This window comes from Candidatus Neomicrothrix sp. (assembly GCF_035329545.1).
Classification (GTDB): Bacteria; Actinomycetota; Acidimicrobiia; order Acidimicrobiales; family Microtrichaceae; genus Microthrix; species Microthrix subdominans.
Genome location: NZ_DAOLGP010000027.1, coordinates 1 through 57,671, shown reverse-complemented (window position 1 = coordinate 57,671; position 57,671 = coordinate 1). Strand labels below are relative to the sequence as shown.

The window sequence follows — 57,671 nt, the reverse complement described above, 5'->3', positions numbered from 1 at the left end:
TGGGGTGCCGATGGTTGAAGACAGTTTGCCGATTATGGATGGGCGCCAATTCGAAATCCACTGGCTTGGCGCCGATGCTGAGTCGGTACCGGCCGAGTTCGGCGGGCGACTACCAGCGCCGGGGAAGGGGTTCGTGTCTCCGGGCCTGTTGGAGGCTTCTGGTGGCGTTTCGGGTTTCCAGGAGCGGTTTGGTGTTGGGGTGGATGAACACAGTGGGGATGTCCGTTGGGATCGGGTGACGGCCTTTGCTGACGAGTTTCTGGCGTTTGCGACGCTTCCGGAAGGCCTGGTGCTTCCGGAAGCGCGCGTCGCAGGGCAGCACCGCTTCCTGGTGGGTTTTGATGCTGAGGAACTGGGCGCCAGCCTGCCGACAGGATTTCAGACACCGAGAGGTCTCGTGGCGGTGCCACATTCGCTCGACGAACGTTTGCCTTCTCCTTCACAGGCGCTGACGGGCGCCCTATTTGGGCTGGTTGTACCGGGTCTGTTGGTGCTGGGTCTTGGCCTGTCTGCCCATTCGACGCTGCGCGCGCAACGGAGCGACGCGTTGGTCTACCTCGGGGCTGGCCCCAATTCGTTGGATGTGTTCGATGCTGCGGAAGCCGCCGTCCTGAGCGTGCCGGTCGCTTTGGTCGTTTCGGCGATGATGTGGGGCGTCCTGGGTGTGCCGACAACGTTGCCGTCCGGCTCGGTTGAGTACCTGCCCGGAGACTTGCGGCCGGGTGCGGGTCGTTCGGGCGTCGCTCTGGTCCTCGTTCTGCTGGTGCCGGTGGCGGTCGGGGCGCTGATGCCAAAGGTGACCGCTTGGCGAACGCGGCGTAAGCAGCGCACCGTCAAGTGGGGCGGCCTTGTCTTGTTGCTCGTGCCCGTCGCGGTATCTGCCGCGAGCACCCTGATCCCACCCCAGGCGAGGGCTCTGCGTTTTGTGGCGGTACTGGCGTCGGTCGTCTCGGTGGTTCCGCTCGTCGCCGTTGCTGTTCTTCCGTGGCTCGGAACGCTGTTGGTGGTGCCTGACCGCGTGGCGAGACTGCTTGCCGGTCGCCGGTTCCAGTGGGGCGACAAGCGGGGATCTGATCTCATTCGAATCACGACGCTGACCGTCGTGGCCGTCGTTGTGGTTTCGTCGATCAATCTCCTTGCCGACAGCGCCGCCCTGGAGGAGTCGAGTTCGCGGTCGGGTATCGTGACCATCGACACCTTCGCAGAAGTGGATCAAGCGGCATTCACCGAATTCGATGCACGCGTGCCCGGGGCTCCAATCGGGGCTGTGGTCGATGGGCAAGTGTTCGTTGCCAACTGCGAACAACTGGCGGCTCTTGTCGACGTCAGCGCGCAGGGGTGCGCAACGAACCCCGAACGGTTCATGAACGAGGTCAATCGCTCGGAGTCTCGCCGCTTCGAGACGTACACGATCGGCAACCCGCCACCAGATCGGCCGGTCGGCCAGATGATTGCCCGAGTCGATTCGGACAGCCAAGCCCATGCGCTTCAAGCCAACGCCAACGCCATGTTCGGTCCTTCAAGCGTGTTGGGTTGGGAGTATTTGGGGCCAAACCCCATCACCGGGTGGATCTCGCCCCTCGGTGCTGCAGCGGTCGGCCTGTTCGGCGTTGCGGTGGCCTTGCTGATTGCGAACACGATCAGGTTCCCATCCCAGAGCGACCAATCGTTGGTCTGGCTCGCCGCGCCGGCTCCAACCCGCCGCGCAGTATTGCGCTGGGGCCTTCATTCCGCGGTGTTATTCGGTGTGCTGCTCGGAAGCGGATACGGCATCATCGCAGTAAGTGCGGGAACACCAGGCGAAATCACCCAACTGGACCATGTCTCGCTGGCCATCACAGCGATCACCTGCGGGATCGCAATTTCGGCCATCGTCGAAACATCCCTCTGGGCCCGTGCCAGGAAGCCGTAGGTCGCACACACCCCGTTCAACGTGAACCGCTCGACACGACCCCCGCCGATAGTCGAGAGCCCCTACGGCGCCTGCCCGGGGTTATGCGGTGTTCGGGTTGGATGGATATGCCCGTGAAATTGCGGCGCCACGATGGGGCCGTTCCCGAGTGGCCGCCAGCGCACTCCTGCCGAGATTCTGCGTTGGTGATATGTGCGAATTCGAGCGTCACCGCGGTTTGCAGAATACCGGCAAGGTGCGGCGGTTGGTTGCGCCAGCGATCAGACTCTCGGGATGACCGATCTTGTGACGATTCTCGGGCCTATTGGTTCGGGCAAGAGCACGTTGGCCGAGCTTCTCGCCGAAAGGGTTCGTGAAGCGGGCCTCGCCGTTGCGTCGGTTGACGTCGATGATGTGCTGGCGATGCTGAGCGCTCCCCTCGAGCAGTTTGCCGAGTCCTGGGAACGAGTTCGGCGCGTTCACGGGAGTCTGGTCGGCGCCTGGGTCCGATCCGGAATTGACGTCGTGATTGCCCACGGGCCGATCTTCACCCCGGCGGAGACCGAGGCGTTCGAGGCTGGCCTTCCCGTTGGAACGCGCACGCGTCGGATTCTGTTGACGGCACCCTTCGGCGTGGCCCTCGATCGGGTATCAGCCGACCAAACGCGGGGTATCTCTCGCGATCCCCAGTTCCTTCATTCAACGTACGAGCGATTCGACAGGCTGCTGCCCGACATTCCGCCCTGCGACTGGTCCTTCGATACCTCCACGGTGACCGCAGCCGAGATCGTCACTGCACTCGAGACGCTCCTCGTGGAGGCGGTGCCAACCACATCGACGTATCAGCCCCCGGCTCCCGACCTCCACCCGAAATCGTGAAGGGATACGCCTGCGAAACCTCCTCCCGATACGGAGGTTGGATCGTCGGTGGCTCGGAGCTGAGGGAGGCGCCCTTCCATCGAACCCAACGAATAGTCGCCAGTCCGCATGGAGAGCCTGGGGCCGCACTTCGGCGCTCTCGGTAGCCGCCATACGGGACTATGCGGCACCACGGAACGGCCGAAACAGGTTAGGGAGTTCGGAGCAACCGGCGGTGCCTTTGGGGTCTCCTTACCGCTCCGGGATCTCGGGCTGAAGTCTCACGGCCGAGGCCCGTGTCGCTGCATGAAAAGGTTGATGCCTTCCGCCATGATTTGGGCGCGCTGAAGGTCGAGGACTTGAAAGTTCCCATGCGCTGCATCGTTCCGCAGACCCGCCCACGCAGTGATGTCCTTAACTCTTGCTTGTCGATGACGTGCGCATTCTTGAGCGCAGACGCGTAGGAGTTGATCCCCGGTTTGCCACTGAGCTCGGGCGAGCCGGCGTGATGCCACATGGATCGGAGAAGTTCCTCAAGTGATGCGCCCGCCAGCACGATGGGCGCGGCGACGTGGACCGCTCCATCAGAGAGCAACTGCTTCACCTGCTCCATCAAATCCGTTGCTGCCTCTACGCGAGCAGCCACCTCGAAGGAAACTGCGGAAAGGAGTCCGCCCGATCGACCGGCGGCAAACTGTTCGAGAATCCGGGCCAGCCGTTCCAGGTACTCGAACGCACTCATGTCGGTCGCAAGCCCCTCGATCGCGGCTCGGTAGAAGTCGCTGTCACCGGCGAAGCGCCGCAGTACTTCGAGCGCTCCAGCAGCCTCGGCCTGCGCCTCTTTCGCTGGCGGCGCAGACGACACCCACCCTCCCCCGCTCGATCCATTGTACTGAGGCTCTTGCGCTGCGGTCCTCAGGCGACCGGCTTCCTCAACAGCCCACGCATCTGGTTCGAATTTTGGCGACATCATCATGCAACTTTCTTGTCGGGGTAGTAGGAGCAGGCGAACCGCTAGCCCCGCGAGTCGATGACCGTCGCAAACGCCACCAATATTCGACCGACAACCCTGCCCGCCAACTAGGCATCGGGGGTACCCCGTAAACCTAGGCCCGCTAGCCTCGCCACTCCACGCAACCGGCGCTTTCGGAGGCTGTCGGCCGGGATTAAGCGGCACCACGGATGGGCCGTTACCGGGTGGGCGAAGTGGAGGCTCGGCCGATGATTCCGGGCGGTCATATGTGCTGTGTGCGGTCAGGTTGTCCGGCAGAATTCGACGAGCTGACAACTCCTATTGTCATCCGTGCTTGTGGCAACTAGTGTTGTCGCTGTGGAGATCCTGGCAAGTGCTCGCAAGCACGGCATCTCCGACGACGACATCGACCATGCAATCGACCACGCTCTTGGGTGGATCAGCCACCCTGATCAACCTGACTTCACCATGCTGGTCGGCCCCGACCGCCGGGCTGCGCTCCTTGAGGTCGGCGTGCTTTAAGCAGGAGAACAGGACTACGTGATCCATGCAATGCAGGCCCGACGCAAGTACCTGAAGATGATTGCCTCCAGGAGGTGACCCTCGATGAAGACATCCAAGCACCCAAAGAACCTCACCGAAGACGAAGCAGCGGCAATTGTGGAAGCGTTCGACGACGCACCCGAGGATGGCTATGTCGTCGGTGGTGGAGGTGCGCTCGACGAACTCCGCGCTGCGGCAGCGGCACGCCAGGATGCCGTCGAGCGGATCAACGCAGCCGCCATGCGCGCCCGAAGCGAGGGAGCATCGTGGGGGGTCATCGGAGCGCAGCTTGGCATGACCCGACAAGGCGCTCGCCAGCGCTTCGAACGGCTTGCCAACACCTGACCAGCGTCCTCAGCGGAAGTAACTGGAGGAACGCCGGGTAACGCCCAATCAGAGCGCCAACCGATCGCCTGGCTGCAATCTGGTGCCAGCATCAGCCGCCCGTTGTTCGGAATTGAGCACTACCCTCGAACGCCCAGCACCCGCTCGATAATCGCGGCTCGAAATGCGCCATCGCCCACTCGGTAACCGGCGAAGTGTGGCGCCGCTGGTCAAGTTCGTAGCGCCTCATAACGCTCATCGGCCCGAATCCGGCCGTCTCAAATACGAAGGTTTTTGAGACAGGCCAAGGGCCGGCCGTTCGGCCCAACTGCGGCGCCACGAAACAACGCCTTCGGGCTGCTGTTGACCGGGAATGGCCCTGGCGTCCGATCTCAGGTCGATCTTCGCACCAGTCCTGCGTTGAACCAGTGCACGAGCGTTATTGCCAGCCCGACGGCGACCATAGCCTCCTCATTCGACACATCTCCCGGCGCCGAAGGCTGGCCGCCGTGTCGATCATGCTGCCCGTGCCAAAGCATCCGCATCATCGACACCACGACCTCGCCGGTTGGTGCCTTGGAATGCTCGCGCTCCAGCGACAATGTCCAGTCCCCTTGATCCTCTAGTTGGCGGAGCACTGTGCCTAGCGTCGCACCCCGGTTGGTGGGCGAAACGATCGGGATCACCGCGTCTTCCACCGCCAAAATGGCCAACCGGTACGCCTCACTTGCGTTGGACGCGAGGCCGTAAAGCTGCCCCCACGCATCGGCCAGCCTCACCCCCGCCCGTCCGGCTCGGGCCATTATCGAATCCGCCGCGATCTGCACACCGAGCGGAACTCTGCGTACCAAGCCGGGTCGGCCAGACCTTGTGCCTACCGCCCACGCAGACTTTCCGCGCTCGAGAACCGCATCTAGGCTGTTGGCCGCAGCACTGCTGTCGTGGGCGAGTAGATAGTCGGCTACCTGCAGGGAGTGTGGGTGGCGACGCAAGACGGCCTCAGCTCTTTCGAGCTGCCGTCTGCCGTTGTCATGCCCAAGGGCCGTTCGCAGGTTTGGCAGCGCAATCTTGAGGGTCTGGCACATCTGCTCAGCCAGGCCGATATTGAGCATCGCGACGCGCCCACTCCCATTGTGGAATTGGCGGTAAGTCGTCAGCGATTCAAGCACCCAAGCCCAATAGGGAGCATCCAGCCACTCACGAACGCCGTCGTGGAGGGCGTCGTACTCTGCAACCTCGTCTTCTGAGTCGACCCCGAGCGGGCGCCACGGTTCTTCGCTCACGTTGGTGATTGTTCCACTTGGCCCCAACATGGACCCCACCCGCATGATTCGTTTTGGTGCAGGGCTCCATCCACCGATCATGTGCACGAGGGTGCCAAATATGGCCGAGTTCTAGCACGCTGATCTCTTCAGTTCATGTCTGGAGTCGGTGGCTGCTGGGGCAACCGTGGTCTGGAATCTCGGGAGCTTCTTGAGGTCCGCCGAGAGTGGCGGCACGGTGCTCGACAGCTGCGCTGCTGGCCACAGCCCAGCTCGTAGCGGCGGAGCGCTCCGGGCACAGAGGGTCGGATCGACGAAATGCCGATATATAAGAGGGGAGCACCTTTCGGCTCCCCTCTTATAGAGAGGCAGAGTCATGAACACAGCTATCTACGCAGCAGCAATCGCCGGGGTGCTCAGCATCCTCAGCGACCTACTCACCGTGGTCTCGTTCGCCCGTCACCTGTGCCGGAAGGGGTTTCAACGGTTCGGCCGGTGGTTACCCGTTTCGGTCGTCATCACGTTTCGAGCGTCAGACGAAGGGCTGCCTCGACGACGGACCCCAGTCGTCGAGGGCGTCGGGTGCGACCAGGAGCATGGCGGTGGCCCTGTACCGGTGCCAGCTCGTGGTGAACACGTAGACCCCTTGGACCCCAGGGAGCCACGGATGGTCGCGCAAGAGTGAGCGACAACAGCACGCCGGCGGGCTCGATGTTGCCGACGCTCATGCTGTTCGTCCGCAACCCCAGCGGCCACCAGGTCCGTGGCCATAACGTCCGGCCTCCAAAGGCCGCCGCAGCCCGAACGGTTCGCCCGGCCCGAAATCGGGCTCACATCCCAGTCATACCTAGCAAAACAGGCAGACAAGAGTGAATGGCGCGCGGAACCGCTAAGATGGGGAGTATCGGCGCGGGAACGCGTCGAAGCCGCCAATAACCCAGGAGGAGAATCGGCGAACCACGACACTGCTAGTACAGCAAGGCGATGCACTTGAGACGTGCAGCTCATCGCTTTGCCCTTGTCATGGTAAGGGTAACAGCGACCGTAACCCGGTGCAAATACCTGGACATGTACAAGAACTCATCAGTTTCGCGGCTCCTCAACAAGCATTAGGAGTTGCAATGACCAAGACCAGAACACAGCGAAGCTCCAACGGGGGCGACGGCCGAGAACCGAGCCCGTCAGGGCTGCCACCGCTAGTTGCGATGGCGGCCATAGCGGCCATGGTAATCATGGCTGGCCTGGCGCGGTGCCTTCACCAGGACGGGATTCTTCCCGGAGAGGTCCAGGCATCGTTGACGGTGATCGGAGTCGCGTACATCCGGATAATCGCGGAGCTCCGAAAGCGGTGATCATGGTCTGAGGGGGGTGCACAAGATTCGCTCTCGTGCACCCCCCCCTCAGACCGTTCGGTGATGCAAACCTCGGCTGCCCTGGGGCGGACATGCAGCTCGACTACGAGGAACCGCCACAGATCCAGTCTCACACTCGGACGCCGTCTCAAATACGGCCGTTAACGAACGCTGGTGAAGGCGACTCCTGAAAATCGTTGGGCACCCCCTCGATGCGTTCACAACTCGTGCGCGGAATCAACGTCTCACTACTCCCCCACCAAACCCGTTATTGATACGGTCGCCCGATGGGCCCCGGTCATCTTCTGGGGTACGCACGGGTCTCGACGGCCGGGCAGGATGCGTCCGGTCAGGTCGACGCGCTGAACGCCACCGGCTGTGCTTGAGTCTTCGTCGAACACTCCTCCGGCGCATAGGTTGAGCGGGTCGAGCTGGCCAAGCTCCTCGACCAGTCGCTGCCGGGCGACGTCGTGTGCGTGGTCAGGCACCCTCGGAGCCCTCGTTGCCATGACCGCCGAAGTTGCCACCTTCGCCGCCAGGCACCTGCCCGCCCTGGTGACCAACGCCCTGGGCAGCACACGATCGCTCGTCATCGCCCTGGCCGGCGAGGGTCTGCCAACCTGACCAGCGCTGATCCAGACCATCGGACCCACCGGTTTTTCGCCTCGACCGGCTCCCCGGCCACTCCGCTACCTCATCGGACTGAGTGGCTTGGATACCCGCCACAGGAGCACTCGACGACTAGTTCCAATGGGGGTCGGCCTTGGAACCCTCAATCACGGTTGGCAGTCAAACGCGATGCCTTGAGCCGCTCAGCCACGTCCTGAAGTTCCAGGACTGCTGCCTCCCTTGAGAGGTCAGCACCATCCGATCTAGCCGCCTGCGCCGCGCCTTGTGTCTCTAGTGCGGCGACACGCGTCTCCAGTCCCCTCAGGTCGGCCTGCGTGCGTTCGAGAACGGCGGCGAGGGTTGTCAGCGCATCAGCGACGATCGATGCGTCGATTCCGAAGTCGGTGCCGTCGTCGGGTGACTCCAGCGCCTGCGTGATCCTCATCCGGACACGTGCCGTTACTTGTGGCCGCTGGCCCCGCTCGATATCGGAAACGGTTGTATAGGACACTCCCGCTCGAGTGGCGAGCTCCGACTGGCTCCAACCGAGCTGCTCTCGGTGTGCCCGCACCCACGAACCATCAAAGTCGTCCGCCGTGCGGTGGTGCGCCTCCATGGCTCGATTGTCTCACTTGCGGTCAGGTCTTGGGGCGACCGCGTGCAACAGCACGCGTCGCTGTGTACTATCGGATACTATCGTTTACGACAGCACAGGAGGCCCTGATGCCGCTCACCGCAGGCAACTCACATCGTTACGCACCCGGCGGCCCATCCGACGTGATCGTTTTGGATACTGGAAAGTTCCTCGGCGATGTTCGCGAGGTGATTCGTGAGGCCCTGGATGGGGCAGCCGATACCGCCGGAAGGCGCGCATCGCTCAGCCCATCTGACGCTGCCACCGAGCTGGGGCTGAGCGAATCAGTGGTGCGCAAGCTGGTCAACTCCGGAGAGCTGGGACACCGTCGCGTGGGGTCGCGGATTCTCATTGGCCAGGAGCACATCGCAGTCTTCCTCTACGGGTCCGACCGTCACGGGGTCGAAGCATCATGACCAGCCCGTTAGAAGCTGCCGAGAATGCTGCGCTCGGCCGGATTGATCGGGCCAAGTCGCTGCTGCTGATGTTGGTCCCGCTCGGGGACGGTTCGGATCCGCTTACACGCATCGACGTTGCCGGCCGGTGCGAAGGGTTCCGCGGTGAGGTGATGTCGGCCGCCGGCGAGGCAGAGGCAATCGGAGCGTGCCGCCTCGCTACCCAAGACGCTGAGGCGCTTGCTTCCGAGATCACCGGTGCGGCGCCATGAGGGTCCATGCGCCTACCGCGCATGTGCGGGCAGTTGGACCACCGACTGTTGAGGCCACGCTGACGATCGCTGCCCGCGATACCGGCCTCGAGGTGGTGCCTTGTGCGCTCCGGTCGTTGGAGCACGGAGAAGTCACGCCTGATGCGGTTGCGCCACCTCGAATCGTCGGCGAGGTCGCCGGTTCCTCGCCTGTCGGCGTGGACGAGGTGACTGCCCGGTGTCTCGAGCGTCCGACTCAAACCTCTCAAGGAAACCCGGCGGGGTGGAGTCAAGAAAAGAAGTGAGACCCGGTGCGTAGGAGCGCCCCGGGTCTCGGTGTTCAACGATCTGAAGGGATCAAAGATGAACGTTCTAGACCGTAGCAAACGGCGTCAAGCATGGCGCTCAAGCGCCGCTTGCGCGGACCCCGAGATATCCCCGGATCGGCGGGTGTTCTTCCCACCGAACGAGACGCTGCCGGGTGCGTGTGAGCCCGCCAAATCGGTGTGTGCTCAGTGCCCGGTGGCGGGTGATTGCCTGTGGTTGGCGCTCGTGGAGCGAGCCGCCGACGGGGTGTTCGGCGGACTGGCATCACCAGAGCGTCGCCACCTGCTGGAACGCACTCCCGGGCTGGCGATTGCCCTGCGGGTGATCTACGTGGCCGACCAGTTGCCCGAGTGGATCACCCACCAGGACATGGCAACGATGTGCATTGGCGCCGGTTCGAAGCAGCTCCGACCGGTGTGGGCCATCCGCCACCCACCTAGCGGTGATCGGGTGCGAGGTGGCAGGTGGATCAAGGACGAGCTGATGGCGTGGGCCCTCAACCTGGTGGTCGGCTGGACCCAGGGCGACGACTGCCCTCCACCGTTAGCCGACCGGGTGCGCCATGAACTCGCACGGTTCCCGCACATGGTGGTGTGCACATGACCCCGTCCGCGAAGCTTCTCGAAGAGCACGCTCTGTCGACCGGGTGTGAGTCCGGTGCTTCCCCAGCCCGGTAACCGTTGCCCCGGGTGCGGGGACATCGACGGTGCCAGCCACGAGCTGGGATCCGCTCAAGTGTGGGACGGCGGCGTGCGCCTGGTCTGCCAACACGTTCTGTGTGGAATGTGTAAACGCACGGACCCCCAGTTCGCTGTAGTGGCAGTGATCGACCGCGTGCCGGTGTGCGAGCACTGCCTGCCGCTACGCCGGGCGGTGCTGGCCCGCATGGCGCGTGCCCGCCGCTCAGCCGGCGCCCCATTGACCGTTGCCGACCGTCGGGCGCTCGCTGAGTGCGACCGATGAGCAGCGACCCTCGTTCCGTGCCGCTCCCGGTGATGTCTGCCGACTCCAAAGAGTCGCCATGATGGTCGAGGCACCATCGAGCGCACCGACACAGCTGGGCGACGACCTGGCCCGGGCGCTCGTCCGGCGCGGCGTGGATCGCGCTGTGGGGCATGCGACTGGTCGGCGCCGGGGTGGCTTCCGCGAAGGCGCCCATCAGCGTCCTGTCCGCGGGCCTTCCTACGAACACCGGACCACCCGCATCCCACTACCAGGCGATCGCGACGTGAAGTTCCGGGGTCACGTTCGCGGCGTGGTCGAGATGATGGTCGAGTTGGGCGTCTTGGATTCCACCGACGAGATCGTGGCCCTGGCCATGCTCTCGCTGGCCAACGAGTTCGGACTCCTGGCTTGGGCGAACCAACGAAAGATCGGCCGGCGCTCCCGCGTAGCGGCACGGACGGTTCGGAGAGTCCTGCCGAAGCTGCGGGCTTTGGGCCTGGTCGATTGGTCTCACGAGTTCCGCAACGGACGCCCGTACCCGAACAGATACGTGTTCCTCTTGCCTGAGCGCTGGACCCGCAGCCGTGTACTTGCCGCCAAGAAGCGGGTCGGAGCTGAACCCGACGGTCGTGTGCAGTACGCAGAGTGGTGCGTACGGGTCGCCGACGAGGTGATGGACCCAACTCGTGGCCCCCGCCGCCGGCCGCCGGCCTCCAAACAAGGACAAGGCCGGGTAGGCCGCCCAGCAGCCTCGAGTCCCAGACCCATCAGCGAAGAGCCCGCTGTCGCCGACGACGAGCACGACCGAGCTGCCCGAGTGTGGGCCGACAAGGCCTCGACCGGTCAATGGGCGGCAGTGCTGCCCAACGAAGACTCACACTGGCTCAAGACATCCGTAGCGCGCCGTGGCAGCGCTGCCCGAGCTGCCGTCGTAGGTGCTGTTGCGCCGCTGCTCAGGGCCGGCCTTGCAGTTCCAGGCCCATCTCCCTAGAGGCACCGGGCCGGTGACCACGAGTCCCGCGAGCTGACAGACCGTCCCAGCTCATCATCCCTAATTGACCGGCGTTGCCGCACCCCACGGGGTGCGGCAACAAGCGCGTGCGGGCTTTCAAATCTGTGGACAACCAGGTCCTCCAGCTGCACTTCGGCGGCGAGCGTTGGCCGTCGAGGCCGAAGGAGGACGGCATGGTTTGGCCGTCAATCAAGGGCTCCCTTCGGGAGCCTGATGTAAAGGGCACCGATGCCAGAAGCCGAGCAAGGCAGTTCCACCGACATCAGGAACGCCACCAGTTGTCAATCGCACCCCAACGCAACTCTCCGAACTTGTGTCAGCCTTGCTATTCTGATCAAGGAATGGTCGTCGCCGGCGCCTCCAGGACTGCGTTTGACGATAATAGGCATGGAGGGCAAGTGCACCCGCTACTGGCAGAGTCAACGTTCATGCAACGAACGGCTGGGGAATGGGAGGCCATCGGGACCTGGGCAACGGTGCTGGTCGCTCTAGTTGCTGCGTTGGTCGCTTTGAGACAGGTAAAAACGGCTAAAGATATCCGACGCGAAGAATCGTGGCCTTACGTTGCGATCTACATCGAGTCCGTTGCTTCTAAGCCGCAGTTCGTAGATCTGGTAATTCGAAATTTCGGACAAACTGTAGCTACGGCTATTGAGATTGTCCCGGACGCGCCCGTGTTGCGAGCCGCGAGCGATTCGGGAACCGAGACTGAGGAAGTAGAGTTCCCAACCAGCATTGTCACGCTGGCTCCGGGTCAGGAGTGGCGAACGCTATGGGACTACGCTCCCGACAGAAAGCGCCTCAAGGTTCCCAATCGGTACAGCTTCTTCGTTTCATATCAAAGCTCGGATGGCAAGAGCCACGCCCACACTTACGAGATTGATTGGTCCGCATATCAAGGTCGACGCTGGGTCAACGTTAAGACCGTCGACGACGTGGCCAAATCTCTTAAAGAAGTCCAGAAGATCTTAGGCAAGTGGACCGAGAGTATCCACGGAAGCATTTCGGTCTACGTACGGGATGGCGATAGGAAAGATGCTCAGAAACGCGAGGCTGACGCAGAATGGCCTAAAAAGCTAGCTGAATTCAAAGAACAACTTCGGACATGGTCGGCTGGGGAGCTAGAGATTGAAGAAGGCGACGCCGACGCCGACGCCGCCGACGACGCCGCTGACTGACCTCCTGTCTGCCGGGTGCGGTTCTGTATCACTGCACCCGGTAACTGCATGGTGTGGGTCTCGGATTGTGTCGTGTTTTCTCGTGGTCCTGGCTTGGCCGGCGGCTAGTCCGACTCCGACACGATGGGTGCGTGCTGGACGGGTCACCGCTCCGCCGTCCGGTTCGAACAGGCCGAACGGGATCGGCCGAGGAGGAAGGAGCGGGAGCGGGAGCGAGCACCCGCCCGGCCCGGCTCAACCTGCTCGACCTGGTGGGCGTGCTCGGGGTCCGCTTCCTAACGGACCAAGGCGGGTCCGTCTCCTACCCGGGCACCCGGTCACCTCAGCACGGTCCGGCTCGGCCTCCACCAAGCACAGAAGCTCCAGGTGGGCACACCTAGCCGAGAGACGCCCGCCCCGCCCCCGTGGCTGCGTCCTGGGCCCTACTAGAGCAGCGCTTCCGGTGGCGTTCGAAGAGACTGGAGGAGGGGGTCAGCTTAAGAACGTCGCCGCCAACCCAGCGTTGCTCTGAGGATCACTTCACACAGGTGAGAAGCTATTCGCCCCACCCGGTCATGGCCCCTGCCCGGCAAGATCGCTTGGGTTGTAGCTGAACGGTGAGGCGGCCCATCGCTCTGACCCCGATAGTCCCGCTTCACTTCAGACCCTCCGTGTGCCGTCTCAAAGTCGAGCGGTGGGTTGACGCTCACGCCTGCTCAGCGATCAGATGGGCAAGATGGGAGCGGATCAGGTTGGCCACGGTGGTCCCCCGCTGGGCGGCGACGATCTTGGTGGCGATCCAGACCTCTTCGCTGACGTCGACGCCGATCCGTTTGGTCCTGACCGTGCCGGGCGCCAGGGCCGGGCCCGCGGGCGCTGCCGGCGTCGCTGCAGGTGCACGGTCGCTGGTTGTTGGGTCGTTGGCGGCGGGTGTCGTACCGATGCCGAGGTCGGCTAGTAGGTCGCTGTCGAGGGCGTTGCGTCGGGTGCTCATCGCTGTGCTTCTTCGCCGATGAGCATGCTGGCAAGCCGTACTGCGACCTGGCGGTAGTCGTGCACGAGCCCTGCGGCCGGGCCGGTGCGGGCTGCGGTGAGCGGGAGTCCGGCTGATGCGGTGTCCTGGAGGACGGTGCGGCGCGGAATGGTGCCGAGGATCTGACCATCGAACACTTGCTGGAGCCGGTCGGCGTGATGTGCGTGTTCGCGGGTGATCGCCTGTGCGTTGATGACGACTCCGCGGAACACGCATCCGGGCTGGTAGGCGGCCTGGACGGTGTTGATCAGCTGGATGATCGTCTTGAGCGGTTCAAGAGCGAGGTAGTCGGGTGTGGTCGGGACGATCACTCCGCTGGCGGCTGCAGCCAGGGCAGTGGTGGTGAGCATCCCGAGGGAGCCCGGGGCGTCGATGAGGACGTACTCCCAGCACCCGGATACCTCTTCGAGCATCAGCCTGAGTTGCTGCTCGGTCCCTGGATCCGATGACCGCTCGATGCGAGCATGACGTTGACCAGCCGGAAGTACGTCGAGCCCCCACTCATCAGACCGGACGACCTGTGCCTCGATGTCGTGGTCGTCAATTGCCGCTGCGTAGCCAACGTCGCCGGCGCCGGGTGTGAGCCCGACCAGCCGGGTGAGTGACGCCTGTGGGTCGAGGTCGATCAGCAACACCTTGGGTGCGCCCGGTCCGGCGGCGAGGGCGTGACCGAGGTGGGCGGTGGTTGTGGTCTTACCGACTCCCCCCTTGTGGTGGACGACAGCGAGCGTGTGCATGGTCTGGTTTCCCTTCGAGGTGGTGGTCACCGTCAACGTGGCGCGCATTTGTGGGAATGGTCCGTTGTGGGTTCGTGAGCATGTGGAAACGAACAGATGTACATCGGCAGCGATGGGCGGCCGTGGTGGATCGGTTTGGCGAGCAGCATGGCGCAGCCGTTGCCGACTCTCGACGCCCAAGAGCTACGCGCCGGTTTGCACATCTGAACAAATGGGGGTTTGTACACGTCGGGTGAACAAATGGACAGAGGTGGGTTTTGGCAGTTGTACAAATCGTGATCTGAGGGGTTGAGGAACTTCGACGGTGGTCGCGTCCGACCCCACCCCAATCCCACTAATGACTTGTATTCCTTGTGGCCATGAGGTCATTGGGTGCCCGAGCGGTTCTGACGGTTGCGGTGTTGGCGGTGCTGACGTCGTGCGCGTGCCAGGTGGCTCCTCGGAACGTGCGGGTGTCGCCCGGCAAGGTGCTGGTTGTCGGTGATTCGCTCGTGGTGGAGGCGAAAGCCGCCATCGAGGCGAGGGTGCCCGGCGCCCGGGTAGTAGCTCGAACCGGCGCTGCGCCCTGCTCGCTACTCGCCGACGCGGTCGCAGCGGCGGGGTCTGCCGATGTGGTGGTGCTGGCCTTCAGCGGCAACGACTCGTTCTTGGCGCCGTGCATGTCAGGTTCTGATCACCGGATAGGCGGCGCCTACCGGGACAGCTACGAGGACTACTCGGACCGGATCGGTTTGTCGAAGCTGCGTATGGCGCTCACCCCGGTGTGGGATGACGGACACGCGGCGAACAGTGTGACGGCTCGCAGTGTCGCCGAGGCATGGGCGACGACCAGGGGTGTCCCGGTCGTTGACGCAGCCATCGGGCTGGGTGGCGACCGTTACGTCGCTGGCGCCCGACGACAAGCCGGTGAGTCCGGGTCGGGCTCGAAGTCGTTCGTGGCGCTTCGTGCGGCGGATCGGGTCCACCTGTGCGTGGCCACCGAATACGACCGGGGGTTCACCGGACCCAGTTGCCCGGCGGGCAGTTCGGCGGGAGTGACTCGTTTCGCTGCCGGAATCGCGCGGGCGGCCAGCTCGTGATCGACCACAACATCAACCAGGAGGTTGGTATGAAAGTTCACACCAAGAGAGGGAGCGCCGCTGCTGCGGTTGTTGCGCTCCTTCTGACAACTCTGGGGACGCTGGTGTTCCCAGGCACGGCAGGTGCGGCGGTCGTGCGAGCGGGTGGTGTCACCGGTGTCCAGGTCAATGGAACCGGTGGCGGCGACGGGCTGTCGTACGTCGGCCTCTACGAGCTGACCGACCCGGTGACCGGCAGACGTCAGGCAACCTGCATCGAGTGGGACGGTCGCGCACCTGACGATCAGCCAGGTGCCTATTTGGATGGCGGGTTGACCGACGATCCGATCATGTCTGCGCTGGCGTTCACGGTCGACAATCTGAGTGGTCCGTTCAAGGACGATGAGGTTGCCCAGGCCGCTTTGGCGGTGGTCGGCAAATACCGGTCCTCGCAGCTCGGTTTGCCTGGTGCGACGACCTACCCGGTCGGGCTGCCCGACCCGACGTCCGGTGCCGACTTCCGTCTGTCTGACGGTAGCGGTGGGGTGCGGACCTTCAACGGCAACCAGGCCAGCTCGGCGGGTGCGGTGGCCGCTACGGCGATGTTCGCCTGGACGGTGATGGAGAACACCGGACGCGACTGGGCTTGGACCCTCGACTCGGCCACACCTCATCCGGGCGTTGACGGCGGGGTCATCGACACGGAGTGGACCCTGCGCAATGCCGCCGGGAACCCAGTTGGGAACAGCCAACCCATTCTCGCTCCACCTGGGTTGCAGTCGAACGTGACCGTCGACGGCTTCTACGACGACGCGTTTGACCAGAAGCTGACCGACTACGGCTTCCCAGCTCCGCTCACCAGCAGCGACGGCAAGGCGTACCTGCGGGTGAACGTCGTCGACGGCACCAAACCGGTGAGCTACGGCGTTTCGATCGTCGGCCCATCCAGCGCTCGAGTGTTGCGTCCGGTGGATGAACGCCAACAGACCATGATCGTGGCTGGCACCCCGAAGGTTGCACAGGCTGATGGGCGCCAAGAGGCCCCGCTCGGCACCGTGCGGATCGGCAAGCTCGACGGCGTGTCCGGCGACCCGGTTGCTGGGGCAACACTCCGGCTGACCGGCCCAAACGGTTACGACGAGACGTTCACCTCGACGACGTCGCTGATCGAGATCCCCGACGTTCGGGTCGGGAACTACCGGCTGACCGAGACGGCCCCGCCTCCGGGCTACATCACCGAAACTCCGGCACCGACCGTGACCGGGTTGCTCGACCGTGACGCCGAACTGACGCTGACGGTCGACAACTACCGGGAGATCGACGGGCAGACCACGGCGTCGGAATCGGTGGTCACCTCCCAGGGCGACACCCAGGTGTTCGACGAGATCACCGTCACCGGTGTGGACAACGACCAGGAAGTTGAGGTCGAGGCGGTGTTCTATGCCGTCGAGAACACGACCGCCTCCCCACTCACGATCGACCTGGCCGCTGGGATCTGCGATCCGGACAACGAGATCGGCCGAGAGACGATCAGCGTCACCGGGCCGGGTCCGCACAAGGTTGGTCCGTTCACGATCCCGGCGGGTTTCCGTGGTGTCACCACGTTCCAGGACCGGGTGATCGGAGCGGGCCCGCAGAACTGGTTGGACGCCTGCGGTCAGCCGGCCGAGACCACCGTGGTGTATCCGCTGATCGAGGGCGCAACCCAGGCGCTCGACACCGACCCGGAAGGTGACGAGGAGCCCGGCTCTGAGGTCATCTCCGGGGATGGCGCCCAGGTGTGGGACCGCGTGGAGGTCTCCGGACTCGCAGCGGGCGAGACCGCTGAGGTCACCGCCCAACTGTTCTCGGACCCCACCCAGAAGTTCCCGTTCGAGGACGGATTCTCCACCGACGCATGTGCCCCGGAGAACCTGATCGGAGAGCCGATCACCGTGACGGTCACCGGTGCTGGTGCCGCCGATGAGGTCGACACGATCGTCGTCGGACCGTTCACGATCCCGACAGGATCGGAAGGCAAGGTGTCGTTCCTCGACACCGTGTCCGGCACCGTCGAAGGCGACCGTTCGGTCACCCGACAGTGGAGCGACACCTGCGGCAACCCGGCCGAGACCCTCACCGTGCGCAAGCCGATCGAAGCCAAGACGGAGGTGTCGGAAACCAAGATCGTCTCCGACGATGTCCACGAGGTCTTCGACGTGGTGTCGACGAACCTCAACGACGGCGAGACGGCCACGCTGACCGCCGAGGTCTACGGCTACTTCGACGTGGACCACACCTTCGCCGAGGGCAATGAGGACTGCGAGCCCGGCAAGGTGCTCTCGACGTTCACCCAGGACGTGACCGGTCCCGGCCCGCACAAGTTGGGCCCGTTCCGCACCGACGCGAACGCTGAGGGGCAGATCACCTGGCAGGACGGCCTAATAGCGACCGTCGGTGAGGACGCACGAGGGTGGCTCGACGGCTGCGGTACCGCTTCGGAAACATCGATGGTGCGCCGCCCGATCGAGGGCTCCACCCAGGTGACCGAACGCCGGGTCGTCAACGACGGCACCGTCGAGCTGTTCGACGAAATCACCATCAAGGGGCTCCGCGATGGCGAGACCGCCACGGTCACCGCCAACGTCTACGGCCCCTACGACCAGCGTCCCACCGGCGACGACTGTGGTGAGGGCGAGCTGCTGGAGTCGTTCACCGTTGAGGTGACCGGCCCCGGCCCCCACCTGATCGGCCCCTACAAGGTGCCCACCGAGATGTTCGGGTTCGTCACCTGGCAGGACGGAGTGGCGTCCGAGGACGGTCGCACGTGGATCGACGGTTGCGGTCGGGTGACCGAGACCACCGAGCTGGTGCCACCCGACGACGACACCCCCCCAACCACGACGCCACCACCCGCGCAGCAGCCGCCGGACCTGACCACGCAACGGGTCAACAACCCGGCGTCGCCTCCGTCGATCCCCAAAGCACCGGCGACTCCCGCGAACCCATCGAATCCCTCGGGTCCGTCGGCGCCGCCATCGCTGGCGGTCACCGGAGCCGGCGTGGGCGTTCTGGCGCTGGTCGCGCTGGGCCTGGTCGCCGCCGGGCTGGTGCTGGTGCGCCGTCGCCGCACATCCAGCGGGAAGGTGCCCGCCTAGATCGCCTTTCGATCCCTTCAAGGCGAAACACCGGCCCCTCCCACCAACGAGGGGCCGGTGTCCGCACCCGGATGGCCGTGGGTGCGCTGACGAGCCGGGCCCAACGAGAAGGAGCGAACCGATGAAGAAGCCGATGACACGAGTTGTGGCGCTGGTGGCGTTCGGACTGATGGCCGTGCTGACCAGCTGCCAAACCGCAGGTGTGCCAGGCGACGTCGCGATGTTGCCGTCCGCGTCGGAGTCAGCGAGAGCGTTCAGGGCGATGGGCGGGTTGACCGGCGTGTCCTGCCGGTCGGCCGGACACGCTCAGATGCGGTGCTCCACCAGGCAGACCGGAACGGTGACGAGTACCGGGCATGTCGACAGCGGTTCCACGATCGGTATCTACAACTTCGGCAAGTACGCGGTGCGGGCGAACCGCGCCGGCCAGGACCGGATCTCTTGGAGCCGTCCCCTCTGGAACGGCCAGTTCAGGTCCGGCTGGTTCTACGCGTAGGCGTCCCAGCGAGTTCTTCGGCCCTCACGGGTCCGAAGCCGGGGGCAGGGTCGGCGTGGCCCTGCCCCCAACAGATCGACAGCAACGAAAGGGTGCAAGATGAGCGAACGTTGGAGCATTGCGAGCCGCCTGCGGCCGGCGGTGACCTACCTGACCGTGTGGCTGTCGGCGTCGGTGTTCGCCGTGGTGGTGTGGGCCTCAGCCGCCGGGGCGCAGGAGCCGTACCGGGGATCGCTGCCGGTGGCACCGTCGTCCACGGTGACGACCGGAGACGCGTTCTCACCGTCGGCGGTGGTGTTCGTCGAGCTCGATGCCCGGGTGACCATCACGGTGTTCGCCGATCGGTCGTGTGACCGCCTGGTGGTGTCGAACACGTTCGACCTGTCCGGTCTGGAAACGTCCGGCCCCCCGGTCACGATTGACGCCCCGGGCCAGTACTACGCCCGCTCCCAGGTAGACGACGGTCCGCTGTCGAACTGTGAACGGCTGGTCGAGGTGGTCGACGAACCAGCCCTTGAGGTCAGCCAGGACGGCGACACGCTGCGGGCCACCTCCAACCTTCGCGGGGTCATGACGGCGGTGCTGATGGAGCCGGGCTGCACCGGTGGAGCGTTGGGATCAACACAGTGGCGCGCCGACGCCCGCACGTCGCAGTCTCCGCCGTTGGCTGCACCGCCGGGACGCCCGGCGGCCTCGGTTCAGGTGATCCTCTCCGGCGACTCGGGCCGGACCGTGACCACCTGCGAGGGGTGGGCCTCGAAGGCGTCACAAGCGACCACGACCACCGCCGATCCGACGGTTCAAGAGGAGGGCGTTATTGCCGCTCGCCCGGCGGAACGCACGTCGACCACCCTGCCCGGTTCCGGTGACCCCTTCGTCGAAAACACTTCCGTGTCGCCCACGACGACCACCGTCGCGACGACGGCGGCGTCGACCACCTCCATCCCGAAACCGACGGTCACCGGAGCGCCGGACCTGGCCGAAACCGGCCCTTCCCGCGCCGCCACCACGGCTGCCGGCGCTGGGGCGCTGCTCCTGCTGGCGGGCGCGCTGACCGTCCTGATCTCAAGGCAAACCAACAAGGAAAGGGGCACATCATGAGTGTCATCACAACGGCCGTTCACACGATGGCGAGCATTCCAGCCGGGGAGTGGGCACAGGACCTCTCCAACCCGTCACCCAACATGAACGCCCCGGGCGTCAACCAGTGGGCCACCCTCGCAGGGTTCCTCAAGGGCTGGGGGATCGTGGTCCTCGGGCTGGTCGCTTTGGCTGGTGCGGTCCTGTTCGGGGTCGGCGGCCGGGGCAACTCGGGGATGCGGTCGACTGGGGCGATGATGGTCGGCGGCTCCGTGTTCGCCGCGATTCTCTTGGGTGTCGTCATCCCGATCTTCAACCAGTTCACGTGAGCGGTCACCCAGCGTCGAGGGCGGAATCTTCGGCCTCGACGGTCCCAGCGCACGACCTGAGCGACTCCCAGCTCCTGGCCGCTCCCCACCCGGGCGCCGCGTCCCGTGACCGACATGAGCAACTCGTCTACGCGCACCTCTCCGACGCTGCCGGCCAGCACTGGTTCGTGTGCGAACTCGACCATGATGCCGGGAGGGCGGGTGTGTGGGAGTGGCCGGTCGGGGACGGGCGCCGCCCAGGCTGGCGTGAGGTTTCGCTTCAGGATCTGGCGTCGAGGACTGGGTCGAAGCAGGTGTCGTTAGATCGCGGTTGGCAACGGCAGAGCACCGCCGGCTGCGGTGTGGATGCGTTCAGCATCGGCATGGACCGGATCGACCGCGTGGCGGCGAAGCTCGCACACGCCGCCGGTCGCGGGGCGCCCGGCGAGATCGACCCGGAGTTCGCGAGCCGAGTCGCCCATGCCCAGGCGGTCGCTACGAGTCCTGGGATGAGCGTGTGGGATCGCCGGGGCAGCTTCATTGCCGAGGCCCGCCGAGCCGAAGCACAAGGCCTGCACACCTACGACCGGCTGATCAGCCAACAGGTGACCCGCCAAGCCCCGGAGCCGGTACCGGTCCCACAAACCGCTGTTAGGCAAACACCAAGGTGAAAGGGGTGCTGCAATGGGTGCAGACGAGAGACGCAAATGGCCATGGGTGGCCGCAGCGGTGGTGGCGGTCGTGTTTGTCGGCTTGGCGGTTGGTGGTCGCCTGATTGGCGATCCATCCGCACCACCAGCGGTGAGGCCGACGTCGACGACGAGCGAGCCTCGGAGCACCTCGCCGTCGACGCCGCCGTCGTCGATCGCAAAAGGAAAGAGAAAGCCGAAGGGGGCGAAGCCAGCGGATGCCCCGGCTCCAGGGTCGGCTGCCGAAGCCGCAACGACCTGGACCGAAACGGTCAGCGGGCTGGTGTACGAGAAGGCGGCTGACGCTCGCGCTCAGATGATGGTGCTGTCGGAGTCGGAGGCGGCGATCGGCAACGAACTGGATGCGTTGAAACAGCGCCAGAAGAACGTCGCCGAAGCCGACGACGACGCGCTGATCTGGTCGCAGTTCGCACCGCTCGGTTTGAAGGAGACGACCGGGCAGGGTCGCACGACCGTTGACGTCTGGGGGGTGTGGGTCCAGTCGGCCGACCCGGTGGTCGAGCCGGTCTCTGCGTGGATCATCTGGTCGGTCGACCTCGAGAGGGACGGCACGGGTTGGACCGTGGTCGGGTCCGACCGTCAGGAGGGACCGGCGTTCGGGCTCTCGCTCGACACGGTTCCTGCTGGTGCCGACCTGGCGTCAGACCTGGGTGGGTTCGATCCGGTCGGTGTGCGATGACCACCCGGGCTCGACACGTGTCCCTGGGGTCGGTCGGCTTGTTGACGCTCGCCGGCGTGTCTTTGTTGCTGATCCAGCGGGCTGGAGCGGCGCCAGCCGATATCGGCGACTGTTTCCAGCTCGATACCGCTGGGTGCGCATCGACCGTTGGCGGTGCGGCGGACAAGATCGGTGGCGTAGCTAGCGGTGTTCAGACGGCGCTCGGAGGCCCGGAGGAGTGGCTGAAGTCCGTCGTCAAGTCGGCCAGTGAGGCGATCGAGCTCTGCTTCGGGCTGGTGCAGCACTTCCTGTCCACCCAGGCCGATCCCCAGCTGGTGGCACCGTGGTTCGCCGAAGGTCCGTATAAAGCTGCGACACGAGTGGCGGCGATGCTCGCCACCCTGGCTGCCTTCATGGAGATCGTCCGGGCGACCGTCAAGGGCGAGATGGGCGGCTTGGCCGGGCGCATCATGCTCGGACTTCCGGCAATCGCCATCGCGATCGGCATAGCCCCAACGGTGCTCCAGACGGTGGTCTCGTTCGTCGACTCCATCTCCTCGGGGATCATCGGTGCGTCGCAGGCCGACCTGCGCGGGTTTTCCGATTCGGTGCTGGACCGCACCGGGGACGGTGCGTCCGGAGTTGGTGGGGCGCTCGTTGTGGTGCTGGTGCAGATCGTGTTGATCTTCAGCCTGATGGCGACCGCCCTCGCGCTGTTGCTTCGTCAGGTGGCTGCCTACCTGCTGGTGGTGATGATCCCGATCTCGGCGATGGGGGTGGTGTTCGAACCGGTACGGAAGTTCGCAACACGCACGATCGAGGTGTTCTTCGCCATCATCTTCAGCAAGATCGTCATCGCGTTGGCGCTGTCGATTGGGGCGGCGGCGTTGGCCAGCGCGGTTTCGGCGCCGTCCGGGCCGCCACCTGCGGCCAAGCCGCCCGCTGCGTCATCTTCGACGACCGCGCCGGCAAAGCAGCAGGAGGGCATCGCCCTGATCATGACCGGCCTGGCGGGCATCGTGACCTACGGGGCTGCCGCATTCGCCCCGATCGGGCTGCTCATGTTGGTGCCGTCGGCAGAAGCGGCGGCGATGTCCATGCGGGGTGTCCGTCAGATGGGCGGTGAGGCACGCCAGTCGGTCGGTGGGCTGAGCGGCGTCGACCGAGCGAAGGGCACCGCCAAGCAGGGGGCGACGATGGCCGTTTCAGCCGGAGTTTCGTCCGCCGTTGCCGGTGCTACCCGGGGTGGTGGCGGCGGCGGAGCAGGTGGTGGCGGAGCCGGAGGCGCAGGGGGTGGTGCCATCGGCGGCGGTGGCGCATCTGGGGCTCTGCCAACCGGGGGAGGTGGCGGTCCTGGCAACGGTGCCCCGGGTTTACCACCGGGCGATCAGAGTTCTGGCAGTGGCGGCGATGCCCCCATGGTCGGTGGTTCCGACGGCGACGCACCCTCGCCGTCGGGGCCACCAGGAGGTGGGCCGGGATCCCGGCCCGGCGGGTCGTCGGAGTCGCCGCCGCCGGACGGGAGCCCTCCCACCGGTTACGGCCCTTCACCATCAGCAAGCGGCCCGGGTGACGGGGAGTCGTCCTCGAACGTGCCAACTGCCGAGTCGCCGCAACCCTCGCCGGGCAGTGGTTCGACGCCGACAAGCGCGGGTGCGCCAGCCGACCCCCCCCCCCCTGCCCGCCGCTCAGGGCCGGACCCGGCCTCTGACACGTCCGATCGAGCGACAGGAGATCCACGATGAGCGATGACCCTCGAATTGAGATCGCAGCACGGCCAGAGTCGATGTGGTTCGGACTGGAACGGTCTGCCGTCGTCGGCGCCGTGGCCGGATCTGTTCTGGTCGCGATGATCGTCGCCGTCGGATCGTGGCAGCTTGGTCTGCTGGTGGCGCTGGTGACGGCGGTCCTGGCGTTCGGGCGGGTCAAGGGCACCTCGTTGTTTGTGTGGATCGGAATCGTGGCCATCTGGGTTGCCGACCGGTGGCTCGTTCGCGGTGGCCGCAGTTGGGTCGGCGCCGTGCCGGTGGTGGTCGCCGACCCGGACGACGAGGACAAGGTGAAGGAAGCCCGGGACGTCCACCGGTCGGTGAAGGGCCTGAAGTTTGCGACCGCCGCTCCGGAGGGTCGGCGGTCGTTCGGGATCGTGATCGACTCGCTCGCCGACACGGTCTCGGTTGTGCTTCGGGTGTCGGGCACCGAGTTCTCGCTGCTCGAGCCGGCCGAGCAGGGCCGACTCGTCGCGATGTGGGGTCGGGCGTTGGCCTCGATGGCCTACGAGGGGTCGCCGGTGGTGCGGGTCAGCTGGACGACCGAGGCGGGCTCGGCCGAGGTCGGCGAGCACACGAGGCACGTCGCTGACGTGGCAGATGATCCCGACTCGGAAGGCACCCGTCGGTATCTGGCGCTCGTCGAACAGATCGCCGAGGTTTCGACGGAGCACCGGTCGACGGTCACGATCACGGTCGGGGTGCGCAAGGTCAGGTGGCGGCCCCGCCCGGGCGGACTCACCCGACAGGAGCGTGCGGTCGAAGTGCTCGACGACGTGGTGAGGATGCTCGAGGACGATCTGCGAGGGTCCGGGTTCGTGGTCGACGGCAGACTCGCAGCCGACGACCTCACTGAGTCGTTTCTGCGGTCCCGCCGCCCGGTCGACGGACGGTCCCGGGCAGCCGCCAGGTCAGCGGGCGAACCGGTTCCGGCGATTCCGGTTGGCGTCGGTCCGCTGTCGGTGGAGAACTCGCCGGGTCACGTCACGATCGACGGCTACCTCCACGCCAGCCTGGCGATCACCGCCTGGCCATCAACGCTGGTGCGCCCGGCCTGGTTGGAGAACTTCATTGCCAACGCTCCCCCGCCCGGCACGGACCGGCGAGTGACGATCACCCACGTGCCAGTCCCTCCGTCTCAGGCTCGCCGTTCGATCTCCCACCAGCTGTCGTCCCTCGAATCAGCAGCCGAAGTGAAACAGGCCAAGGGCTTCCGGGTCACTGCCGGTTCGCGACGGGTCATGGAGGTGACCCGACGGCGCGAGGAGGCGCTCGCCGACGGGCACCAGATGATGATGGTCGCCGGGATGATCACCGTCTCCGCCGGCGACGAGGAGTCGCTGGAACACGCTGTCGATAGAGCCCAGTCGCAGGCCCGGCAGGCCGGGTTGGAGACGACGGTTCTGTGGCTCCGCCAACCCGCTGCGTGGGCGGCGGGGTTACCGCTCGGCCTCGGGATCACCAGGTTGGACCCATGAGAAGCATGCTGATGACCAACCCCGCTCTGGCGGCAGCGAGGCTCGGCCAGGACCCGTTCGAGATGACGACGCAGGCGGCGGGGGCGGTGTTCCCGTTCGTCATGCAGCAGGGTCTGCGTGACCTGCGCGGCGTCGTCGTCGGGATGAATGTCCTGGCGGGCGGCGCGTTCGTGTTCGACCCGTTCAGGGCCTATGCGAACGGGCTGGTGACCAACCCCAACATGGCGATCTTCGGGTCGCCCGGGCAAGGCAAGTCCGCACTGGTTAAGACGCTGCTCTCACGAATGGACGCACTGTCGGGTGCGTCCCGGTTCGTGGCCATCATCGACCCGAAGGGCGAGTACATCGACCTGGCCGGATGGCTCGGCTACCAGGTGCTGTCGCTTCGCCCTAACGGCGGGGTGCGCCTGAACCCACTCGGTGGGGACGCCACGATCGAGGAAGGTGCCACCGACCGCCGCTCGAAGCTTGTCGGCGCCTTGGCGGGCCAGGTGCTCGACCGGCCACTGTCGGGCTTGGAGGAACAGACCATCTGGGCGGCGGTCGAGATCCTCGGGACACATGACCGTGCGTCCCTCCGGGATCTGGTGGACCTGCTGGGCGAGCCCACCGCCGAGCTGCTCGCCGCTGCTGAGGTCGACCGGACGGATTGGTCGCGGTCGACCGACCCGCTGCGTCGCGCCCTGTCGAGGCTGGTCGACCGGTCGTTGCGCGGCATGTTCGACGGCGACGACAGCGTGAACATCTCGGGCACCAACCGGGGTGTGGTGATCGACCTCTCGGCGGTCTATGGCGACCCGATCGCGCTTCCGCTCGTGATGGTGGCGGTCACCGGCTGGCTGCAAGAACTGCGAGCAACCCAGGGCGGCGGGCGCCAGTGGATCCAGGTGTTCGACGAAGCGTGGGGACTCCTGCAACACGCATCCCTCGCTGCGTACCTTCAATCGGCGTGGAAGCTGGGACGGACGTGGGGTGTGGCGAACGTGCTGGTCGCTCACCGATTGTCGGACCTGCGGGCGCAGGCCGACGACGGGACGTCCACCGTCAAGATCACCTCAGGCCTGGTGTCGGACACGGCCACACGGGTGGTGCTCCGACAAGCGGCCGCCGAACGGTCGGACTTCCAAACCCAGCTGGGCCTATCCGAGCGAGAGTCGGGAATCATCACCGACCTGGTGCGCGGCCGCCACCTCTGGCAGATCGGCGCCTCCAAAGCGGTCGTCCAACACATCGTCGGGAGTCACGAGTGGCCGCTGGTCGACACCGACCAGCAGATGAGGGAGAACCACACTGGGTTCCCGGCTTCTCCGAGCGAACTGGCGGGAACCGGAGTGGGTGCGTCGTGAGGATGCTACCGGGGGTGTCGGGTTCGTGGAACCGATCGGGTAGGCCGATGCGTGGAACGGGCCCGGAGCATGTGAGCGAACTGGGCGGGTGTGAGTTGTCAGTCGTCGTCGAAGAGCGCTTCGCGTCCTTCGTTGAGGAGAAGGGAGACGATCCCGAGGGCGGCGGCCGGGTCTGCCCACCACCAGCCGAGCAGGCTGTTGAGGATCAACCCGGCGAGTACGACGGCGGAGAGGTAGACGCAGGCGAAGGTTTGGGCGCTGTCGGCGAGACCGGCTCTGCTGTCCAGTTCGGTGGCGACCTGTCGTTTCTTCCAGGCGAGGATCGGCATGACGATCAGCGAGGCGGCGGTGAGCGCGATCCCCACCGGCGATGCGTCGGGTGGTTCTCCTCTGATGAGGGAGCGGAGGGCTTCGAAGGCGACGACAGCGGCAAGGATGAAGAAGCTGATCCCGATGAGCCGGGTGGCTTGGTGCTCGACGCGTTCGGCGCGTTCGGGGTCGCGTCGTTCGGCTCGGAGACGCCAGAGGAACACCGATGCGGAGATCGACTCGACGGCGCTGTCGAAACCGAATCCGAGGAGTGCTTGGCTGCGGGCGACCAGCGCGGCGGTGATGGCGATGGCGCCCTCGCCGAGGTTGTAGGCGATGGTGAATATGGCGAGTGCGGTGGCCCAGGCCAGGAGGCGGGGCCGGTCGGGCGAGGTTGTCTCCATCGTCGGGGTCCGGGTTCAGGTGTCGCAGCGACCGGGAAGGTCGAGCGCGGTAAGCAGGGTGAGGGCTTCGGTGAGCCTGGGGTCGGCGAGGTCGTAGCGGACTCGGCGGCCTTCGGCTGTGGCGGTGACCAGCCCGCATTCGCGCAGACAGGTCAGGTGGTTCGAGAGGTTCGCTCGGGTGACGGCGAACTGATCGGCCAGTTCGGTCGGGTATGCGGCGCCGTCGATGAGGGTGACGAGGATGCGTCGTCGTGTGGGGTCGGCGAGCGCCCGGCCGATGCGTGCGAGCGAGTCGAGGTCAACCACCGATGATACAGCCACGGGCTGATAGTACAGGAACGCCTGAAGTGTTCAAGGGCCTGGTCGTACCGGACGGGCGGGGGTCAGGTCTTCTCGAGGTCGGGGTGCGCGACGGTGCCTGCGTAGCGGGTTGCGGCGCTGACGCTGAGCCCGAAGAGGTCGCAGATTCGGCGGATGTCGCCGCCGTTGGTGTGGATCTCTTGGAGGATTCTGTCCTCGCGCAGGGTTTGTGGGCGGAGGTCGGTGTTGGTCCACGGGAACTGTCTGCCGACGGGCCCGAGCCTTGGTGCGTTGCGCATGCCGACGAAAAGGTGCGTGTTGATGCTGCCCGGCCATTTGACCGCCCGGTGGTTGAGCCATGCGGTGAGTCGACTGAGGACGGGGTCGGCGAGGGGGATGTTCCGGTTGTTGATGTGGAGGCGTCCGTCGACGATGTCGGTGAGCTGAAGGTTCTGCACTTCTTTGGCGGTGAGGGCGTGAAAGGCGACCAGAGCGACGGCGAGGGCGGTGGCTGGGTTTGGGGAGTTCAAGGCTTGGCGGACCGATTCGGTGTCGAGCGGGAGAGGCACCGTGGCGTTCACCCGGGTTGTCGCCATTCCGGCGGTGGGGTTGGTGAAGATCAGCTTTCGGCTTTTGAGGACGCCGAACAGCGACCGCAGCCCGTACTCGGCGAAGTTGCGTTGCGATCCGCTCTCGGGCAGTGCCTCGCGCACTTGTGCTTGTGTGATCTCGGAGAGGGACCGGTGCCCGTTGGCGGCCCAGGCGTGGAGGATCGGGGCGATTCCGAGGATGTGGATGCGAGTGGTCTGTGGGTCGCGTGCTTGCCGTCGGGGCGCTGTGGAGCTGCCGTCCAACATGACTTCGAGCCAGACCTCAAGCTGTTCGACCATCGGTGCGGGCAGGTCGGCGGTCTTGGCGGCGAAGTACTGCTCGGTGCGCGATTGGCGGTCGTCGTTGAGGAGACCTGCGGCGTCGAGAACCTCGAGGGTCGAGCCGACGTTGCCGCCGTAGCGGGACAGCTGCTCAACGTCGGTGGCGTTGACCTTCGCGGTTGGGGTGTCTTGAAGGACCTGCATGATCCGAAGCGAAGCGATGACGTCGTTGGTCTGGCGTTTGCTCCACCCGTGCTTGGTCCCGTGGGTGCGGACGACGTCCGCGCAGTAGCGGATCAGGTCGGTGTCGGCGGTCAGCGCTTGTCGTCGTACTCCGTCGGGGTCGTGGGGCACGTCGAGCAACTGGAGCTGCTGGGAGGTCGGCGGAACGAACGCGGTGGACACAGCTCGTTTGGATCGGCGGCCGATGGGACGGTCGGCCGGGCGTTTCTTGAGTCGCGGCTGGCGCATGTTCGCGAGGTAGAGCTGTTGGCCGTACCGGGTGGCTTCGTCGAGGTCGACGACGTGGCCCTTTGCAGCCATGAAGCGGCCTTGGTCGAGGCAGAGCCGACATGCGCCCCGATCTGCGATGCGGGTGTTGCGTCCGCAATAGAGGCAGTCGCCGATTGGGTAGTGGGTTGCCCACCAGCGGCAGCTCCAGCAACGCCAACTGTGGGCTCTCAACACACCCCAGGCGAGGCACCCTCGACACGAGCCGAGATGCAGCGGCCCACCGGGATGGCAGGCGTCGCACAGTCCGTCACTGAAGTAGTTGGGCGACTGGCAATCACCGCAGGCGGGCTCGGGGAACGGGCCGCCGGGCAGGCAGGCGTAACAGAAGTCGACCCGAGGTTTGACCCACGCGACCCGGTTGCGTTGGCAGGTGAAACAACGCTTCGGGGGTCGCGTCATAGGGGCGGTTCGGACTTCGTGTTCCCGAACCGTGGGACGACCACCGTCGGGCCCCGATCGGCAGTCGCGGCCTGGGGCTGTTCGGGCCGGCGCGCAGCGACGGCATCGGGCTCGTTGATCAGCAACGCGGCGGCGTCACAATCCAACACAGCACAGATCACGTCGAGGTCATCGAGGCGGATCGTCGTCGGTGTTCCCGACCACAACGCCGACATCTTCCCGGCGCTGAGCTCGAGTCCTGCTTCGCCGAGCAGACGGCGCATCTCGCCGGACTTCCAGATCCCGCGCTCGGCGGCCTTCAATCTCATGTTCCATTTCACAACCTCATCCTCCCTCTCCGAAGCGGGCAGCCAAACTCTGGTTGGCGTTCGTCCACGCCTTTTCGATGTGATCACTGCGCACATGGATGTAGCCCGACGTGGTCGCCAGCCATTGATGGCCCAACAGTTCCTGGAGCGCTTTGAGGTCCATGCCGTTGCCATAGAGCGACGAGGCGCAGTAGTGGCGGAGCACATGGGGTGTCAGCCGCCCGGCCCATCCCGGCAGCCACTTCCGGGTCGCTACTCCGAGCCCGCTTCTCAGCGCGTTGGCGCCCACCCGCGTGCACGTCACGCTGTCGGAGCTGAGTCGCTCGGAAGGAAACATCGGTGCGTCGGGGTTCGACCAGTCGCCGGCGAACTGGTGACGGACCTCGGCCAGCCACCAATCGATCAGACGGTCAGCACCATTGATCGCCGGGACGAGACGCGCTTTCGGTCCCCGTCCGCTGCTTCCCTTGCCGTGACGAACGTGGAGCTTGCCGAACTCGCCCAAGTCCGGACGCCAGTCGCGGATGTCGAGCATCACTGTTTCGTTGATCCTCAACCCGAGCCTGCGCCACAACGACGCAGCGAAGTAGTCACGCGCCGCCGGAAGGTACTTGCGGGCTTCGGGCACCGCAGCCCGCCAAGCGGTGAACAACCTATCGACCTCAGCGTCCGAGGGCGGCACTCGAACCTTGCCCATCGAGTTGCCGGACTGACGGTTGAACTCGTCGATCGGCTGCTGAACAACAACGCCGGTCAACGCGTGGATGTCGCCCTGATACCGGCTGACCATGAAGTCGAAGAACAACGCCAGCACGCCCGCCTTCCCGGCCCGCGTGCTCACCGTATTGCCCAGCCGCCGCTGTTCGGCCATGAACCGATCGGCGTCATCACACGTCGCGGTCCACAACGATCCCGTCAACGAACGGGCGAACTCGATGATCACCGACCGGGTTCGGCTCACATGCCTGTCGCAAAGCCCAGCTGCGGCCATCGCCAGCGCGTACTGGTCGACGATCTCCTGCTCGAAGTCCTCGACGTCCTCAGCGGTGCGCAGCACTCGGGGCGACCCGATCGTGCGGACCACCGCCAAGCTCAACGTACGACCAGTTCACCAAGAAGGAGCATCCATCAACTATATCGACGAACCGTCATGATTCCCGACCAAACGTCACCCAACGCAAACCAAGGCAACAACCCCGCCACCACCGAACGAACGGTCAATCAGGCTGGCACAAGCCTCAACGAACCCAAGCCCATAGAGATTGCGTCATGAACACCGCAACCCGCCGGGCGCAGCATCGGGCGACATCATCGGCCGGGCTCCAGCCTCACCACATGGCCGTCGCCTCGTTGAGCCTGATCGGCACCATCCCCGCCGTGTGGGTGGCATCCCAGGTGTCCGCACGCCTCGACGGGGCCCGACCACCCGACGGGGTCGGGTTCGAGGCGGTGGTGGAGGCGATCGCCAACGCCGGCGACCCGATGGCGGCACTCGGTTCGTCCGGCTCGCCGGGCGTGTTTTGGACGGTGATCGGCTTCGAGGCAGCAGCCGTCATGGTCCTCTCCGCCATCGGATGGAAGCGATGGCAGCAGCGCGACGCCAATGCGGGCCACGCCGACCGTTTCGATCTGGCGCCGATGGGCGCCAACGCGCTGGTCGAGCGGGGCGACATTCTGCGTCCAGCAGCATCGAAGCCGAAGGCGACCGATCTCGGCTGGGAGTTGGGTTCGGTGAAGGGCCACCGGGACGGGGTGTGGGCCTCGGTGGAGGACACCCTTCTGGTCGTGGCGCCACCGCGCACCGGCAAGACGGCCGGGTTCGTTGTGCCCGGCGTGTGGTCAGCTCCCGGGCCGGTCGTGGTGACCGGCACCCGGCCGGAAGTGGTCGACAAGACCGCACCGGTCCGATCGAAGGTCGGCACGGTCTTCGTCTGCGACCCGCAGGGGATGACGCCGAAATACACCGGCTTCCAGTGGGCACCAGCGCGTGGGTGCGATGTCGAACGAGTGGCAATGGAACGCGCCGGGTCGCTGGTCGGCGCCGGGGTCGACCACAGCAACACCGAGAATGGCGACTTCTGGACCGACATGACCAAATCGGTCGTCCGTGCCTACCTCCTCGCTTCAGCTCGGGCAGACCTGCCGATCTCTCGGGTGATCCGCTGGGCAGGCGCCCCAACCGACCCCGAGCCGGTCACGCTCCTGCAACAACACGGTCAGCACGAGTGGGCCCGCGAACTGTCCGAACAGGCCAAGGCCGACCCGAAACAGCGCGGGTCCGTCTGGGCCGGCGTAGTCCGCACCTTCGACTGCCTCGCGGACCCAGAGCTGCGGTCAACGTTCGATTGCCTGCCATCGGAGGGGTTCCAACCTGCCACGTTCCTGGAAAGAAGGAACACGCTCGGGATCATTGGATCAGCGTCGGTTCAAGAAACACTCGCTCCGCTCGTGGCTGCGCTCGTGGAAGACGTGACCGAGCGGGCACGGGAACGCGCAGCGCACTGTCCCGACGGTCGTTGCGAGCCGCCTCTGTCGGTGGTCCTCGACGAGTGCGCCAACATCGCACCGCTCCCGAAGCTGCCTACCTTGATGTCGGACGGGGGCGGGTCAGGCATCTCAACGATGATGGTGCTCCAGTCCATCGGGCAGGGGCGGAAACGGTGGGGCAAGGACGCCATGGACGGCCTGTGGGAAGCCGCCCGCATCAAGGTCGTCCTCGGCGGCGGTGGGAACGCCGAGGACCTCAAACGCATCTCCGACCTGGCAGGCGAGATCGACGAAGAGGTTCACTCCGAAACCCACGAGGCCGCCACCTGGTTCTCCCAGTCGCACGCTCGTGGCGCCCAGGCCCACGTGACCGTCCGCAAGGTGCCGATCTGGCCCGTGGCAGACCTTCGCCAACTCGAGAACGGCTCCGCTCTCATCCTCGCCGGAGCAGCTCGGATCCCGACCATCCAATGGCGAGGCTGGTGGGACCGCCCCGAAGCCAAGCTCGTCGAAGCGGCCTGAACCGTGGACTACATCACCGGCATCACAGGCGGGATACAACCTCCAGCCAACCCGACACCTCCGCCACCATCCGATGGGCCGGCGCCGATCTGGGCTGAACTGGCGCCGACCGATGCGGTCGTCCGTTGGGACGAACTCGAGGTGTGGGTGCGCTGGCTGGTGGAGCGCTTCCGACTCGGACCGCTCATCCCACCCTGTTGGCCCGCCCATGGCTGGGCGGTCGAGGAACTCTCAGCCCTCCACGCGGCATGGAACGGCGTCTACCGAGGCCCCGGATTCCCCGACGGTCCGCCCGGCTGGATGAACGTGCTCGCCCAGTTCGTTGGTCGCATCCGCACTATCTGGGCCGACCAAGTGTGCGGCCAATACCAGCACGAGGAACCAGGGCAGTCCTGGCCATCAGATCCGGTGATCACACGGGTGACGACTGACTTAATCGCCAAGGACCTCAGGTTGCGGGAGGCCTCACCCAGGGAATGACAGGCGACAATTCAGATGCAGACCAGCTCATCGCCAGCGACCAGATATGAGAAGAGTCGCCTCGACTAACCTCGATCCGGCACGCTGAGATCGTGAAGAATTAGGTTCGGACGCGACAAATGCGCTCCGTTCCAGCAAACTTGAGGGTGTTGAGGACCACAAGGGAGCTGGTTTGGAACGCATTCGTCAGGTGCAATCTAGCGCGTCGGTTTCGGTGCGTTATGACGGCGTCGATGAGACCGACAAGATCGTCGCGTTGGGCGGTTTGGGGCCGCTCGCCGAGTACTCGGATCGGCTTGGTCTGACCGCCGGGTTCGCCTCGGCGGTGCCCTATCGGGGTGCCGCCATGCCGGTCGTGGATCGGGGTGGGCTGTTGGTCCACAGTCTGTTGATGTTGAACGCCGGTGGCGACTGTTGCACCGACCTTGGGATGCTCCATCCAGCCGGAGGCGTGCTGGGCGATGTCGGCTCGGAGACGACGTTCCGGCGGATGATCACCGACATGGCCAAGACTGCCAAATCGGTCGGCGCTGTCGATGACGTGATGCGCGAGGTCCGCACCAGGGTGTGGGCCGAACACGGCTGGTCCAACCCCGGCCGCCGGGTGATCATGGACATCGACGCCACCCTGACACCCGCGCATTCGGAGAAGGAAGACGCCAAAGGCAACTACAAACGCGGGTTCGGGTTCCACCCGGTCGCGTGTTTCGCTGACTGCTCAGGTGAGGCCCTCGCAGTCGAGCACCGGCCCGGCAACGCCGGCGCGAACACGATCGCCGATCTGGTCGGCATCATCGACGCCGGCCTCGACGCACTCCCCGAAACGGTCGCCCGGTCGCATCGTCCCGGCGCTAACGCCGCTGAAGCGGCCAACGAGATCCTTGTCCGCTCCGATTCGGCCGGGCACACCCTCGGGTTCTTGTGGGACATGTCGGACCGCAACCTGCGGTTCTGTGTCACCGGCCGGTCGAACAACATCTTGAGTTCGGTGATCCTCGCCTTCGACGAGAACACCAACTGGGAGAACGCTTTGCGGCCCCGCAACGTCGACTGGGACCGCAACGATCCTGACGTCGATGCACGTGCAGCGCAGGTGGTCGAGGTCACCCATGACCCGGCCATCAAGGACTGGGTTGGCCTGAAGAAGCGACCCAAAGACGACCTCGATGTCCACTACCCGCCAGGCACCCGGATCGTCATCCGACGCGAACCATTACACCCCGGCGCCCAACAAAGGATGTTCGACACCAACGGCTGGCGTCACACCATCATCGTCTGCGATCTCCCCGACGACAGCCCGTTGGAGATCGACCAGCTCCAACGCGAACACGCCCACGTCGAGGAGAACATCAAACGTCTCAAGACCACCGGCCTCGACCGCTTCCCGTTCCCCGACACCGCCCGCAACAAGGTCTGGACCGCAATGGTCGGCTGGGCCCACACCCTCTGCCGATGGTTCCAGCTCGACCTCCTCGCCGGCACCGAGTTCGAACACGCTCACCCCAAAAAGCTGAGGCGCTGCCTGTTCGGCACACCGGCGATCCTGCGCACCAAGAACCGGCAGGCATGGACACTCTGGCCCAAACGCTGGCCATGGAACCCACACCTCCGGACCGCCGGACGACGACTCCGCACCATGAACCCGCCCACACCACTCAGGATCTGACCGCCCGCCACCCCGAGCAACCAGCAGCCCCACCCGGAAACACAGGGCCGGGCTGCTTCACCGACCCCACACACCAGTCTGAACAATCCTCAACGCACCGTGCGGGCGGCCAGCAAACCCCCAAACCCGACGGAAGCAGCCCACCACCCCCACCAACCCACCACCATCACACCAAAACAGCCTTCAAGTCGCCACCAGCGAAGAAACGTGCCGGATCGCGGCTAATAGTCTTGGGGTCGCGACTAGTCGAACACCCGCGCGACCACTAAGGTAAAACGGGCTCGAGGCAGTCGTGTAGCGTCCGACGCACGAGCACAAGGAGGAGGTGCCCCAATGTCCCAGATGACGAGCCCAACCGAATACAAGGAAAACAAGCTCTCTGAGCTGATCCTCTACATCTCAGAAAACATGGCCTCAGACCCTACGTTCGGCGCTACCAAGCTGAACAAGGTTTTGTTTTTTTCTGACTTTCTGGCCCACCGGACCCACGGGCAGCCCATCACTGGGGCCGCTTACATGAAGCTGCCCCACGGCCCAGTGCCGCGCCGCCTGCTACCGGTCCAAGAGGCGCTCGTTGGCGCTGGCGATGCGACCTTGGTCCGTCGTGACCACCTCGGGTATCCACAGAAGCGAGTCGTTCCACTTCGCTCCGCCAACCTCGAAGAATTCGATGCAAACGAGATCAACATGGTGGACGAAGTGATGTCAGCCCTACGTGGGGCAACCGCAGCCCGAGTGAGCGAGATGTCACATCGCCTGTCTGTTGGATGGCAGATTGCAAGCATTAAGCAAGACATCCCTTACAACTCTGTTTTCCTCTCAACGCAGCCCCTCAGCGCGGCTGACCGCCAGAGCGTCCGTCGAAAGGCCGACCAACTCGGCCTTTCGGCTTAACGGTCTCTTATGTGGGATGTACGTTTTGAGAGCGCGATCGACACTCAAATCACCGAACTTCGCGGCGGTAATGGACCGAGTCGCATAGATGACGTCTTCGAAGGGGTCGAGTGGGCCGTAGCCAACGACCCGAATCACTGGCAGGAAATTCCAGAGACCGGCTACCACGTTGCTCGCACGGAACCGGTAGATGGTCTCCCTGGCCTGCTCGTTGCCTACACTGTCCACGCAGACAAACAGCTCATCGCCCTGGAGTTTCTCGTCGAGATCGAGACATTTGAGGAAGAGGACTTTTCCTGACCTTCTGGCCAGCCCACCCCGTCGAGCCGCTAGGGATCGCCGCTTCCTGAAGCGCTGGGGCTCCGTGCTGCAACATCCTGATACAAGATCTAAGGGCAAGCAGCCTGACAGCGGAGAGCTACCTACAAGACCTCCCGCACTGTGAAAGTCGTCGCCTAGCCGGGCAGGATCAGAGCTCCCGCCGGTAGCCTCCTCAGGAGGTTCTTCTCAGCTCGCGCAAGGGTGGCCCTCCCAGGTTGCGCAAAGGCGGTCGGTAACCGGTAGAACCCACCGTTCCTGCTAGGTGGCTTAAAGCAATATACGTGGTTTCTGCAAACACGCCGAGAACGGTTGAAAAACACCGGCCATGGTCCACGGGACTGTTTCTTAGGTGTGGAAGAAGGCCCGCCAGATATAAGGGGCGTGGCGGATCCGTGCTGAGCCTTGTGACTTTCACTACAAAATGCTAATCCCACGTACATTCCGTAGCTTGCGGGCCTCGCTGGCGTTCAGGAACCGGCGCGACTGGACGAACTTTGTGCGTCAGCTATCGGCTGAGCGGAGACAGGCCCATGAAGCGGCGCTGAAGCTCCTGGACGCTTTTGAGAACTTGATTGCCGCCGCTATCTGGTGGCCGGCTCTATTCCGGCTCGGTTAGACCCGGCCGCAGCGCCGGGCTGGTGGGCGTGGCGGTGGAGCTGCTTCACGAGCGGGTCAAAGCCAGCGAGTGTGGGGTCGACGGAACTGAGCGGTTGTTCTCTGCCGTTAACCATCGATCTGCCGGTGGCTTCGGTGAGCATTTCCCAGCGTCGGAGTAGGTCGGGGTTGGCGACTGCTTCGGTTCGCATGTTCTCCCACGCTTGGTCGAGCTGTGCGGTGCCGGGCGGCCGGGAGCCGAGTACTGCGTCGAGCCGTTCGACGGTGCCGGGGTCTGCGTAGCGGGTGAGCAAACGGCGGGAGATTTCAACCAGCTCGGTGCGGACGGTAATGAGCCTGATGGAGTGGCGGAACGGCTCGTCTTTGCGTTCCTCTTGTTGAGCGACCTGGGCGGTGTAGGTGTCGATCTTCTCCAGGGTGGTGTCGATGCGCGCACCGGCGAGCTGAATGGCGTGGCGCTGCTTGTTGAGCTGCGCGCTGAGCCGGTCGTGATTGGCGTCGGGGTGGATCGGGTCGGCGACGTAGGTGTCGTCTGGCAGTGCGAGGTGGAAGCTGTGCCCTCGGTTGTCGATGTGAAGGGTCTGCTCGGCCTGCTCGAAGTCGAGGGTGATGGTTTCGGGGCAGCGGTGCGGGGCTCCACGGTTGGCGGTCCATCGGGTGAGTAACCGGCCCACGTCGTCGGTGGCGACCTCATTGTTGTCGATCCTCCACGTCGCCGGTCCGGGTGTTGGTCCGACGGCGGCGACGATCCCGTCAAGGTGCCGGCCCCGGTACTGGGCTTCCTGGAGTTTCTCTCGAAGGTTCGGCAGCGATCGTCGGGCCGAGTCGGCAGCCCGGCGGTGCCGGGTCTCAAGCTGGGTGAGCTGACGGACCTCGGCCTCGAGTTCGGCCTGCTTGCCGAAGTCCGGGTCGCCGGTGGCGGCCTCCTTGATGGCGGCGTATCCGATCAGCTCCGGGTCGTCGGTGGCGGTCTGGTTCGGTCCGTCGAGCGAGGCTCGCATGACCTGTCCGACGAACCCAGCCTTGCGTTGCACCCGCTGCCATTGCTGGATGCTGCCGGTTCGCTTCACGACGTAGGCGTGAACGCTGACGTTCTCATGCTGGTTGCCCTGTCGGACGATCCGGCCTTCCCGCTGTTCGATGTCGGACGGCTTATGGGGGCACGACAGGTGGTGAAGCGATGAGAGCCGCGTTTGTACATTTGTTCCCATCCCCATCTTCTCGGTGGAGGACACCGCCACGGTGACCTCGCCGTTGCGGATCGAGTCGAAAAACGCTTCCTTGGCCGCGTCGGACTGGTCGTGTTCGTGGGCGAACCCGATCTGCTCCCGAGGTACTCCCAGCTCGACGAGGTGGTCGCGGAGCCGGTTGTAGACAGTGTCGGTCCGCCCTGACTTCGGGGTGCCGACGTCGCAGAACGCGATGTGGGCAGCCCCTCGGGTGGGGTGGACGGCGCCGGTTTCGGTGAGGAACTTGTCGTCGGCGTGGGCGTGCCATTCGTCGGCGATCCCGCGGGCGGCCTCCCACACCAGGCTGTGCTCGGGGTCCTCGGGCTGGCCGGCGTAGCCGTGCCAGTCGAAGCTCGCTGCGCTGACGTCGTGGTCCAACTTGAGGTGGTTGTCGACGGTGGGTTCGACCCCACCCGACTTGAGCGCGCGGGCCCGGCCGACAGCTTCGGTTGCGATCCACTCGGCCAGCTCGGGGTCTGGCTCGATCTCGTGGATCTGCCGTTCGCCCCCGGCCAGCTCGGGCAGAGGGAGCCCGAGGTCTTCGGTTTGGACGATGTCGGCCCATTCGGAGGTCCAGCGGGCCATCTGGCGCAGCCCCCGGTACTGGGCAAGCCGCTCCTTGGGTGCGAGCGCACCATCCCGACCGAGTTCGAGTTCGCTGGTGGTCTTGGCGAACATCGACCGCCACGAGTCGAACGTGTCGATGTCGAGCCGTTTGAGCCCGGCGGGATCCACGAAGCGGGCCATGACCCATAGCTCCCCTGCCGTGTTGGACACCGGGGTGCCGGTGGCGAGCACGCACACGGTTGAGCCGGGGCGTTGTTCCCGCAGGGTGGTGATCTTGTCGAGCAGGTCGACCGACCGTTGCGACTCGGCCGTGGCCACGCCGGCGATTCGCGCTTTGGACATGATCGGCAGGTTCTTGAACAGGTGGGCCTCGTCGACAGCGACCCAATCGATCGGAGAGTGATCGAAGTAGTAGGGGTGCTGGTCGTGGTGCTCGGTGAGCTTGGCGATCTCGGCCTTGGCCTTCTCCTGGGCATTCTCCCGTTGACGCTGGAGCTTCTTCACCGAGCTGGTGGCGGCCTTGTTTTGCTCCGGGTCCATCCCACCCTGCGCCGCCTCCTTGGCTTGCTCCATCGCCAGGTCGATCTCGGCCAGTCGGTCGTTCAGCCGTGCTTCGACCGCCTCCGGCGACAGCGGCCACTTTCGCAGCGTCCCGTGGGTGACCACGACGGCGTCCCACTGCCCGGTTTGAAGCTGGGCACCAAGGCGCTCCCGGTTCGACGGGGTGATGTCGGACGGCTGGAGGCTGAGCACCCGAGCGGCCGGGTAGAGGTCGGTGATGTCCGACGAGAACTGCTCGAGCATGTGCCCCGGCACCGCATAACACGGGAGAGCGATCTGGCCGGTGCGGGCGAGCTCCATGCCGGACACCACCATTTCGGCGGTCTTCCCGGCACCTACCGGGTGGGCCAACAGGCTGTCGCCGGACTGGAGGATGCGGGCGATTGCGGCCTCCTGGTGCGGACGCAGTCGGAAGTCGGACCGGAGACCCTGGGGGTCGATCGGTGCTTGGGTGTAGTCGCGGGGGACGTGGGACCGATAGCGGGTGGTGTACTCGTCGCAGAGCCGCTCGGCCCGATCGGGGTCCTCGAACGCCCAGCGGTCCCATTCCTCTCGGATCTGGGCGATCATGTCGGACGCTTCGGCCGTGGCGGCCTCGTTGACCCACGAGTTGCCATCGCCGTCGGAATCTCGGACGGTCACCGACGTCCCGTTGAGTGCCGCCTCGACCAGCGAGTGAGCGTTGACGCGGTCGGTTTCCCACCGGGCGGTCACGGCCCCATACCGTTTGATGGTGTTCCAGCCGCCCCGGCTGTCCCACGTGATGTCGCACATGCGGGTGACGCCCTTGGGCGGCTGCCCGCCGATCCGGGTGTTGACGAACTCGTTCACGAGGTCGACCGGGATCCACGGCCCACCGAACGTGTCGTAAAGGTCATCGGCGCTGGCCGGTGCTGGCAGGACCGCCTCGATCTCTGCGAGGTAGGGCTCCTTTCGCGGGTCGCCGTCGTCGAGCGCCTCGATGGCCGCGTGCCTCGTACGGACCGGGCCGGAGAGGAAGTCGGAGCGGGTGATCCACTCCGTCGTGGTCGGATCACAGAACACCGCGCCGGTGCGCTCCAGCCGATCCAGGACGTCCTGTCCGGGTTCGTTTCGGAGTTGGCCGATGAAGTCGACGTCGACCCGCTGGGTGTGTCCCAGCGCGATGTTGAGTGCGTCGGCGTCGCTCGCAGCCGACGTTGGTGCGGTGGCGTTGACCTCCACCGGCGCATCGATGATCCTCGACGGTGTGACCTCACCGGTCGCGTGGTCGACCACCTCGACGGCGGACACCGCCGGCCAGCGGGGGTCGGTCCGAAAGCCACCCAGCGCTGGGCGGGTCACTCGGCCGGTCGCCGACTTCTTCGACCGGTTGATCGCCCCGTACTCGCCCCGATAGGCGGAGTAGGCCGATTGGAGCTTCGATCGAGCCTCGGCCGCATCACGTCCGGCCTGGTCATCGGCGAGGGTTGCGTCGAGGGCATCCCTCACCCGGATGAGCGCCGCCACCTCCGGCGCCTGCTTCGCAACGGGCACCCAGCCGACGCCGGTCTCGAACACCTCCGGCACCGCCTCATTGAGCCGGTGTGCGCCGGGAACGTCCCAGGTGGGTGTTCCACGCTGGCTCTCGAGCTCGGGTGGCGTCGAGAGCGGCCCCGGAGCGGTGTCGAACCTGCCGGCGGTGGCCCGGTCCAGGGCTGCTGGAAGACGATCGAGCGCTTCGTCGAGTGTCCCGCCGATGTGCATCTCGGGGGTGCTGTAGCGCCCGGTTCTACTGGTCACCTGGCCGAGGACCTGCCCGGGGTTATCGACGAAGTACTGCGACATGCGCACTCCGTCGATGTTCGCCGGCGTGGGTTCGATGAAGCCGCTCACGTGTGAAGCCACGGCGTCTGCCGACCGGCCTCGGAACACGATGATGTCGGTGACGACCTCGCAGCCGGCCTCCTGCACGTGGGCGGCCGACGGGAGTCGGACTGCCCCGACGAAGTCGGCGTGGGTGCCGATCGCCTCACGTCCCGCCGGGTCGATCGCGTCCATCGTGTACCGGCTGGTGACCATCACTCCGATGCCGCCAGGGGCGAGCGCACGGGCGGACTTGGCGAGGAAGTGATCGTGGATGGAGAGCCGGCGGCCTGGGTTATCGGTCTGATCGAACAGCCGGTAGGCGCCGAACGGGACGTTGCCGATCGTTGCGGCGACCTGTCCGTTGGCGAGGGGAGCGTCGGCGAAGGACCCGTGGATCACCTCGTGGCGTCCGGCGAACCTGGCTTCGGCAACCTGGGCGGTGGTGGCGTCCAGCTCGACGCCGGTCACCGTGGAACCCTCGGGTGCGATCGCCATGAACACGCCGCGTCCGCAGCCGGGCTCGAGTGTCGGCCCGTGGTGGGTCGCCGGGACGGCGTCCCACATGGCCTGGGCAATCCTCGGGTCCGTGTAGTGCGCGTTGAGCGTGGTCCGCTCGGCCGATGTGAGCCCGTCGGCCCCCACGAGTTCCTCCAGCTCGGCGCGCTCGGCGGCCCAGTCCGGGTGGGCGAAGATCTGGGGTGCAGCGCCCCAGCCGTGCCAGCGGGCCATCAGCGCCTGATCGGCGGTGCCGTCTCGAAGCGCACGCAGCACCTCGAGGTTGTCGTCCACCGCTCGCCGGGCCGTCAGCCGCTTCTCGGGTGCGGTCTCAAGCGGAGGTTCGGACGGTCGAGCGTGGCCGTCGGCGCGCTCAACAGTCGGTACGGGAGCCTGCTCATCGGTCAGCTCACGAGCACCCGCGGGCGAGGCGAGTCCGCTCGCCCCGCCGTCCGCTGGGTGGTCGAAGTCGAGTCCTAGTGGGCGTCCATCCACTCCTGCGGGGGCGGCCAGTCGTCGCCCGGGTAGATCAGATCCTCCTGCTCCCCCTCCGGGTCGTACTCCTCGTTCCGCTGGGCGTTGATCACCTCGGCCGCTGCCATCTCGGCCTGCGCCCGGTGCTGGGCGTCGGTTTCGCCCGGGCTCCTGGGGTGCCGGGCCATCACGTCGGCCATCGTCGCCCGTTCGGCTTCGGTCAGGTTCGGGATGACGGTCATCGTCGCTCTCCTTGGTTGGTGCTGCGAATAGGTCGAGCTGTTCGGCTGCCACGGCCGCTGTTCTCCTTCATCTGGTGATCACCGGCGCAGTGGTCTGCGCTGGTTGGTGGGCCGTGGCGTGTCCGGTCCGGTACTGGTTGATGTCGCCCATGAGCTGGGCGTGGGCTCGTCGCCCGGCATCGCTCGCCGCGTGTGCTGCGAGCGGGTCGGGCTGGCGAAGGGTGCTGTGGGTGTCGGCGTACACCAGCGATGCGTTGGCGAGCTGGTCCCACGTGTCGCCGCCGGCGTGGTCGGGGCGGGGCCCGATCCGGTTGGTGACCCACTCGGGTGGGTCGGCGGCGAGCCGGCGGAGGTGCGCATATCGACCCTGTACCGACAGCGTTTGCGCGTTCAGGTCGGCGGACATCCACTCGTTGGAGTCCGCCGGGAGGGTGTCGGCGACCTGCTGGGCGCGGGCGGTGAGGACGGCCCACGGGTCGTTCGCACCGTCGAGCGATGCCTGCGTGATCTGCTCGACGGTCGTCTGAGGGGAGATGCCGGTGCGGGTGTAGCGCTCCCTGATCGCGCCGACCAGTGCGGAGGGTGGCTCGCCGATATTCAACCCGGCGCCGGTGAGCGCTCCGACGGTGCTGGTGTGCACCTCGTGGTGGAGGTGGTGTTGCCAGGCGGGCAACGCCGCTCGCAGGGAGTACGGATCGACAGCATCGCGCAGCGCCTGGGTGGCGCTCTGCGCTTCCGGCGCTCGCTCGATCGCCAGGTGAAGGGCCGCCTCGGCGGTGGTCGCCGGTTCGCCATCGACCCACTCGGGATGGTCGGTGCTGTCAGTAATCACCCACGCGCTGTTCGCCGCACGGCCCCGCGTCAGCGCAACGTAGAGGGCCTCTCGGCTCACGTTTGGATCGCACAGCAGGTGCGCCACGTCGACCGTTCTGCCTTGAACGGCGTGGGCGGTACCGGCGTAGGCAAGCTCGACGTGAGCGTCCACGTAGGCACGAGGCAGCCGGGCTTTGGCTCCACCGTTCTGCGACTTCACGGTGAGCGACCCATCTCGATGGACACGTCGGACGGTCCACGTGTCCCGGTTGCGGACGAACCCACGTTGACCAGCGGTGATCTCCCGGTCGTTGCGCCGGGTGCGCACCAGGTCACCGGTGCCGGCCTCGTTGCCGTCACGCAGCACCACCTGGTGGTGTGCGCTGACCGTTCCCCGACCGATGAGATGCTCTCGGGCCGCACGTGCGAGCGCTGACGCCTGGTCGTTGGTCTGGGTGACCATCACCGTCTCGCACCTGTCCTGGTCGGCAATCCACGCGTCGAGGACCTGCGTGTACATCTCGGCTTCGTTGCCGCCGTGGATGCGCTGGTGCTCGGCGTAGAGGTCGACCACCGTCCCGTCGCCCTCCCTCATCCGGGTGGACGCCTCGCGCTCCCACGCGTGCTGGAACCGGTGGATCTCCTCGAGGTGGAGGGCGTTGACCCGATCGTCCGACACCATCAGCCCAAACGCACCACCTGCGCCGGGGGCATCCAACTGCAGCGGATCGCCGACCGCGAGGACCTTGCAACCGGCCGCAGCTGCGGCCTGTTGGATGCGCTGGAGGTCGAGGGTCGGAACCATTGCCGCCTCGTCGACGATGATCAGGGTGCCCGGCTCCAGGTGGGCTCCCCAGGTTGCCCACTGGGCCGGGTCGGCCGGATCGGCACCGTAGGTGCGGCACTTCCTGTTGGCGGTTGCGAACCAGCGGGCGGTGTTCTCGGCGTCGATCCCCGCCGCCTCGGCGAGCTGATCGGCCGCTACCTGGGATGTCGCTAGGCCTAGCACCCGGGCTCCGTTGGTGCGCCAATGGTCGGCAAGCGCCCGCATCGTGGTGGTCTTGCCAGATCCAGCGGGGCCGACCAGCACGTCCACCTGCCGAGTGGAGGTGGACACGCCGAGCGCAGCGGCGCGTTGGCTGACGCTCAACTGCCCACCGAACTCGGGAACGACGTCACCGGCGGGCGGCACGAACACGGCGTCGGTGTGGGCGGCCTCGACCAGATCCGCTTCGGCGGTGAGGAGCCGGTTGGAGGTCCACCGGTGCATCCCGGTGGGTCCCTGGGGGTCGATCACGGTGTTGGTGACGTTCACCATCTGGCCGGTGATGTCGTCCACCAGGCGGGCGATGATTTCGTCCTGTTCGGCCTGGTCGGGGCGAAGCACACGCTTGGGGTGGTTGCGTTCGGCGTCCAGGAGGGCGGCGGGCAGGTGCATCCGCACGGCTGCTTCCACGCCCCAGGTCGACCACGTTGACGACTGGCCGTGGAGCGCATCGAACACTCGACTGATCGCCTGATCGACGTCCACACCGTCGGCGCCGACGTGTGCGCGTGGCGCCAGGGTGCGGCCAAGGATCCTGTCGCCATCGAAACCGGCCCGAGCCATCTCCTCTTCCCACCCAGCCCGCAGCTCGTCGGGGTGGGGTGCGCGACCGTTGGGTTTGGGCGCCCGGGTGCGCAGCCGGACGCCCTGCATCATGCGGTGATAGGTGCGACCCGAGTGAAGGGCCCTGCCTCGACCCTCCGGACTCCCGACCTCATCACGCACCGCAGAAGCGATGTCGGCGGCGCGTTTGGACCACAGGCTCCGCAGCTCGGCGGGGATTCCGACGATCTCCCGAGCGGCCCCGGTGGGTACCGACCACTCGACGCCGAGCCGGTCGGTCAGCTCCGTCTCCAGCGTTGCGAGGTACCGGGCGTTACCCACCGCCGATGATGCGTAGATCGCCTGACCGTCCAACGCCCGCCATTTCCCGTCGCCCTCGATGCGCCCCTTGTTCAGCACGGCGCAGTGAGTGTGGAGTTGCGGGTCGCCCGACCGGCTGGTGCGGTGCTGCCAGCGAGACACGATCAGCCCCTCGACGCGCTCGTGGTTCACCCCGTTTCGGCCGGTTCGTGTCCACGCAGCTTCGCGCTCGATCCAATCGATGACCGAGGTGATCGCAGCATCATGGGCGGCCTCAACCGCACTCGCGACGACGCTGTCGCCGATCGCCCACAACGCCGACACCGACTTTGGTGGACTGAAGGTGAGGTCGTATGCGGCGCAGGGACGCCGCGATCCCCGCATTGCCTCCTCCTTGCGAATCGTCGCGATCTTCTCGGCGGTCGGCTCGGCTAATCCTCGAATCCGGTCGTCGGCCCGCTCGGTCCAGGTCTTGTAGGTCGCCCACCGGGCACCCATCTGGACGCCCTCGGGTGTTTCGCCCCGTCCGTAGAGGGCCTCCACGGCGTCGCTGTCGGGGTTGATCTCGCCGACCAAGCCGAGCTTCTCGGCCTCGGCTCCGGTCCAGCGACCGCACCGCTCACCCTTGCCGCCGTAGTACTCCATCGAGTCCTTGGTGACGCCCTTGGACAGGTACTCGTGGCCAGCGCCTGCCCCGATCTTGCCGATCGACAGCATCTCAAGCCGCCACAACGGAGGTCTGTTCGGGAGCCACTGATGGCGAACATACACACCGGGGTTGCCCGTTCATCGAAAGATGCAAGTGTCTGTAGTACTGGGTAGTAGGGGGTGGTGTTGGTTGTCCGGCGGGCTGGTCCATGCGGCACGTGAACTGGAAGCGCGCGGGCGGAGTCGGTGCCGGCGGATGGGCGGGCGGGCTGGGTCAGCGGCGTTTGGGCTGCGATGCCGTTGGGGTGCTGGCTGGCATCTGGGCTGTGCCGTGCCTGCGAGGTTGCTGACCGTGCGGCTGACGGTGGGCCGGGCGTCTGCGATTGTGGGCAACGCCCCACCCGACTCTTATGGGGCTTGTCCACACGAGCGGTCGACCGGCAACGCGGTTGTCCCCCTCCCGGCTATGCGCCACCGGGGCGACACCCCATACAGGGCGTGACGCTGGCGGGTTGTGGGCAACCGCCTCGGCTCGAGGACGAACGGTTCCACCCATTGGGATCAGGGCACCGGCTGCAAGGCCTCGTGTCCAACCTCTCCGGGCCATTCACACTCTGGGCAGATAGCACCGGACCGTGGCCCGACCGTCGGGCCGGGACGGAGATGAGGCAATGGCAAAGAAGCGGACCGAGCTGGAAGCCCGGCTGCTCGAGGAGCACGGGCGTGTGATCAGCGTGGTACAGCGTTGGCAGTCCGAGCAGCAGGCGGTCGACGAGGTCCGCGCCTCGCTAGCGGAGGCGGAGGCACGACTGGACGAGGCCGTACTCGAGGGTGCCAAGCTCGGCGACCGGTCCATGGTGGCGCGACTGCTGGATCTACCCGAGGCTCAAGTTCGGAAGGCAATCGCGGCGGCTCGTCGGGCGGTGAAACAGCGAGACGCTGCACGTCAGTCCGGGAACCCCAAGGCAGAGCGAGCATCTGAGATGGATCCGGGGATGAACGCCGACGCTTCGGGTGAGGCTGCGACGCCGGCTGCCGGCTGACGCAGCGCTGACGGCCGCCATTCGCCGCCGGCCGCTCCACGGGTAAGGCTCGACGGACGCGAGGTGAGGGTGGGAACGCCCGAGCTACGACAGGCGACGCGCAACAGTTGGGTTTCGTCCATTTCTCGCTCCGAACTACCCTCGCCTCCGGCGGTCCCGGGGAGAGGTGAGGGTCAAGAGTGACGACGTTCCGTCAGTTGTTGGAGGAGTTCGACGCTTCGGCGAAGACGACCGCTGCGAAGGGCCGCCGGTTCGAGGAGTTCTGTCTGGACTATTTCCAGACCGACCCGATCTGGAAAGAACGTTTCGATGCGGTGTGGCCGTGGATGGATTGGCCGGGCCGGGAGAGCGAGGCCGACGCCGGGGTAGATCTGGTCGCCCGCGAGAAGGGCACCGATGATCTGGTGGCGATCCAGTGCAAGTTCTATTCGCCGACGGCGTCGTTGTCGTGGACGGGCGTGTCGACGTTCGTGGGGATGTTGGGCCGCCCGGAGTTCACCTCGGGGATGATCGTGTCGACCGCCGGGTCGGAGTCCCCAAAGGTCGAGGTCAACCTTGAGCGGCACGCCAAGGCCACGACGATCTGGCGTGTCGACGATTTCGAGCGGTCAGCGATCGATTGGGACCAGTTCACATTGTCGAGTCCGTCCCAGCTCCGCATCCGCCCACCGCTGACCCTGCGCCCTCACCAGGAGGCGGCGATCGCCGAGGTGGTTGCGGGGTTCGAAGAGTCAGATCGTGGTCAGTTGATCATGGCGTGTGGCACCGGGAAGACCCTCACGTCGTTGCGGCTCGCCGAGCAGGTTGTCGGTGCGGGCGGGTCGGTCCTGTTTTTGGTGCCGTCGATCAACTTGTTGTCCCAGTCGGTGAAGGCGTGGGCGAACGACGCCACCATCCCGCTGGCAACGTTTGCGGTGTGTTCGGACGCGCACGCTGGAGCGCGTCGGCGCGAGGACGAGGACATGTCCGCCAACGACCTGTCGGTACCGGCGTCGACGAACACCGAAGCCCTGTTGGAGGCCATCGACGCCCGAGCGTCGGACACGAACATGTCGGTGGTGTTCTCGACATACCAGTCGATCGATGTGATCTCGAAAGCCCAAGCCGATGGGATTGGGCAGTTCGACCTGGTGATCTGTGATGAAGCGCACCGCACCACCGGTGCGTTCACCGACATCGACGATCAGTCGATGTTCACCAAGGTTCACTTCGACGAGTACGTGAAAACCGCCAAGCGGCTCTACATGACCGCCACACCGAGGGTGTACGGGGACCAGGCGAAAGCGAAAGCCGCGGACGCTGACGTGTTGGTGGCGTCGATGGATGACGAGTCGACGTTTGGGCCGGTGTTCCACGAACTCCGCTTCGGTGACGCTGTCGCACAGCGGTTGTTGACCGACTACAAGGTGCTCGTCCTGGCGGTCAACGAGGACGAGGTGTCGTCTGCGTTCCAACGACAACTCGCCAGCACCAGCGGTGAACTGGCGCTCAATGACGTGTCGAGGATTGTTGGGTGCTGGCACGCACTGTCCAAGCGGGGCCCGCAGTTCGAGGGGGACAACCATCCGATGCGCCGGGCCGTAGCGTTCTCGTCGACGATCAAACAGTCCAAGGCGTTCACCGAAGCGTTTCCGGAGATCGCCAACGAAGCCCTCGAGGAACGAGCTCATCGCAACGCGGTGAAGATCGAGGCCCAACACGTCGACGGCAAAACCAACGTCAAGGTCCGCTCAGAGGCGGTCGCGTGGCTCGAGGAGCCACCCGGGCAGGGTGTGTGCCGGGTCCTGTCGAACGCGAAATGTCTCACCGAAGGTGTCGACGTCCCCGCGCTTGACGCGGTGCTGTTCCTCCAACCCCGCAAAAGCATCGTCGACGTCGTCCAAGCCGTCGGTCGGGTGATGCGCCTCGCTCCCGACAAAGAGTTCGGGTACGTCGTCCTCCCGGTTGCGATCCCCGCCGGTGTCGCCCCCGAGGACGCCCTCCGGAACCAGAAGGACTACCAGGTGGTCTGGCAGGTCCTCCAAGCGCTCCGCTCCCACGACGAACGCCTCGCCGCTGAGATCAACAAGATCGACATCAACAAGACGTCCTCCAAAGTTGAGGTCATCGGGATCGGCCTCGGCAACGGCGGTGACGACCCGGCCAACCCCGGCGAAAAGATCACCACCACAACCACCCAATCGGCCGGCACCCAACTGGAGCTACCCGACCTGCACGAGTGGCACGACGCCATCTACGCCCGCATCGTCGAAAAGGTCGGCAACCGCCGGTACATGGAGTCCTGGGCAGCCGACATCGCCCAAATCGCGTCCGCCCAAGAAACCCGGATCCGCACCCTCCTCGACCACCCCGACCAGAACCCCCAAGCAGTCGCACGGTTCGACGAGTTCCTCACCGCATTGCGGAACAACCTCAACGACGGGGTCTCCCGCGACGACGCGATCGGGATGCTGTCCCAGCACCTGATCACCCGGCCGGTGTTCGAAGCGCTCTTCGGCGGTGACCAGTTCACCCTCAACAACCCGGTGTCCCAGGTCATGCAATCCATGATTGACACCCTCGATGACGCCAATCTGCAATCAGAGACCGCCACCCTCGAAGGGTTCTACGAGCACATCCGTATGCTCATCGGCGGCATCACCACCGCCGAGGCCCGCCAGAAGGTCATCACCGAGCTGTACGAGAAGTTCTTCAAACGAGCGCTCCCCCAAACCGTCGAGGCGCTCGGGATCGTCTATACCCCGATCGAGATCGTCGACTTCATTAACCGATCTGTCAACGACCTCCTCCAAAAGCACTTCGACGGCACCACCCTTTCCGACGAAGGTGTCCACGTTCTCGATCCGTTCACCGGCACCGGCACGTTCATCACCCGACTCCTGCAAACCGGGCTGATCAACCCAGCCGACCTGGCCCGGAAGTACGCCAGCGAACTGCACGCCAACGAGATCATGCTGCTCGCTTACTACATCGCAGCGATCAACATCGAGACCACCTACAACACCCTCACTAACAAAGGCGGCTACGAGCCGTTCGAAGGGATCGTGCTCACCGACACGTTCCAACTCGCCGAAGAAGGCGACCCCATGGACGCCGTTTTCTTTCCCTCCAACAACGCACGCGCCGACCACCAAAAAGGGCTCGACATCCGGGTCATCCTCGGCAACCCCCCGTACTCCGTAGGCCAAACGTCCCAGAACGATAACAACCAGAACCTCGGCTACCCGACGCTCGACAAGTCGATCGCCGACACCTACGCCAAGCTATCGACCGCCACCCTGAAGAACTCGCTCTACGACTCCTACATCCGAGCCATCCGCTGGGCATCCAACCGCATCCACGACTCACCGGACGGTGGAATCATCGGGTTCGTATCCAACGGCGGCTGGATCGACGGCAACACCGCCGACGGCATCCGCCTCAGCCTCCCCGATGAGTTCCACCACATCTACATCTACAACCTCCGCGGCAACACCCGAACCAGCGGCGAGCAAGCTCGGAAGGAAGGCGGGCAAACGTTCGGGCCGGGTAGCCGCAACACCATCGCCATCACCCTCCTCGTCAAACAACCCGACCCTGTCCCGGACGGCGGCGCTCAGATCCACTATCGAGACATCGGCGACTACCTCACTCGCGAAACCAAACTCGCCACCATCGAGACAGCCACCGTCGCCAACCTGACGTGGGACAGCGTCGAGCCCAATGAGGCCGGAGACTGGGTCAACCAACGCGACTCCACCTACGACCAGCTCGTCCCTCTGACCGGACCCGACGGCATATTCAGTCTGGGCTCTCGCGGTCTCATCACGAGCAGGGATGCATGGGCCTACAACTCCTCCAAGGTCGCTACAGCAATCAACGTTGAGCGAATGATCGACCACTACAACGCTCAGGTCGAAGGATTTCAGGAGGCAGTCGCCGCCGGCGAAGCGGTGCCGGATACCAAATCTGCGGCTTCATGGGTCGACCGCGATCCTCTAAAGTACAGCTGGGATCGCGGAGACTTCCCTAGGCTCGCCAAAGGTCAGTTGTACGCACTCGAACCAACGATGCTGCGCGAAAGTTTGTACAGGCCATTCTTTAGACAATGGGTAGCGTTCGACCGCACGCTAAACAACGAAACCTACCAGCTACCCCGGCTCTATCCGACTCCTGAAACCCACAACTATGGCATTTCCATAGTCACCCATGGCTCCAAACAACCCTTCAGCGCCACGGCGACAAACACCATCCCATGCCTACACCTCATCGGATCGGATACAACCGCTTTCCTCGGACGTTGGCGCTATGAACAGCGGAGCAACGAGCCCACGCTCCTCGACGACCCTACGGACGGCACTTGGACGCGGAGCTCGAACCTCAACGCCGCCGCCATCGGCCGCTTCCAAACCGAACTAGGCGATGACATCACCGATGACGCCGTCTTCTACTACGTCTACGGCGCCCTCCACTCCCCGGAGTTCCGTCAGCGATACAAATCGAACCTCAAGAAAGAAGCACCACGGGTCCCGATGCCACCCGACTGGGCCGTATTCGACGCCTACAGCAACGCCGGCGCCGAACTCATGGAGCTCCACATCGGATATGAGACCATCGAGCCCTACCCCCTCGAAGAACACTGGTCACAAGGCGCCGACCCTGGGGTCAACCCCAAGGTGCTTCGAGTTGGGGACAAGAAGATGCGCTACCCCAAGGTCACCGACCCCGAAACCGGCACCAAGGTCACCGACCGCACCCAGCTGATCTACAACCCACACCTCACCTTGTCAGGCATCCCCGAGCGTGCCCACGACTACAAGCTGGGAACCCGTAGCGCCATCGATTGGATCATCGACCGGTACTACATCAAGACTGATAAAGCATCCGGCATCGTCAACGACCCCAACGCCTGGGCCGACGAGCACAACCAGCCCCGCTACATCCTTGACCTCGTCGGACGGGTGATCACCCTCTCTCTCAGCACTCTCGACATCATCGACGAACTCCCACCGCTGCTCGATGCAACACCTGCCGCTCTGGAGAAGAGGAGTTGATCTTCTCTGAAGCTCAGTATGAGACCGCTCGGCAGCGCCGTCGACATCGGGCGAAGGCAGATAGGGACGGTGCGATACGAACTCATCAGCGACTGTCTGTTTCGGACTTGGCGAAGGCCTGCTGGTGTGAGGAGGCTGCCATTCCTCGGCCATCCAGCTCTACTGCCCGACTAAGCAGAGGGGTACCCGAACGCCAGTTCCACGGGTGGTCTCGGGAAGAGATTGAGCAGCTTTGGGGGATGCCAGTGATCCGGGGTCAGCGCGAGCATCGGATCGCTAACCCGACGGATGAAGATCGAGACCGGGCGCTGTTGGCTGCCTTCAAACAATGCACCCATCACCGCATCGTTTGCTTTGATGAGGAGCGAGAGTATACCGGCTTCGCTTACGAACAATCCTGGCTGGATTGGGGACCCTCAACGAATCTCCTGGTTTTATTCGGGCGAAACGGTGCCGGGAAGTCCCTCGTTATCAACGAATTCGCGAAACATCTTCAGGGGAATCTAGGAGGGGAGTCGGCGGGATTAACCCAGATCACCAGCGAACTCGAGCTAGACCCCAGCAAGATTGCTGACATTCTCTGTGAACTCACCCTCGGATTGAATGCTGCCGAATCAGCCTTCGTTGCTGGCGTGTGCTCTGAAATGCTCCAACAACCTGCTTTCCTACTTGAGAGCCTGGAAGCATCACCGCTCATCGCAAAGTCCGCGAGAACTCGAGCGTGTCTGCTGGAAGCTGACCCGTCCGAAATCTCAAACGAGTGGGTCGGCAGCCTCTACCACAGCGCATTGGCAAGGTTCGGTGCCAGTGACGCACCGGATTGGTTTGACGTACCCCGGACTGAGATTTCCTGGGTCGAATCAGACTCCATCTTCGCGCCAATGGAGCCTCGGTTCAGCAGGGATGCTGCCCTCGATGCGAGCTTTCGGTTGGCGCCGAGGGTCTCCAGGTTCGAAGAGCCTCGAGAGGGAACGGGGTCCTGGCTGGACCAAAGTGTGCAACTCGTCATTCTTGGCAAAGCCAGATGGGACGATGCACTGACCTACAACCCTCCCGTACCAGATGAACTCCGGCGGAGGTTGCCTGATGTTGCGAACGGAACGTGGGTGTCCTCACCCGAGTCGTTCTCGTTCGAGTGGATCGGAGGCGATGGCTATCCCACATCTCCTGGACGCGCCGCTGCGCTCCGAACGTTCGTAAACGGGGACGACGCTCAAGAGCACCTTGTCGATGTACGCACCGAAGACCGGGATGGCCTCCAGCGACTCCTTGACCACCTGCTTGCTGGAGGCCCAGGTAGGTATTCCAACTATGCCGAACGGCTCATCTCGAACCTCGAAGTCCTCCTGGGCGAGTCGCAACCGGTAGAGGGAGAACCCTCGGTTTGGAACGGCATGGGCGTCGAGTTGGCGTTTCGGGCGCGAGTCCTCCTCAAACTGACCGAGGTAGTCGCCAACCAGATCGCGCCGTCCTTTGTATCCGACTACGCACGGCTTCTTCTCCAACCCCCGACCCCCAGAAATCCACAGCTTGGGGCCGACCTCATTACGGGTGACGGACGGATTGAAAAGCTGGAGGACGCCCCATCTGGCATCGCCCGCTGGGTCCTCTTGATCATTGGCGTAGCTCACGAACAGGCAATCGACCATTGGAACGCAGCGGACGCCGTCGAGTTTCAAAAGGTCAGGCGTGACGACGACCCCTGGGACTTGGCAAGCGTGTGGGCCGTCGCCCACCTACTTGCGAAGCTCCGCCCTCCTCCGCCGACACAACCGGTAGTGGTCCTCGCCGACGAACCCGAACTGCACCTTCACCCCGAAGCTGCTGAGGAGGCAGCCACCTGGATAGCCACGCTTGCCCAGGACCGAACAGTCCTTGTGGCCACGCATTCGCCGGCATTTCTCAATCTGCCACCCTCGAAGGCGGCGCTGGTTGGGCTGCGCCGACACGAGCAAACCGGCCTGATCCAACCCTTCAGCATAGGAACCGACGCGTTGGAGCGTCTCGACGCTCTTGGCGACGAACTCGGGCTTGGGCGCAACGCGTTCCTTCACCTGACCAGAGGCGTGGTAGTCGTCGAAGGACGTGCGGACGGAGCAGCTCTCAACGCCCTCGCACCCAACCTCATTAGTCGCAATCGGCTCATCGTCGTCGTGCTGCATGGAAGCAGCAATGCTCGACGCTTCGCCGAGTCCGAAGTGATCCAAAAGTTGGGCATTCCCCTAGCCCTCTTGCTTGACAACACTTCTCAAGATCGGCTCCGGCAGCTCGAAGGGGGAGACGACTCAGACGCGACGCAGGAAAGCCGAACCCAGCTGCGGCTCAAAGAGATCGCTCAGACCACCGGCCTTCCACTCACCCTGCTCAATTTCGATGCTCCCGACATCATCGCTGCCGTGCCGGACGCCGTGATCCATCGCCAGATCGATGGAAGCAGTCAATGGAGCTGGGATCACTGCCTTACGAGGTGGGGTAACGAGTCCAGCCAAGGCGCGATCGGCAGCCTCAACTTCAAGGACTGGGTGTTGGACCAGTGGGGTTGCAGCCGAAAAGCTGGCGGCGCGGAGGTCATCACCTCGCTATTCCAAGAGACCAGCGCGACGGACGAACCGCCCCGAGTTGCCGTGAGGCTTATGAAGGAGCTCGAAGCATGGGCAAACTCTCTTGGGCACTCCGGTCCCCATCAAGGCTAAGCGCCTAAGCAAGGTTTCCGCTCAACGATTCAACCGTCGATGCACATCAAGTACCCCTGGCGCTAGGAGTGAATGGGCGATCGTCGGAACGGATGGACTGCACACCGTTCCAAGGTCCAGAGCGGACCAAACCCTTCCCGCCGAGCGACGGCGAGTGGGTCTCCCATTCCGTCGGCTCGTCATCTTCAAACGAGCGGTGACCAGTATCTATTGGCCGACCGGACTCCGAGGATCAGCACTGAGGGCGTCGAGTAGCGCCGGGACCTGGGGGTGGTTCGGGTTGCGGTGGGCGGCCCACAAGCAGAACGTGAGCTGAGCTGCTTCAGTGCGGAGCATTAAGGAAGTCTCGCCGGTTGTGCTTCTGCCTTGGCACAGCAGCAGATTTTCCTCGAGAAGCTGGGCAGCGTCGATTGCGTGCCATCCCCAGGAGAGAACCTGGGTCCAGGAGCGCATGATCACCTCGTGGCTTGTGGTCGTGACCTCAATGTTCTCGCCCGCGTCCCATCCGGTGCCGTATCGCCACCACACGACACCGGCGGTGACGGTGAGGGCCCGATGTCCGGTCGGGAGCGCTACTGCGGTGGCAACCGCCGGGGGCCGGCGTCCCGGAGCGTGGGGCGCCGCTGGGGGGTGCACGTCTTTGGGGGGTCCCCGCCGACACTGACAGTCACGGCGTGCCGTTGATGGTGCGAACCACGGCCGCCCGCCTTGCGTCGGCAGGGATGAACAGCTCGGGCCAGTCGAGGAGCTCGATGTGTGCGCTCCAGCGGGTGAGGTCCAGGTCCCACGCTGTCCGTCCCCTCACGGACGCGAGGTGCTCGGCGGCTGCGACCGCTCTGCCGGCCTCGGGGTGCGACCAACCGTTGAGACTCATCGTCATGGCGACAACCTCACCCTCCAGCCCTTCACGGCGTGCGTATCCGACGTGTTGAGTGAGGTGGCAGATGCGACAGAGCGGGACGACAGCAGCGAGCGTCTGGCGTTTGGTGGCCAGGTCGAATGTCCAGACCTCGTGGGTCTCCCACGTGCGCCACCCGCTGGCCAGGTTTAGCTCACCGCACCAGGCGCACGCGCCTCCGGTCGTTCTTCCTGCGGCTCGTCGAAGGCGCTGCCAGCCATCCGGGTCGATGACGGTCCGAAGCGACGACCCGTAGGTTGATCGCGGGAGCATCGACGGCAGGATCCTCGATGGAATTTCAGTGCCCGTTACTACTGAAGTGCCAGGATTCGACGGGCCAGTTCGTCAGCCCGAATCGCTTGCTGTTTGCCAGAAGCCATCGAGAGCATTGGTCGCCGAGTCGGACCGTCCCGTCACCGCACGTGAAGTCGATCGCCAACCCGCGCTCGTGCATTGAGGTGCCTGGGCGTGCCGTCGGGGGGCTGCAAGCGGTGCTGGGCTTCTGGTAGATGTCGTAGTTCGAGGTCCCGCAGTTGGCACGACGTGTTCTGATCTGCCCGGCCGGATCCCGGTATCCGCCACCACCCAACGGCAGCCCCGCACCCTGGGCGGCGTTGAAGAGTGCGGCGACGTTGGCGGCCAAGCATCGGTGGACCGTGGTGGTGCCTCGGCGGTGGCGCACTGCGACGGTCTGGTTCGCCGGAACGCCTCCCGACACGGCTGCGCACTCCGTCGGACCTCCTGGCGCGGCGGCGCCACCCTCCCCCGCGGGACCAGGCAGACACGTCCCGGCATCGCTACCGAGCTTGGTGAGCTGGGCGACCGCCGCGGTGGCCTCTGCCATGTACTTGGTGTGGAGGCCCTTCTTCCAGGTCACCCACGAGCCCCAGCCACCGCCCCAGTTCTGGCTCTCCTCCCAGATGCTGTGAGCCATGCGGGCGTTGTCCCACGGGTTTGCCCAGTCGCCGGTCGCCATCTGTTCGGGGTGGTAGTACCCGTTGATCTGCCAAAGTCCGTAGTCGACGCTGCGGTGCTTGTCGGTGTTCTGGTTCGTGAGATGCGGCCGGTGGCTACTCTCAGCTGAGGCGACGGCCACGGCGATGGTCAGGTCTGGCCCGGTGAACCCCGCTGCTGCGGCAACCTGAGCGACGTGGACCGAGTTGAGTGTGTCCGGCCACGGGCCGACGGCAGGCAGTCCCTGTCCCGGTGGGAGGACACACGAGACACCGCCGGCGGCGCCTGCTGCCGCTGCTGACTGCTGGGAGTAGCCCATCCCCATCATGGCGCCGCCACCAAGAACGACCGTGGCGATCACTGCTGCGAGAAACTTCATGACCCAGCTGCTAGCGCCAGCTTGTGGGACTGACCCGCAGGAGACGATGCGCTCCGGAGTTTCAAACGTGAAATTACGTTCGTTTGCCTGTGAAATAGTCCACAGCCGATCGGTTTGAGTGATCGCAGCCGGGTTCTTAGCGTCGGCGTTCGTGGACTACGACCCCGACCTCGTCGACGAACTGATGCACTACGCCCTGATGTCGGCCGATGGGCTGAAGGCGGCGATGGCGCTTGCTCCGTCGGAACCTCACACTCCAACGCTTGAGGAGCGAGCCGTCCGCTGGCGGCTCTACATCCACCGATCTGCGGTGATGCTTCCCCCTGAGTGGTGCGAGCTGGTTCAGCGGTCGTCGACGGATGTTCTGGCGACTGCCAGGCGGCTGCGGAAGGTCAGCGGCGCTGATGAGCTCCGGCTCGTCGAGGCGCTCGCCACCCGCAACTCGATGTCGGCTCGGGCCATGCTCGCCGTGCAGTCCCGAATGGACACCCAGGTGGTGGAGGACGTGCGGGCGGCGTTTGCCGGCGAAGCCGACCTGGTGGTGGCGGTACGACTGGAGTGGCCGCTGCGCATGGCGCTGTGCATGGGGCGCCACATGTTGAACGAGTGGCTGGGGCAGTGGGAGGTGGCGATCAGCGGATTGGAAACCATGACCCGGATCGACCTGGCCGCCGAAGAACTCCTCAGAGGCACCCACAAGTCCGATGGGCTGGGGTCCGAAGCGGAGATCCGGCAAGTGACCGAGACATTGAGAGGATTGCTATGACGCTCGACAAACTGGAACTCCGCAGCGACGAGTGGTTGAACGACCCGCCCGGGTACGTGCACCGGCACGGGTGGCCCGGACCGGTGCGGCTTGCGCCGTGGGGCGACCTCATCGTGGGCAGCCGGGAGCTGATCTCATCGCTGGGGAAGGCCCCCTGGCGGGCCTGCTCGATCGAGTACCTGAGCTTCGGTGAGATCGTCTCCGGTCCTGCCTGGGAGATCGCCCAACGGATCTCGTCGTTCGCCGACGAGGACCGGCACCGAGAGCTGCGCGGCCCGGTCGAGGGTCCCTTCACCAAGGGGCCGATTCGTGAGTTGGGCGACACGGTCCGAAGCATCGCCCGCGAGATCGTGGGCGAGCTCGCACCGGGTGACGACCTGGGCGACGCTGCCCAGCGGTTCGCCGGCCTGGTGTTTCAGCAGGTGCTGGGACTGCGTGACCTCGAGGTGCTGGTCGCCGAGGCACGCAACTTTGCGAAGATCTGGACCTTCGAGTCGGTCAGCCATCGGGATGAACTCGAGGCGGCGTGTGTCCGTTTGTCCGAGATGGCCGACGAGGTGCTGAATGCGCCGGCGACCCCGTTGGCCACGGGGATTGCAACGGCGGAGCTGTCAGACGCCGAGCGGGTCGCCCTGGTAGTTCAGATGCTGGTCGCCGGCTGGGAGACGACCGCCGCCCCGCCCGCGGCCCTCGGGGGGCCGCTGGGC

The 57,671-nt window shown here is 65.2% G+C and carries 44 protein-coding genes (1 of these 44 running past the window's edge); 29 read left to right on the top strand and 15 right to left on the bottom strand.

The window, feature by feature from the left end:
* A protein-coding gene (locus PKD89_RS14120; RefSeq protein ID WP_324332505.1) for a hypothetical protein crosses the window boundary here: on the top strand, positions 1 to 1,912 show its 3' portion. Its footprint begins 173 nt before the window's first position; 1,912 of the gene's 2,085 nt are visible here — the last part of the coding sequence; its start codon lies beyond the left edge, outside the window; its stop codon occupies positions 1,910 to 1,912.
* Between the two features lie 273 nt (positions 1,913 to 2,185).
* Entirely contained in the window at positions 2,186 to 2,770 is a 585-nt protein-coding gene (locus tag PKD89_RS14115) for an AAA family ATPase (protein ID WP_289011824.1), read from the top strand.
* A 190-nt stretch (positions 2,771 to 2,960) separates the two neighbouring features.
* On the opposite strand, the gene PKD89_RS14110 is transcribed toward PKD89_RS14115, so the two are convergent.
* Entirely contained in the window at positions 2,961 to 3,614 is a 654-nt protein-coding gene (locus tag PKD89_RS14110; RefSeq protein ID WP_289011823.1) for a hypothetical protein, read from the bottom strand.
* Between the two features lie 465 nt (positions 3,615 to 4,079).
* On the opposite strand from PKD89_RS14110, the gene PKD89_RS14105 reads away from it, so the two are divergent.
* Complete coding sequence (locus tag PKD89_RS14105) at positions 4,080 to 4,244, top strand: hypothetical protein (protein ID WP_289011822.1); 165 nt, start codon at positions 4,080 to 4,082, stop codon at positions 4,242 to 4,244.
* Between the two features lie 84 nt (positions 4,245 to 4,328).
* Positions 4,329 to 4,610: a hypothetical protein gene (locus tag PKD89_RS14100; RefSeq protein ID WP_289011821.1), complete on the top strand. Its 282-nt coding sequence runs from the start codon at positions 4,329 to 4,331 to the stop codon at positions 4,608 to 4,610.
* Positions 4,611 to 4,981: 371 nt separating this feature from the next.
* On the opposite strand, the gene PKD89_RS14095 is transcribed toward PKD89_RS14100, so the two are convergent.
* Both PKD89_RS14095 and PKD89_RS14090 read right to left on the bottom strand, forming a co-directional pair.
* Entirely contained in the window at positions 4,982 to 5,872 is an 891-nt protein-coding gene (locus PKD89_RS14095; RefSeq protein WP_289011820.1) for a hypothetical protein, read from the bottom strand.
* Positions 5,873 to 7,975: 2,103 nt separating this feature from the next.
* On the bottom strand, positions 7,976 to 8,428 hold the full coding sequence (locus PKD89_RS14090; RefSeq protein ID WP_289011819.1) for a helix-turn-helix domain-containing protein: 453 nt from the start codon (positions 8,426 to 8,428) through the stop codon (positions 7,976 to 7,978).
* A 107-nt stretch (positions 8,429 to 8,535) separates the two neighbouring features.
* On the opposite strand from PKD89_RS14090, the gene PKD89_RS14085 reads away from it, so the two are divergent.
* The 5 genes from PKD89_RS14085 (at position 8,536) to PKD89_RS14065 (ending at position 12,554) form a co-directional block, all read left to right on the top strand.
* Positions 8,536 to 8,862, top strand: coding sequence for a helix-turn-helix domain-containing protein (locus tag PKD89_RS14085; protein WP_289011818.1), 327 nt, complete (start codon positions 8,536 to 8,538; stop codon positions 8,860 to 8,862).
* The gene (locus PKD89_RS14080; protein WP_289011817.1) at positions 8,859 to 9,113 is read left to right on the top strand and encodes a hypothetical protein; all 255 of its coding nucleotides are present in this window, start codon (positions 8,859 to 8,861) and stop codon (positions 9,111 to 9,113) included. Before PKD89_RS14085 ends, PKD89_RS14080 begins: the two co-directional genes overlap by 4 nt.
* A gap of 342 nt (positions 9,114 to 9,455) precedes the next feature.
* A complete protein-coding gene (locus PKD89_RS14075) occupies positions 9,456 to 10,022 on the top strand; it encodes a WhiB family transcriptional regulator (protein ID WP_289011816.1) in 567 nt (188 codons plus the stop codon).
* Positions 10,023 to 10,202: 180 nt separating this feature from the next.
* The gene (locus tag PKD89_RS14070; protein ID WP_289011815.1) at positions 10,203 to 10,382 is read left to right on the top strand and encodes a hypothetical protein; all 180 of its coding nucleotides are present in this window, start codon (positions 10,203 to 10,205) and stop codon (positions 10,380 to 10,382) included.
* Positions 10,383 to 11,717: 1,335 nt separating this feature from the next.
* Positions 11,718 to 12,554: a hypothetical protein gene (locus PKD89_RS14065; RefSeq protein ID WP_289011814.1), complete on the top strand. Its 837-nt coding sequence runs from the start codon at positions 11,718 to 11,720 to the stop codon at positions 12,552 to 12,554.
* 685 nt (positions 12,555 to 13,239) lie between these two features.
* Here PKD89_RS14065 and PKD89_RS14060 read toward each other — a convergent pair.
* Positions 13,240 to 13,527, bottom strand: coding sequence for a hypothetical protein (locus PKD89_RS14060; RefSeq protein ID WP_289011813.1), 288 nt, complete (start codon positions 13,525 to 13,527; stop codon positions 13,240 to 13,242).
* Positions 13,524 to 14,351: a ParA family protein gene (locus PKD89_RS14055; protein ID WP_289011812.1), complete on the bottom strand. Its 828-nt coding sequence runs from the start codon at positions 14,349 to 14,351 to the stop codon at positions 13,524 to 13,526. The genes PKD89_RS14060 and PKD89_RS14055 overlap by 4 nt, the downstream gene beginning before the upstream one ends.
* A gap of 311 nt (positions 14,352 to 14,662) precedes the next feature.
* Between PKD89_RS14055 and PKD89_RS14050 the strand changes: the two genes are divergently transcribed.
* From PKD89_RS14050 to PKD89_RS14005, 10 genes are all read left to right on the top strand, one after another.
* Positions 14,663 to 15,382: a hypothetical protein gene (locus PKD89_RS14050; RefSeq protein ID WP_289011811.1), complete on the top strand. Its 720-nt coding sequence runs from the start codon at positions 14,663 to 14,665 to the stop codon at positions 15,380 to 15,382.
* A 29-nt stretch (positions 15,383 to 15,411) separates the two neighbouring features.
* On the top strand, positions 15,412 to 18,498 hold the full coding sequence (locus PKD89_RS14045; RefSeq protein ID WP_289011810.1) for an MSCRAMM family protein: 3,087 nt from the start codon (positions 15,412 to 15,414) through the stop codon (positions 18,496 to 18,498).
* A 121-nt stretch (positions 18,499 to 18,619) separates the two neighbouring features.
* Positions 18,620 to 18,994, top strand: a complete 375-nt coding sequence (locus PKD89_RS14040; protein WP_289011809.1) for a hypothetical protein — start codon at positions 18,620 to 18,622, stop codon at positions 18,992 to 18,994.
* A 99-nt stretch (positions 18,995 to 19,093) separates the two neighbouring features.
* Positions 19,094 to 20,095 carry a hypothetical protein gene (locus PKD89_RS14035; protein ID WP_289011808.1) on the top strand — a complete coding sequence of 334 codons (1,002 nt, stop codon included), beginning with the start codon at positions 19,094 to 19,096 and terminating at the stop codon, positions 20,093 to 20,095.
* Positions 20,092 to 20,403, top strand: coding sequence for a hypothetical protein (locus PKD89_RS14030; protein WP_289011807.1), 312 nt, complete (start codon positions 20,092 to 20,094; stop codon positions 20,401 to 20,403). The genes PKD89_RS14035 and PKD89_RS14030 overlap by 4 nt, the downstream gene beginning before the upstream one ends.
* A complete protein-coding gene (locus PKD89_RS14025) occupies positions 20,400 to 21,053 on the top strand; it encodes a hypothetical protein (protein ID WP_289011806.1) in 654 nt (217 codons plus the stop codon). The genes PKD89_RS14030 and PKD89_RS14025 overlap by 4 nt, the downstream gene beginning before the upstream one ends.
* 13 nt (positions 21,054 to 21,066) lie before the next feature.
* A complete protein-coding gene (locus tag PKD89_RS14020; RefSeq protein ID WP_289011805.1) occupies positions 21,067 to 21,771 on the top strand; it encodes a hypothetical protein in 705 nt (234 codons plus the stop codon).
* 56 nt (positions 21,772 to 21,827) lie between these two features.
* Positions 21,828 to 23,495, top strand: a complete 1,668-nt coding sequence (locus PKD89_RS14015; protein ID WP_324332504.1) for a hypothetical protein — start codon at positions 21,828 to 21,830, stop codon at positions 23,493 to 23,495.
* Positions 23,492 to 24,997, top strand: a complete 1,506-nt coding sequence (locus tag PKD89_RS14010) for an SCO6880 family protein (RefSeq protein ID WP_289011803.1) — start codon at positions 23,492 to 23,494, stop codon at positions 24,995 to 24,997. Before PKD89_RS14015 ends, PKD89_RS14010 begins: the two co-directional genes overlap by 4 nt.
* Before the next feature lie 11 nt (positions 24,998 to 25,008).
* A complete protein-coding gene (locus tag PKD89_RS14005) occupies positions 25,009 to 26,343 on the top strand; it encodes a VirB4 family type IV secretion system protein (RefSeq protein WP_289011802.1) in 1,335 nt (444 codons plus the stop codon).
* A 98-nt stretch (positions 26,344 to 26,441) separates the two neighbouring features.
* Here the strand turns inward: PKD89_RS14005 and PKD89_RS14000 are convergent, their stop codons facing one another.
* The 5 genes from PKD89_RS14000 to PKD89_RS13980 form a co-directional block, all read right to left on the bottom strand.
* A complete protein-coding gene (locus PKD89_RS14000) occupies positions 26,442 to 27,056 on the bottom strand; it encodes a cation diffusion facilitator family transporter (protein ID WP_289011801.1) in 615 nt (204 codons plus the stop codon).
* 15 nt (positions 27,057 to 27,071) lie between these two features.
* Complete coding sequence (locus PKD89_RS13995) at positions 27,072 to 27,377, bottom strand: ArsR/SmtB family transcription factor (protein WP_289011800.1); 306 nt, start codon at positions 27,375 to 27,377, stop codon at positions 27,072 to 27,074.
* Between the two features lie 62 nt (positions 27,378 to 27,439).
* The gene (locus PKD89_RS13990; RefSeq protein ID WP_289011799.1) at positions 27,440 to 28,771 is read right to left on the bottom strand and encodes a hypothetical protein; all 1,332 of its coding nucleotides are present in this window, start codon (positions 28,769 to 28,771) and stop codon (positions 27,440 to 27,442) included.
* Positions 28,772 to 29,136: 365 nt separating this feature from the next.
* Positions 29,137 to 29,460 carry a helix-turn-helix transcriptional regulator gene (locus PKD89_RS13985; RefSeq protein ID WP_349257354.1) on the bottom strand — a complete coding sequence of 108 codons (324 nt, stop codon included), beginning with the start codon at positions 29,458 to 29,460 and terminating at the stop codon, positions 29,137 to 29,139.
* Between the two features lie 4 nt (positions 29,461 to 29,464).
* Positions 29,465 to 30,544: a tyrosine-type recombinase/integrase gene (locus tag PKD89_RS13980; protein WP_349257353.1), complete on the bottom strand. Its 1,080-nt coding sequence runs from the start codon at positions 30,542 to 30,544 to the stop codon at positions 29,465 to 29,467.
* A 173-nt stretch (positions 30,545 to 30,717) separates the two neighbouring features.
* Here PKD89_RS13980 and PKD89_RS13975 point away from each other — a divergent pair, with 173 nt between their 5' ends.
* From PKD89_RS13975 to PKD89_RS13955, 5 genes are all read left to right on the top strand, one after another.
* Positions 30,718 to 32,457 (top strand): type IV secretory system conjugative DNA transfer family protein, encoded by a 1,740-nt coding sequence (locus PKD89_RS13975; protein ID WP_289011796.1) that lies wholly within the window; start codon positions 30,718 to 30,720, stop codon positions 32,455 to 32,457.
* A 3-nt stretch (positions 32,458 to 32,460) separates the two neighbouring features.
* Positions 32,461 to 32,937: a hypothetical protein gene (locus tag PKD89_RS13970; RefSeq protein WP_289011795.1), complete on the top strand. Its 477-nt coding sequence runs from the start codon at positions 32,461 to 32,463 to the stop codon at positions 32,935 to 32,937.
* Between the two features lie 172 nt (positions 32,938 to 33,109).
* Entirely contained in the window at positions 33,110 to 34,603 is a 1,494-nt protein-coding gene (locus PKD89_RS13965; protein ID WP_289011794.1) for an IS1380 family transposase, read from the top strand.
* A 333-nt stretch (positions 34,604 to 34,936) separates the two neighbouring features.
* A complete protein-coding gene (locus PKD89_RS13960) occupies positions 34,937 to 35,497 on the top strand; it encodes a Panacea domain-containing protein (RefSeq protein WP_289011793.1) in 561 nt (186 codons plus the stop codon).
* Positions 35,498 to 35,506: 9 nt separating this feature from the next.
* Positions 35,507 to 35,797: a hypothetical protein gene (locus PKD89_RS13955; protein ID WP_289011792.1), complete on the top strand. Its 291-nt coding sequence runs from the start codon at positions 35,507 to 35,509 to the stop codon at positions 35,795 to 35,797.
* A 602-nt stretch (positions 35,798 to 36,399) separates the two neighbouring features.
* On the opposite strand, the gene PKD89_RS13950 is transcribed toward PKD89_RS13955, so the two are convergent.
* From PKD89_RS13950 to mobF, 3 genes are all read right to left on the bottom strand, one after another.
* Positions 36,400 to 41,406 carry a hypothetical protein gene (locus PKD89_RS13950; protein WP_289011791.1) on the bottom strand — a complete coding sequence of 1,669 codons (5,007 nt, stop codon included), beginning with the start codon at positions 41,404 to 41,406 and terminating at the stop codon, positions 36,400 to 36,402.
* A gap of 182 nt (positions 41,407 to 41,588) precedes the next feature.
* Complete coding sequence (locus PKD89_RS13945; protein WP_289011790.1) at positions 41,589 to 41,828, bottom strand: hypothetical protein; 240 nt, start codon at positions 41,826 to 41,828, stop codon at positions 41,589 to 41,591.
* Positions 41,829 to 41,895: 67 nt separating this feature from the next.
* Entirely contained in the window at positions 41,896 to 45,282 is a 3,387-nt protein-coding gene (gene mobF / locus PKD89_RS13940; protein ID WP_289011789.1) for a MobF family relaxase, read from the bottom strand.
* A gap of 587 nt (positions 45,283 to 45,869) precedes the next feature.
* Between mobF and PKD89_RS13935 the strand changes: the two genes are divergently transcribed.
* The 3 genes from PKD89_RS13935 (at position 45,870) to PKD89_RS13925 (ending at position 53,967) form a co-directional block, all read left to right on the top strand.
* Positions 45,870 to 46,241 carry a hypothetical protein gene (locus tag PKD89_RS13935; protein ID WP_289011788.1) on the top strand — a complete coding sequence of 124 codons (372 nt, stop codon included), beginning with the start codon at positions 45,870 to 45,872 and terminating at the stop codon, positions 46,239 to 46,241.
* A 179-nt stretch (positions 46,242 to 46,420) separates the two neighbouring features.
* Positions 46,421 to 51,274, top strand: coding sequence for a DEAD/DEAH box helicase (locus tag PKD89_RS13930; protein WP_324332503.1), 4,854 nt, complete (start codon positions 46,421 to 46,423; stop codon positions 51,272 to 51,274).
* A gap of 239 nt (positions 51,275 to 51,513) precedes the next feature.
* Positions 51,514 to 53,967, top strand: a complete 2,454-nt coding sequence (locus PKD89_RS13925) for an ATP-dependent nuclease (RefSeq protein WP_289011786.1) — start codon at positions 51,514 to 51,516, stop codon at positions 53,965 to 53,967.
* 667 nt (positions 53,968 to 54,634) lie between these two features.
* On the opposite strand, the gene PKD89_RS13920 is transcribed toward PKD89_RS13925, so the two are convergent.
* Together PKD89_RS13920 and PKD89_RS13915 are read right to left on the bottom strand one after the other, a co-directional pair.
* On the bottom strand, positions 54,635 to 55,138 hold the full coding sequence (locus tag PKD89_RS13920; protein WP_289011892.1) for a hypothetical protein: 504 nt from the start codon (positions 55,136 to 55,138) through the stop codon (positions 54,635 to 54,637).
* Between the two features lie 25 nt (positions 55,139 to 55,163).
* Positions 55,164 to 56,198, bottom strand: a complete 1,035-nt coding sequence (locus tag PKD89_RS13915; RefSeq protein WP_289011891.1) for a D-alanyl-D-alanine carboxypeptidase family protein — start codon at positions 56,196 to 56,198, stop codon at positions 55,164 to 55,166.
* A 151-nt stretch (positions 56,199 to 56,349) separates the two neighbouring features.
* Between PKD89_RS13915 and PKD89_RS13910 the strand changes: the two genes are divergently transcribed.
* Both PKD89_RS13910 and PKD89_RS13905 read left to right on the top strand, forming a co-directional pair.
* The gene (locus PKD89_RS13910) at positions 56,350 to 56,964 is read left to right on the top strand and encodes a hypothetical protein (RefSeq protein WP_287376576.1); all 615 of its coding nucleotides are present in this window, start codon (positions 56,350 to 56,352) and stop codon (positions 56,962 to 56,964) included.
* The coding region (locus PKD89_RS13905) for a hypothetical protein (protein ID WP_324332502.1) at positions 56,961 to 57,671 on the top strand (711 nt) is incomplete at its 3' end. The genes PKD89_RS13910 and PKD89_RS13905, both read left to right, overlap by 4 nt.

What these genes read in the sequence shown, in the direction of transcription:
- PKD89_RS14000 (WP_289011801.1), bottom strand. Translation starts at nt 27,056, where the DNA reads ATGGAGACAACCTCGCCCGACCGGCCCCGCCTCCTGGCCTGGGCCACC.
- PKD89_RS13920 (WP_289011892.1), bottom strand. Translation starts at nt 55,138, where the DNA reads ATGCTCCCGCGATCAACCTACGGGTCGTCGCTTCGGACCGTCATCGAC.
- PKD89_RS13955 (WP_289011792.1), top strand. Translation starts at nt 35,507, where the DNA reads ATGTGGGATGTACGTTTTGAGAGCGCGATCGACACTCAAATCACCGAA.
- PKD89_RS13945 (WP_289011790.1), bottom strand. Translation starts at nt 41,828, where the DNA reads ATGACCGTCATCCCGAACCTGACCGAAGCCGAACGGGCGACGATGGCC.
- PKD89_RS13960 (WP_289011793.1), top strand. Translation starts at nt 34,937, where the DNA reads ATGTCCCAGATGACGAGCCCAACCGAATACAAGGAAAACAAGCTCTCT.
- PKD89_RS14075 (WP_289011816.1), top strand. Translation starts at nt 9,456, where the DNA reads ATGAACGTTCTAGACCGTAGCAAACGGCGTCAAGCATGGCGCTCAAGC.
- PKD89_RS14035 (WP_289011808.1), top strand. Translation starts at nt 19,094, where the DNA reads ATGAGCGAACGTTGGAGCATTGCGAGCCGCCTGCGGCCGGCGGTGACC.
- PKD89_RS14060 (WP_289011813.1), bottom strand. Translation starts at nt 13,527, where the DNA reads ATGAGCACCCGACGCAACGCCCTCGACAGCGACCTACTAGCCGACCTC.
- PKD89_RS14030 (WP_289011807.1), top strand. Translation starts at nt 20,092, where the DNA reads ATGAGTGTCATCACAACGGCCGTTCACACGATGGCGAGCATTCCAGCC.
- PKD89_RS13975 (WP_289011796.1), top strand. Translation starts at nt 30,718, where the DNA reads ATGAACACCGCAACCCGCCGGGCGCAGCATCGGGCGACATCATCGGCC.
- PKD89_RS13925 (WP_289011786.1), top strand. Translation starts at nt 51,514, where the DNA reads ATGCCAGTGATCCGGGGTCAGCGCGAGCATCGGATCGCTAACCCGACG.
- PKD89_RS14065 (WP_289011814.1), top strand. Translation starts at nt 11,718, where the DNA reads ATGGTCGTCGCCGGCGCCTCCAGGACTGCGTTTGACGATAATAGGCAT.
- PKD89_RS14090 (WP_289011819.1), bottom strand. Translation starts at nt 8,428, where the DNA reads ATGGAGGCGCACCACCGCACGGCGGACGACTTTGATGGTTCGTGGGTG.
- PKD89_RS13935 (WP_289011788.1), top strand. Translation starts at nt 45,870, where the DNA reads ATGGCAAAGAAGCGGACCGAGCTGGAAGCCCGGCTGCTCGAGGAGCAC.
- PKD89_RS14020 (WP_289011805.1), top strand. Translation starts at nt 21,067, where the DNA reads ATGGGTGCAGACGAGAGACGCAAATGGCCATGGGTGGCCGCAGCGGTG.
- PKD89_RS14055 (WP_289011812.1), bottom strand. Translation starts at nt 14,351, where the DNA reads ATGCGCGCCACGTTGACGGTGACCACCACCTCGAAGGGAAACCAGACC.
- PKD89_RS13915 (WP_289011891.1), bottom strand. Translation starts at nt 56,198, where the DNA reads ATGAAGTTTCTCGCAGCAGTGATCGCCACGGTCGTTCTTGGTGGCGGC.
- PKD89_RS14115 (WP_289011824.1), top strand. Translation starts at nt 2,186, where the DNA reads ATGACCGATCTTGTGACGATTCTCGGGCCTATTGGTTCGGGCAAGAGC.
- PKD89_RS14045 (WP_289011810.1), top strand. Translation starts at nt 15,412, where the DNA reads ATGAAAGTTCACACCAAGAGAGGGAGCGCCGCTGCTGCGGTTGTTGCG.
- PKD89_RS14100 (WP_289011821.1), top strand. Translation starts at nt 4,329, where the DNA reads ATGAAGACATCCAAGCACCCAAAGAACCTCACCGAAGACGAAGCAGCG.
- PKD89_RS14005 (WP_289011802.1), top strand. Translation starts at nt 25,009, where the DNA reads ATGACCAACCCCGCTCTGGCGGCAGCGAGGCTCGGCCAGGACCCGTTC.
- PKD89_RS14010 (WP_289011803.1), top strand. Translation starts at nt 23,492, where the DNA reads ATGAGCGATGACCCTCGAATTGAGATCGCAGCACGGCCAGAGTCGATG.
- PKD89_RS14040 (WP_289011809.1), top strand. Translation starts at nt 18,620, where the DNA reads ATGAAGAAGCCGATGACACGAGTTGTGGCGCTGGTGGCGTTCGGACTG.
- PKD89_RS13990 (WP_289011799.1), bottom strand. Translation starts at nt 28,771, where the DNA reads ATGGCTGCAAAGGGCCACGTCGTCGACCTCGACGAAGCCACCCGGTAC.
- PKD89_RS14050 (WP_289011811.1), top strand. Translation starts at nt 14,663, where the DNA reads ATGAGGTCATTGGGTGCCCGAGCGGTTCTGACGGTTGCGGTGTTGGCG.
- PKD89_RS14070 (WP_289011815.1), top strand. Translation starts at nt 10,203, where the DNA reads ATGTGTAAACGCACGGACCCCCAGTTCGCTGTAGTGGCAGTGATCGAC.
- PKD89_RS14080 (WP_289011817.1), top strand. Translation starts at nt 8,859, where the DNA reads ATGACCAGCCCGTTAGAAGCTGCCGAGAATGCTGCGCTCGGCCGGATT.
- PKD89_RS14085 (WP_289011818.1), top strand. Translation starts at nt 8,536, where the DNA reads ATGCCGCTCACCGCAGGCAACTCACATCGTTACGCACCCGGCGGCCCA.